This is a genomic window from Acrocarpospora sp. B8E8 (genome assembly GCF_039871605.1).
Taxonomy (GTDB): domain Bacteria; phylum Actinomycetota; class Actinomycetes; order Streptosporangiales; family Streptosporangiaceae; genus Acrocarpospora; species Acrocarpospora macrocephala.
This window is the reverse complement of sequence record NZ_JBDPLV010000009.1, coordinates 168,765-211,349: the sequence shown is the minus strand read 5'-3', so window position 1 is coordinate 211,349 and position 42,585 is coordinate 168,765. Positions and strand designations below refer to the sequence as shown.

Here is a 42,585-nt window from a genome sequence, read left to right as displayed (position 1 = left end):
CTACGCTGCCTGGACGCCAGCGGCCGATGGCACGAACTCTGGCCGAAGATCCACAACCAGACACGAACCGCCTGACCCGCCAGAACCAGCCGACCCTGATCGTCACCTACAAATCTGTCGTGCACCCATCGACCTACGGAATGCCGTGATCCGTCAGAGACAGCTGGTACGGTACCGGCGATCCGTGACGGGCCATCATTCTATGGCTGTGATCAACAGCAGCTGCGAAACTTCTTGAAGATCATGACCTTAGATTCGGAGCAGCCGCTGCTCCCTAGCAGGTCGAGTGCCGCAGCACGCCGTGCCGTGAACGCCCTTCGCGAATCCCCCCACGGTGATCGTCCGCTCCCTCAAGTCGGCGACCGTCGCGACGGACACGTGGAGCGTGTCTTCGTAGACGACTTCCAGCCGGTGGCGGTCATGTTCAAGACCGACAAGGAGTCCTGCGCCACCGGGCTGGACATCGCCGGTTCCTACGTCGAGATCTGCGGCCAGACCATCGAAGTCCGGCTGGCCAACGACTGGATCAAGTCCAAGAGCGACGTGAAGGCGTTCGCGGCCGTCATGCGGGCGTGGAGTGGCGTGGTCCAGGGACAGACGGGCATCGGCCGGGCGTGGTGGGCACTGCCCAACGACCGGACCGGAGAAGACATGGAGGAGCAGAATCGCCGCTTCTACCTGCAGGCCGACTGCCTGGCCGGGGTGTCCGCCAAGAGCCTGGGCCGGAAGATCAAGGACTTCAAACCGGTGATCGCCGGGATGGAGCCCCGCGAGTACGCCGGCTACAAGTGGAACGGCAAACCCGCCAACCGCCTGTACTGGATCAAGAAGGGCTACCAGGCCGGTAAGCCCGGCGCCTGCAACACGTGGACGGCGAGTTCACCGAAGGTCGCCTAGCAGCGCTTTCACGAGGGTACGGCGGACTGCCACGGCAGAAGCGGAGCCCCGGGCTCCACGCGGGGCCAAGGCCGAGACCACCACGGCTTGCATGTCGGCACTCTTTGATCAAGGCGACTCCTGCCTCATTTGTCCCCTGCCATGGCGGAATCGACGGCTTTGTTTAGAAAAGGTTGAGGATCAGGTCATACGGGGTTATCTGTCCAGGCGGCAGCCCCGTCCACCATCGGAGCAAGGTGCCCGTTCCGATGCCCGGATGGACCATGAGGATCGTAAGACTGGCCAACTTCGTCACGCCTCGCTCGGGGGGCCTCCGGACCGCCCTTGAAGAGCTGGGCGCCGGTTACACGGCCGCGGGGCACGACGTGGTCCTGGTCGTTCCAGGCGATCGTCCCGGACACCGGGAGACCCGAGCCGGGCTGGTCATCACCGTGCCTGGGCCGGTCGTGCCGGCCACCGGTGGATACCGCGTCATCACCGCCCGCCGAGCGCTCGTCCGCCTGCTCGACGATCTGAAGCCCGACCGGCTGGAGGTGTCGGACCGTACGACCCTCCGCTGGACGGGCGACTGGGCGCGCTCCCGCGGCGTCCGTTCCGCCATGGTGTCGCATGAGAGCCTTGACGGCCTGTTGCGGTTGTTCACTCCCCGTGCCGTACGCGACCCGGGCGGCCCGCCGACCCCGTTCACCCGGACCCTGGCGGACCGGCTCAACCTGGCCACCGCCCGCTCGTTCGACATGGTGATCTGCACCACCGATTGGGCGTCCGCCGAGTTCCGGCGGCTGGGTGTGCCCAACCTTGTTCGCGTGCCGCTCGGCGTCGACCTGACCCGTTTCGCCCCCAGCCGACGCGATCCGGCGCTGCGGCGAACACTGGCAGGCCCCGGCGAGCACCTGCTCGTGCACTGCAGCCGGCTCTCCGCGGAGAAACGGCCGGACCAGCCGATCCTGGCGCTGCGGGAGCTGCGCCGCCGGGGCGTGCCGGCGGTGCTCGTGGTCGCCGGGGACGGCCCCCGACGGCGCGCCCTGGAAAAGCTGGCCGGCGGGCTGCCGGTCCGGTTCCTCGGGCACGTCGCCGACCGTGACGAGGTCGCACGCCTGCTGGCCGGGGCGGATGTCGCCATCGCACCCGGGCCCGTCGAGACGTTCGGCCTCGCGGCGCTGGAGGCCCTGGCCGCCGGAACGCCCGTCGTCGTGTCCGCGCACAGCGCCCTTCCCGAGGTGATCGGTGACGGGGGGATCGCCGTCCACGGTGGTCCTGAGGCGTACGCCGACGCGATCCAGCGGCTGCTGGTCCGCGACGAGGAGGACCGTCGCACCGCGGCCCGCCGCCAGGCGACACGGTTCGGCTGGCCCTCCTCCGCGGCCGGGTTCCTGCAGGCCCACGGGTTGCCCGCGCCCCCGGTGCGCAGCGGAGATCGACAGTGACCACGACGGCGATGGCAGAGCTGACGATGACGACGACGCGACTGGTCGCGCTTGGCGATTCGGTGACCGAGGGGCTGGGCGACCCGCTGCCCGGCGGCGGCTGGCGGGGCTACGCCCGGCTGCTGGCGGACGCGCTCGGCCCTCGCGAGCAGGTGGCCTTCGAAAACCTCGCGCACAGCGGGGCGACCTGCCGGGATCTCGCCACCGGCCAGCTTCCCCGGGCCCTGTCCCTGCGGCCGACGCTGGCCGCTGTGCTGGCCGGAGTCAACGACACCCTGCGGGGCGACTTCTCGCTGCCCGCGATCGCCCACGACCTGGAGACGGTGGTGGGCGGACTGCGCCGTACGGGCGCCACCGTCCTCACCGCCCGCCTGCCCGACCCCGGCCTGATGCTCGGCGTCCCCGACCTCGTACGACGACCGCTGACCCGACGGATGCGCGCGATCAACATGATCCTCGATGGGCTGGCGGAGACGCACGGGACGGTCCACGTCGACCTGGCCGCCCACCCCGCCCTGTACGAACGCCGGATGTGGAGCGTCGACCGCCTGCATCCCAGCGTGCGCGGCCACCATCTGCTGGCCCGGCTGTTCGCCGCCGAGCTGGCCGCTCGCGGGGTCCCCGTCCGTGCGATGCCGGAGGAGGAACCATCCGGGGCGAGCGCCACGGCGTGGGCGAGCGCCCGCTGGATGGCGGTCGAGGGCACCGGCTGGGTCGTACGACGGGCGCGGGACTTCCTGCCCCGGCTCGGCGCGCTCGTCCTCAGTGAGGCCTGGCACGCCGCGCGAGGGCGGACGACCGTGCTGGACGACCGGTTCCAGGCGGAACTGGAGCCCGTCCTGCGCCGCATCTGCCTACCCCCGGCATGAGCACCCACCCTTCGCCGAACGGCGCGACCAAGGGAGACCCCGCATGAGAGTCGCCATCGTCTCCGAATCCTTTCTCCCTCAGGTCAACGGGGTGACGAACTCGGTCTGCCGGGTTCTGGAGCATCTCGCGGACCGGGGCCACCAGGCGACCGTGATCGCCCCGTGCCGTGAACCGGGCACCTACGCCGGGTTCCCCGTCCACGCCACCCCGGCATTCCAACCGCCGTTCTACCGGTCGTTCCGGGTGGGGCTGCCAAGCCGGCGGATCAGCACGGTGCTGACGGATTTCAAGCCCGACATCATCCATCTGGCCTCTCCCACGGTCGTGGGAGCGGCGGGCGTGACCGCCGCCGTCCAGCTCGGCGTCCCCGCCGTCGCCGTCTTCCAGACCGACCTGGCCGGCTTCGCCCGGCAGTACGGCGTGCGCGGGATGGACGCGATGATCTGGTCCTGGCTGCGACATATCCACACCAGGGCGGCCCGCACGCTCGCCCCCTCCACCGCGACGATGGCCGAGCTGGTCGAGCGCCGGATTCCCCGGCTGCGGCTGTGGGGCCGCGGCGTGGATCTCGACCGGTTCAACCCGGCCCACCGCTCGGAGCGGCTGCGGCGGGAGCTGGCACCGAACGGCGAGGTGATCGTCGGTTACGTCGGCCGCCTCTCTCCGGACAAGCGCGTGCACCTGCTCACCGAGCTGGCGGGCCTGCGGGGCGTCAGGCTGGTCGTCGTGGGGGACGGCCCGGCCGCGCCGGCGCTGCGCCGCCGGCTCCCCGACGCGGTGTTCTGCGGGTTACGCACCGGCGAGGACCTCTCGCGGATCCTCGCCTCGTTCGATGTGTTCGTGCACACGGGCGCCAACGAGACCTTCTGCCAGGCCGTGCAGGAAGCGCTGGCGGCTGGAGTCCCGGTCGTCGCGGCGGCCGCGGGCGGCCCGCTGGACCTCGTACGGCCGGGGCACAACGGTCTGCTCTACCCGCCGGAATCGCCCGCTCTGATGCGGGAGGCGGTGGAGCACCTGGTGGCGGATCCCGCCGCGCGATCCCGGATGAGCGCGCAAACCCGGAAGTCCGTGCTGGCCAGCACGTGGACCGCGCTCTGCGAGCGGCTCGTCGAGCACTACGAGATGGTCCTCGAAGGGGATGAGAGTCCTTCGGAGGCGCCGGCGCCGGGCCGGCTGCGGCCTCACCAGAGCCTGATGTCGTAGATCTGATGCCCAGGAGGCCCTGATCCTGTCGCGCCGCCCAGCGCGGCTCACCCACCCATGGAAAAGATGATCGGTTCTGCGGCCACTGGGCTGCGTGCCGCCACCGCGATCAACGCCGACCTGGCAGAGGCGCTCCGCTGATCGGCCGGCTTCGGTTGCGAGCGCTTGCGAAGGTGCGGCTCGTGCGGTTATCGCCGTGATCTCAGGGTCCATCTCAGGGTCCATCTCAGGGTTCTGGCCGAAGCGACGGGCGCGGGGACGCGCATATATAGGGAGCATGACCCAAACACACGCTCGTCTGCGGTGGTCGCGATGAGCGAGTTACAGGAGTTCATCGCAACGCTGTTGCTGGCGCTGGATCGGGAAAGCCCCGCCATAGTCGGGTTAACCCTGTTGTTTCTGCTCGCCATGGAAGGGACGCTGCTGGTCGGCCTGCTGGTGCCCGGCGACGCCGCGCTCCTCGTCGCCGGCATGGCGCTGCATGGCCCGTGGGAGATCGCCGGAGTGGCCGTGGCGGGGATCGTGGGGTGCTTTCTCAGCGCATCCGGGGGTTATCTGATCGGCTCCCGGTTTGGCCCGCAGCTGCGCGTGGGTCGTGTTGGCGGCTGGGTGGGGCGGGAACGCTGGGGGCGTGCCGAGCGGGCGATGGCGGACCTGGCGGTCGGCGGCACCGCTCTCGCGGTCGCCTACTTCATGCCGGTGGTGCATGCCCTGACCCCGATCTTGGCGGGCGCGTTTGGTGTCTCCTACCGGAAGTTCATGTTACGGGCCATGATCGGGGGGACTGCCTGGGTGACCAGCTACCTGATTTTGGGCTCGGTCGCCGGCGGGGTGATTCGCCGGAACCTGGATCTTGTCGTGCCGCTGGTCGCCCTGGTCGCTCTGGTCGCGGCGGCGATCCCGGTGGTGCGCCGACTACGTCGGCGGCGGCACGAGCGGCGTCAGTCGGTGGGCACACGCGGGCCCTAGGAGCGATCGAGTGCACTGACAGGGAACAGCCGATTCCCTGGCGCTTCCGGGTTCAGACCATGGCGAGGGCTTCGCGGAGTTCGGCGGCGGTGAGGCGGGGACCGAGAAATGTCGGTGCTGACCCGGCCACCCGAACCTGCGCTGACCTGCGGAAACTGGGTTATGGCCGACGACCCTCCAGATCGTGGAGGGCACGAACCAGATCCAGCGTCTGGTGACCAGCCGTGCGCTCACTAAGGATCAGTAGTGCGGTATTTCCGCTGTTCAGCGGGCTTCTATCCGATCTTTCCTCCAGCTTTGCGGTCACCTGCAAGATCGTCAATGTGATCGTGTTCGCAGGGGCGAATGCCGGTTATTTCCCGTTTATCCCCATCGATTACGCGGCCGGTGCTGACCCCCCGAGCGGTTATCGATCATGCGCCGATGGCGGCCAGGCGGGGAATGACGCGCTCTCCCAGCTGCGCGGCGAACGCGATCGGGTCCGGGGTGTTAGGCACGAGTTGCACGTGGTCGATGCCGATCGCGGCGTAGCGTTCCATCTCGGCCAGGAACGCGTCGGTGTCGGCGAGGGGGTCGGGGCCGCCGAGGATGGTCTTCTGGATGGTCGCGTAGTCGCGACCCTCGTTCTCGCAGTGTCGGGCGAGGACGTCGAGCTTGCTCTTCACGACGTCGGGTCCCATCGCGAAGATGTTGCATGCGTCGGCGTACTTGGCGACCAGCCGGAGGGTCTTCTTCTCGCCGGCGCCGCCGATGAGGATTGGGGGCGCCGGCTGCTGTAGCGGCTGGGGGACGTTGATGGTCTCGGCGAGCCGGTAGTGGGCGCCGTCGTAGGGGCCGTCGTCGTCGCTCCACATCTGCCGCACGACCTGGAGCGTCTCCTCCAGTCGTTCGAACCGGTCGGCCAGCGGCGGGAAGGGCACGCCGAGTCCTTCGTGTTCGCGGTCGTACCAGGCTGCTCCGATGCCGAGCATCGCGCGGCCTCCGGAGAGCACATCGAGGGTGGTGACGATCTTGGCCAGCAGGCCGGGATGACGGTAGGTGACGCCGGTGACCAGCAGGCCGAGCCGGAGGTTGCGGGTCTGTCCCGCGACGAAGCCGAGGCAGGTGTAGCCCTCCAGCATCGGCGCGGCGGCACCGCCGAGCTGCTCCATCTGGAAGTAGTGGTCCATGAAGGTGAACCACGCCGCGCCGGCCTCATCGGCGGTCTTGGCCGCGTCGGCGATGGTCGTCGCCAGTTGCGGTGTTCCGGCGGGGAAGGCGAAGTTCATGAAGTGGATGCCGAGTTGCATGTGTTCTTCTGTTCCTCTCATCTGCTTCTGCATGTCCCCATGCGCGGGGGACGGGACCAAGGAGCGTGAATCCATCGGACAAGACGGATCGCCGCGCGCTCTCGAGAGCGGCGGCCGGCGATCCGTTCTCTGGGGGTCAGGCGGGGAATCGCACGCCGACCAGCCCCTCGGAGACCTCCCAGAGCCTGCGGGCGTCGTCCATGCTGCGCAGCGGAGGCCACAGGTCTCGCCGGGCAGGAGCGCCGCCGAGGTTGCTCCGGCCCTTGGGGCCGTAGAACTCGCTGCCCTTCGCGTCAGGACCGGTCGCGGCCAGCAGCGCCGGCAGGGCTGCGGTCTCGACGGTGCCCACGAGGATGCCCATGCGGGAGAGCGCGCGGATCGCGCGGACCGGGCCGGTGTCCTTCGGCCGCCCCATGCCGGGCTGCGCGGCGAGCAGGTTCGTCGGAGAGACCCCGGGGTGCGACAGGTTGCTGGTGATGCCCCACCCCGCCGCGGCGCTGCGCTCGTCCAGCTCGCGGGCGAACAGGCCGACGGCGATCTTCGACTGGCTGTAGGCCTTTCTGACGTCGTAGCTGCGCTCCCAGTTCAGGTCGCCCCAGTTGATCGCGCCGCTTCGGGCAGCGATGCTCGTCTGATGCGTGACCCGGGCCTTGCCCTCACGCAGCAGCGGCAACAGCCCCAGGGTGAGGGCGTAGTGACCGAGGTGGTTGGTACCGAACTGCAGCTCGAAACCGTCCTTGGTGACCTGCTGGCTGGGCGGCGTCATCACGCCGGCGTTGTTGACGAGGATGTCGATCGGACGGCCTTCACCCACGAGCTGGTCCGCGAGGGCGGCCACCGAGTCCAGCGAGGACAGGTCAAGGGCCCGGGTGGCGATCCTCGCACCCGGGACGAGACTGCGGATGCGATCGGCGGCCTTCTCGCCCTTGGCGGGATTGCGGACCGGCGTGATCACCTCCGCCCCCGCCCCGGCCAGGCGGCGGGCGATGACGAACCCGATCCCGTCGCTCGCACCGGTGACGACAGCGAGCTTTCCGGACAGGTCGGGGATGGCGATGTCGATGTTCCGAGCCATGAATGGTCTCCTTCGTTCTGCGGCGAATCCGCCGCGGGTCGGCGTGTGAGTCCATGCTCGAACCTCGCCGTCTGCGGATTCAGGGCTGCCCTATCCACGGATCGCTGATCCGCCTCTCGGCGGCGTCGGCGCGTTCGGACGCGACGACGAATGCCACGGTGGGAGCGGCGGCGACGGCGATCCCGATCGGCCCCCCGAGTTCTTCAGGGCCTGGCGGGCGTCCCCCGCGATGCCCGCCGGCTCGTCGTCGACGGGGAGTTGTCGCGAGGGCGACGCGGCCGTTTCGTTCTTCATGTACCGCTCCTGCGATGGCTGGGCGTGAACCATCGAGATTTCCTCATCGCCGGGAGGGCATCCACGGCCTCCCGATCCGTGGATAACCGAGCCACCGCAACGCCGGAAGGGGCGGGCCGACGATCCCTCGCTGACCGCACCCACCGGTGGCAGGAACATGTTCCGGCTCACCGGGCCTGGACGACCTGAACCTGGGATCGACAGGTCCTGGTAGTCGTCGACTTCGGTGATCAGCCTGGAAGCAGCACCTGGGCCGGTCGACCGTGCCGGTGGTTCTGGTGCTGTCCTATCCGATGCCCACCCTCCGGGAGATTCGATGAACCCAGACGACGACGCGGGCAACAGCCGGTCGGCGGTGTCCCGGCGAGGCTTCTTGGGCGGGAGCGTCGCCGCGGCAGCCGCGCCGCTGCTGGCAACGGCGGTGCACGCCACCCCGGCCGAGGCCGCAGCGGACAACGATCTCGTGACGGTACGGGCCACGATCAACGGTCGTCCGGTCACGACCCAGGTCGACCCCCGGGCCACCCTGCTCGACACGCTCCGCGAAGGGCTGGAGCTCTGCGGGACGAAGAAGGGCTGTGACCGTGGGCAGTGCGGGGCGTGCACCGTGCATGTCGACGGGCGACGCGTGCTCTCCTGCCTGACGCTTGCGGCCACGGCCAACGGCCGTGAGGTCACCACGATCGAGGGTCTCGCCCAAGGCGACCGGCTCCATCCGATGCAGCAGGCCTTCATCGAACGCGACGGTTTTCAGTGTGGCTTCTGCACGCCCGGGCAGATCATGTCGGCGGTCGCCATGGTCGATGAGGGCCGCGCAAGCTCCGACGACGAGATCCGCGAACGCATGTCGGGCAACATCTGCGGGTGCAGTGCCTATCCGTTCATCGTCGACGCGATCCGAGACGCCCAGAAGGTGATGCGCTGATGCGGCCCTACGCCTATACGCAGGTTCGCTCGGTACGCCAGGCCCTCATGCACGCGGGGACGGGTACCGCCTTTCTGGCCGGCGGTACGACCCTGGTCGACCTGATGAAGCTCGAGGTGATGACCCCGGACCATGTCGTGGACATCAACCGGCTTCCGTTGCGCGGCGTCACCTTCGACCGCAACGGGCTGCACATCGGCGCGCTCGAGCGGATGAGCGACGTCGCCGCCAACCGCACCGTGCGCCAGCACTATCCGATGATTGCTGAAGCGCTGGAGCTGAGCGCATCCGCTCAGCTGCGCAACATGGCGAGCATCGGAGGCAACCTGCTGCAGCGCACCCGATGCGGCTACTTCCGTGACCTCTCGACCGCGTGCAACAAGCGGGAACCCGGCAGCGGCTGCTCGGCGCTGACCGGAGTGAACCGCATCCATGCGATTCTCGGCACCAGCGACGCCTGCGCGGCGACGCACGCCAGCGATCTGGCCGTCGCGCTGGTGGCCCTCGGCGCCGAGGTGCATCTGGCCGGGGCGCGGGACACCCGTACCGTGCTGCTTGACGAGTTCTACACACCTCCCGGCACCACGCCCCACATCGAGAACGTTCTGCAACCGCGTGAGCTCATCACCGGCATTTCCATCCCGCGCTCGACATGGGCGGCACACTCCACCTATCTGAAGATCCGCGACCGGCAGTCGTACGAGTTCGCCCTCGCCTCCGCGGCCGTCGCGCTCGAGATGGACGGCCGTACCATCCGGAACGCCAGGATCGCCGCCGGCGGGGTGGGGACCAAACCGTGGCGGCTGACGACAGTCGAACAAGCACTGAACGGCAGGCCGGCCACTGCCGACACGTTCGAGGCGGCGGTCGCCAACGCCGCGGACGGTGCCCGGCCCCTGACGCACAACGCGTTCAAACCGGCGCTCCTGCGGCGCACGCTGGTCCGGGCCCTCACCGTCCTGCAAGAACGCCGATGAACGACCAGGACGACACCGCCAGCGCGCCATTCACCACGATCCCGCCCCGTCGTCACGCACCTACTGGAGCCGCCGGGACTGCGGTGCCAGAACTGGAAGCCATCTCCAGCAGTCAGGAGTCACGATGACCGTCTCCCAGTCGGACGCGACATCGATCGCGTCGACGGCCGGTTGAAAGTCACCGGAGCCGCTCGGTACTCAGCCGACTACCAGGTCCCCGACAAGGCCTACGCCTACCTGGTCACCAGCACGATCGCGCTGGGCCGGATCCGCAGCATGGACACCGCCGCCGCGCTGGACGCTGCCGGCGTCATCGCCGTGTACAGCCCGTTCAATCCGCTGAGGCTGTATGTGCAGCCCGGCGTGGGCGAGAACTACGCACCCCTGCAAGACTTTGACGTCCGCTTCCATGGACAGGTCATCGCCATGGTCGTCGCCGAGACCTTCGAGCAGGCACGCGACGCCGCGGGCCTGGTCACCACGACCTACGACGTGCGGCCGCCGCGCACCTCGCTCACCGGCAACTCGCCCGGCGCACCGGCCGTTGGGCCGCCCGGCACGCACCCTCCTGCCTCCACGGTCCTCGCCCCCGGCGTCGAGTCGATCGACGCGGCGCTCGCAGCCAGCGACATCGTCCGTCGGTCTTCCGGGCGTCGACGCCACCGTCGTGGCCCAGCCAGGCGCTGAAGCCACCCAGTACCAGTTCCACAGCTTCGGTGCCCACTTCTGCGAGGTCAGAGTCAACCGGTTCACCGGTGAACCGCGCGTCACGCGTTTCACCACAGTCGTGGACATCGGGCGCGTCGTGAACGCCCAAGCCACCCGGAGCCAACTCGTCGGCGGCGTCATCTTCGGCATCGGTCACGCCCTGCTGGAAGACAACCCTCCCGAGCTCGACACCGGGCGATTGGCCGGCAGCAACCTGGCCGACTACCTGGTGCCCGTCAACGCCGACATCCCCGCCATCGACGTGCACTGGCTCGGCAAGCCCGACCCCGTCATCAGCGACTTCGGGGCTCGGGGTGTCGGAGAGGTCGGCACCGTCGGCTCGGCCGCCGCAGTCGGCAACGCCATCTTCAACGCCACCGGCACCCGGGTACGCGACGTTCCCATCACCCTCGACAAGCTGCTATAGACCCGCAGACCATCCAGACGTACAGAAGCCCAGGCACAGCGAACGGCGGCAACGCCCGGTCACAGTTCCGCTCGGGATGGGGGGATCGGCGGTCCGTGGCTACCGCCACCCGCAGGCGGTAGAAACGAAGCAGCACCGCGAGATGAGGGGAGTGCCATGATCGATCGCGCCGGGCTGGCGGAGTTCCTCCGGAGTCGTCGGGGGGCACTGCAACCCGAAGATGTCGGCCTTCCGCGCGGTCCCCGTCGCAGGACCGACGGGCTACGACGCGAGGAAGTCGCGTCGCTGTGCCACATGTCAACCGACTATTACTCCCGGCTCGAGCGGGAGCGCGGGCCGCAGCCGTCGAGCCAGATGCTCGGTTCGATCGCGCAGGGGCTGCACCTTTCGCTCGACGAGCGGGACCATCTGTTCCGACTCGCGGGACACAATCCGCCCGCCCGCGGCGGAGTCAGCGAGCACATCAGCCCCGGCCTGCTGCGCATTCTCGATCGCCTGAACGACACCCCTGCGGAGATCGTCACCGAGCTCGGCGAGACCTTGCGACAGACCCCGATGGGCGTCGCGCTCACCGGCGACACGACGCAGTACACCGGGCCCGCCCGCAGCGCGGGGTACCGGTGGTTCACCGATCCGGCCGTCCGACAGCTCTACGCGCCCGAGGAGCGTCCGTTCCTCACCCGCATGTACGCCTCGGGGCTGCGCGAGATCGTCACCCTCCGCGGCCCGGACTCCCGAGCCGCGGATCTTGCCGACCTGATCCTCGCCCGCAGCGAGGAGTTCCGGCGGGTGTGGGACGAGCACGAGATCGGGATACGCCCCCACGACGTCAAGCACTTCATCCACCCCGAGGTCGGCGCCTTGGAGCTGACGTGCCAGCGGCTGGTCGACCCTGGCCAGGCTCACTCGCTGCTCGTCTACACCGCCATCCCTGGCAGCGAGAGCTACGAGAAGCTGCACCTGCTGTCCGTCATCGGGACGCAGGCGCTTCGCTGAACAACTCGAACATGTAGGCACGTTCGCCGTTGTCGAGCCGGAGAACGCGCGCAAGGGTGTCCAGCACCGGTTCCCACGCATTCTTCTGAGTCTCCACATATCGGTGGGCTGCGAGGTGGGCGCGGCCCACATTGCACCGGTCAGTCGCGAGGAAGAAGGTGACATCACGATCGGCTGACGGGAGATGTGATGATTCTCAGGCGAATCGCTGCAGCCACGACCTTGGTGGCGGGCCTGCTGGTGCCGGCGTTACCCGCGGACGCCTCCGCTTCGGTGACGCTGGAGGCGAGCTACACGACCTCGCTGGAGAACGGCTGGGCGCGCGTGGAGCGCTACCGCGACAACTCCTCCGGGTTCCAGGCCGAGACTTATCCTCCCGACGGTCGGGGCGATCACACTGGTCAGACCAGGCGGTTGTTCGGCGACGTCGCCCGGCCGCATTCCTCCAGGTTCCTGCTCTACCACGCGCCCGGCTGGCAGAGCGGCACCAAGGCCACCCCGGTGCTGCTGGTCCACGGCGCCAACCAGACGGCCGACCTGGCCTGGGCCAACCCCAACGCCCGCGGGGCCTACGGCTGCGGCCAGGCCAGCTGTCCCACCACGGGGCTCATGCAGTATCTGGACGCGCGCGGCTACAAGGTCTTCGCGATCGGGTTTCCGCACGTCACGGGCGATGGCCACTACTGGGCCGAGCAGATAGCCGACGCGGTGGCCAAGATCAGGGCCAAGACCGGTGCGGCGCAGGTGGATGTGATCGGCTGGTCGAAGGGGGCCTTCAACGCGCGCATGTACGTCTCCTCGCTGCGGCAGCCGTGGGGCACGCCGTACGCGGGCGATGTCCGCAAGCTGCTGCTGGTGGGCGGGCCGAACAAGGGCTTCGACTGGGGCTACCGGCACGGCTGGACCCACGATTTCGCGATATTTCCCGAATGCGGGGGAACGTTGAACGCGCCCGCCCCGCACTCGAAGATGATCTGCTACGGCCTGTGGCGCAACCACCCCGAGCTGAGCTACGAGGGCAACGCCTACCCGGGCTCGGACGACATGCTCTACCGCTGGGACGACGTCTACCCGCTGCCCGTCACCGAGCAGGACTGGTACACCACCTACTACGGCGGCACCGGTTTCTACACCTACGGCCGCGGCATCCAGTGGGCCATCGACCGTGGCTCCCTGGTCGCCCCGCTGATCGCCGCGGGTACCCCGGCGAGCGTGGCCGTCTACCAGCTGTGCGGCAACTCTCCGGACATGGCGCTGCTGCACAATGAGCACACCGGCCCCTCCGACGGCGCGGTCTTCGTCGCCAGCTGCACCGCCCCCGACGGCATCACCACCCGAGCCGGTACGGCCACGCTCAGCCTCAACCACCTCAAACTCGGCTGGTCCGCCACCGCGATGACCCAGCTCGCCACCTGGCTCGGCTGACGGACCCGAAGGCCAACCGCGGCACCTGCCCGCGGTTGGCATCGAGCCGATCGAACAGGTCCCGATAGACGTCCGTTCGTGTCGAGAGGCCGCCTGCGGCCAGCGCACGATCGGTCGTTCGCTTGAACCGAACCCGCCGGGTGTGTCGATGAGCGCGTTCATCTCCTCCGGCAGGTTGTCGTCGCCGACGAGTCGTTGGAGGATGCCGGTCGATTCCATCGGGAACTTACCCGGCGACTCTCGGCTATCGTCCCAAGATCGTCGCGGCTGGAGACGGCAAGGGATTGGGTCTGTCAGGGCCGGTGGCCTGCTCCTGGTGGAGACACTGAGAGTGACGGGCCTCGATCAGGACATGTCACAGGCATTGGGGCGTGGCGGACTCCCCGAGCGGTGCATGATCCCGGAAAGATCGTGACGGACCTGGCGGTGGCGCTCGCGCTCGGCGGAGACTGCCTGGCTGGCATCTCGATCCCTGCGGAAGTTGTTCGGCCCCATCGCCTCCGATCCGACGGTCTCGCGGCTGGTCAAAACCCTCGCCGATGCCGCGCAGGATGATCGGCAGTTCGCGGCGGCATCCGGGGCCGGAGATCCGCGGCGCCTCTTCGATGCCATTGACAACTTTGGGGTGGCACGTTAATTTCAGGTTACTGAATAAACCACCAGGCATGAATAAAAATTCACGACTGTCCTCCGGTTTCCGTTAGCCGCCCAGATCGACGGGAACCGGAGAACGCTGCCGACTTTCCGCAGCCTTCCTCCGCTCACGAATTACAGCAAACTCATTCTCAGTAACAGCACCCTGTCAAAGAAAGACGCACAAATGAAGAAAGCCGCATCAGCGCTGCGCGCCCCCCTGAGGCGGGCGGCGATTCCCGCCCTGGCCGCCGCCGTTCTGTGCAGCCTGACACCCGCCGCTCCCGCCTCGGCGGACGGTGCCGGAAGGCCGGTCAACGACAAGCCGCGCGTCATCCTTATGCACGACCCCGAACTGGATGACCAGAACACGCTTATCCGCTACCTGCTCTACAGCAACGAGTTCAGCACCGAAGCGCTGATATATTCCAGCAGCGGCGTGCACTGGGCTGGCGACGGCAATGGCACGAAATGGTTCGTGCCGGGGCGGGAGTACACCAGGTTCGGACTGAACCTCTGCCCGTGCACTTCGTGGCGCTGGAGTCCCGGCGAACGCTTCATTCACGATGCGGTCGACATCTACCAGCAGGTGTACCCGAATCTGCGGAAGCACGCCGACGGATACCCCGACCCGCGAGAGCTGACGTCGAGAATCCTCAACGGCAACATCCAGTTCGACGGCGACATCTCCACGGATTCCCCCGGATCCGACCTGGTCAGGCGAGCGCTGCTGGACAACCGGCCCGGGCCCGTCTACCTGCTCACCGGCGCCGGCCAGAGCACGATCGCCCGGGCACTGAAGTCCATCAAGGACCAGTACGAGAACACGCCCCAGTGGCCCGCCATTTACCACAAGGTGTCGCAGAAGGCGATCATCCAGTCGTTCGGCGACCAGGACAACACCTACGCCAACTACATCAAGCCCAACTGGCCGGACATCGAGTTCCGCCAGATGTCCACCAGGATCTGGGGCTACGGCGCGCGCAATGTCGTCCGGCCCGAGGACGGCAAGTATCTGTCCTCGGCATGGACGAAAACCAACGTGTCGGATGTGGGACCGTTCGGCGCGTTCTACCGCGTCTGGGGCGACGGAAAGCAGATGGTGCCCGGCGACATCTTCGACTACTTCGGCTTCTCCGGCCTGACGACCGAGCAACTCCGGGCGATGGGATACATCGTGTGGACTCCGCCACAGGAGAAGGGATCGTGGATCTCCGAAGGAGACACATCGATCTTCATGAACCTGCTCGACAACGGACTGCGCGGCTACGTCGATGCGAGCTACGGCGGCTGGGGCGGCCGGAGCGGGCCCGACGTCGACCCCAGCGGAACCTCTTCAGCCGACTACGCCTCGACCCGTTGGTTCGGCGCGGCTCAGGAGGACTTCGCCGCCCGGATGAAGTGGACCGTCACCCCGAGATATTCCGCCGCGAACCACCGGCCCAGCGTCAAGGTGAGCGGGCAGCCAGACCGTAACGTCCGCCGGGGCCAGGTGGTCACACTCGTCGGCCACACCACGGATCCCGATCGAGACGACGTCACCAGTAAGTGGTGGCAGTACACCGACGCGGACACCTACCCCGGCACCGTCTCGCTCACCCAGAGCTCGCCCGGCCGGGACCTCGCCAAGGTACAGTTCCGCGTCCCCGACGACGCGGCACCCGGCCAGAGCATCCACCTGGTCCTGCAGAGCACGGACGACGGTTCTCCCGCCCTCACCTCCTACCAGCGTGTCGTACTGACCGTAAAGGACTGAGCACCCGATGCCCCTGGGCGGCGGAGGAAGCGTATCTCGCGACCTCCGCCGCCCGCCGGGCGTAGTACCGCCGTCGGCCTCATCCTCAGGGTGATGACGCCGATGATGAGAATCGCGGACGCGATGATGAACGAGCTGGTGGCCATGCTCACCCGCTACCTCACGGCCGGTTGACGGCGCCCGCTTCACGGAAGCTTCACGGTCGACGTCGTACGCGCCACATGATGCCCCGGTTCGCTGTCGGGGCATGGACAGCTTTCCCCTCACCCGAAAACTCGTGGTCGCGGCGCACGCCGGGCTGGCCGGGTCGCTGGTCGGCGCCGCCGCCCTGCACCTCGGCTGGGCGAAGCAGGTGGACACGGTCCGGCACGTGTTCAGCGACTACGCGCTGAACGAGGGCGCGGACCAGGTCTTCGCCGGGACCGTGGCCTGTCTCTCGATGGGGTCGACGGCGCTGGTCGCCGGACTCGCACGGTCCAGGCTGCCGGTCGGCGCGCCGGCGATCGCGCTGCTGGGCGCGTGGTGCGGCGGGCTGGCCCTCGCGGCGGTCTTCCGGACCGATCCGCCGGGCGTCCCCTCCATAGGCGGGCTGGTGCACCGGTACGCGGCGGGCGGAGCCGTGGCGGCACTCCCGGCCGCCGGACTTCTGATCGCCCGGCGGCTGGGGCAACGGCCCGGCTGGGAGACGACGGCGCGGTCACTGCGCCGTACCTCCTGGGCGAGTGTGGCGGGCTGCCTCGCTTTCATGTGCGCGCATCTGTGCGCCACGGCCCCGGCCCCGACCCCGGCGGTACAGGAGATCGGCGGCTGGCTGGGGCTGGCCGAGCGGGTCACCCTCGCCCTGGAGATGAGCCTGCTGTTCATGCTGGCCGGTGTGGTGCCGGCGAGCCGGGAGGGCAGGTGACCTGGCTCGCCATCGGCCTGGCGGTCCTGAACGCCTGCTGCTTCACGGCCGGGACCTGGCTGCAGCACAGCGCGTCGGCGGGTGGCGCGTCCTTGGCGGCCGCGGTGCGGCGGCCCCGCTGGCTGGCGGGGCTGGCGCTGCTGGCGGCGGGGGCGGTATTGCAGGTCAACGCGCTGCGGCTGGCTCCGGTGACCGTGATCGAACCGGCCGGGGTGCTCGGGATCGTGATCAGCGTGGTGTGGGCGCTGCGGGTGCGGCGCGCCCCGCTGCGGTGGGACACCGGCCGTGCGCTGGCGGCGATCCTCGTCGGGACGGGCGCCTTCGCGGTGCTCGCCGCGTTGAACACCGTCCCCCGCCCGGTCTCCACGGCGGCGCAGATTCAGGCCGGTGCGCTGGTCTTCGCCGTGGTGGCCGCCTGCCTGCTGATCGCCCATCCGCTCAGGGGCCGGGCCCGGTGCCTGGTCCTGGGCATAGGCGGGGGTACCGCCTACGGCTGCACCTCTGTGCTGATCCGGGCCGCGACGGAGCAGTTCGCCTCGTACGGCATCAGCGCGCCCCTGCTCGGCACGCTCGCCGGTCTGGCGGCGACGGTCCTGGCCGGATTCTGGCTCGTGCAGCGCGCCTACGCCGACGGTCCGCCCGAGAGCACGGTGGCGACGCTCACCGTCGTGGACCCGCTGGTCGCCGTCACCATCGGCATCGGCCTGCTCGGCGAGGCCCCCGGCCTGACCCTGCCGATCGCCGCTCTGGGGCTGGCCTTCGCCGCCGTCGCGGTCGGCGGGGTCGTCCGCCTCTCCGGCGCCGTCCTCCCCCTATCCCTTTCCGCACGACAGGAGCACTCATGTCCGGCAGTCCCATCCGGCGTATCGTCATCGGCGCCGACACCTATCCGCCCGACGTCAACGGCGCCGCGAACTTCGCCCACCGCCTGGCCACCGGACTCGCCGGCCGAGGCCACGACGTGCACGTGATCTGCCCCGCCACGGGCGCCGGTCCCGAGCGCGGCACACCCGACGGCCCGGCCGTGCACCGGCTCGCCTCCCACGGCACCCCGTTCCATCCCGCCTTCCGTGTCTGCCTGCCCTGGCAGATCCGCGGCTCGGCCGCCCGGCTGCTGGACCGGATCGCACCCGACGTCGTCCACGTGCAGTCCCACTTCGCCGTGGGCCGGACACTGATCAGTGCCGCGCGGCGCGCGGCCGTCGCGGTGGTGGCGACCAATCACTTCATGCCGGAGAACCTCGTCGGCCACACCTCCCTTCCCGACCGGCTCGCCGCCGCCGCGTGCCGGCTGGCCTGGCGCGATTTCGTACGGGTCTTCCACCGCGCCCAGATCGTCACCGCCCCCACCCCCCGCGCCGTACGGCTGATGCGCGAGCACGGCCTCGTCGGCGGCGCCGTCTTCCCGGTGTCCTGCGGCCTGGACCTGCGCCGCTTCGCACAGCCCACGGCGAAGAACCGGGGCGAGGGACTACGCGTCCTGTTCGTGGGCCGGCTGGACGCGGAGAAGAACGTGGGCGAACTCCTGCGCGCCCTGCCGCTGCTGCCCGCGCGGCTCCCGGTCACGGCCGAGATCGTGGGCGACGGCTCCCGCCGCCGTGACCTGGAGGATCTGGCCCGCGCACTCGGCGTCGCCGACCGCGTCACCTTCCACGGCCTGGTCGGCGACCAGGAGCTCCTGGACGCCTACGCCCGCTGCGACGTGTTCTGCATGCCCGGCACCGCCGAACTGCAGAGCCTGGCTACCATGGAGGCCATGGCCGCCGGAAAGCCCGTCGTCGCCGCTGACGCCACGGCGCTGCCCCATCTGGTGCACCAAGGACGCAACGGACTGCTCTTCCCGCCTGGCGACGTCCCGGCCCTGGCCGCGGCCCTCGGCTCGATCCTGGGCGACCCCGAAGGCCGGGCGCGCATGGGCGAAGCCAGCCGTGAGATCGTCGCCCGCCACGACATCGGGCTCACCCTGGACGCCTTCGAAACCCTCTATCAGGAAGCGGCCAAGCTCACGACGGCCCGTGGCAGGGAGAACCATGAGCACACAGCGCATTCTGGTCGTTGACGACGAACCCAAGATCCGGATGACGCTGCGTGGCTACCTGGAGGCGGACGGCTTCGAGGTCCTGGAGGCGGCGGACGGCCCTTCCGGTCTCGCCGCGGCCATCCGCGAGCGGCCTGACCTGATCGTGCTGGATGTGATGCTGCCCGGCCTGGACGGTTTCGAGGTGCTGCGCCGGATCCGGGTGACCCACCAGGTTCCGGTGATCCTGCTCACCGCCCGGACGGAGGAGGTGGACCGGGTCATCGGCTTCACCGCGGGCAGCGACGACTACGTCACCAAGCCGTTCAGCGCCCGTGAACTCGCCCTGCGGGCGCGGGCCATCCTGCGCCGCGCGGAAGCCCCGGCCCAGGCCGCGGCGGAACGGACGCTGCGCTTCGACGGCCTGGTCATCGACCCCGGCACGCGTACGGTCACCTGCGACGCCGGCCGTACGGTGGAGCTGTCCGCGCTCGACTTCGACCTGCTGGTGGCCCTGGCCCGCGCGCCGGGCCGGGTGTTCACCCGCCGCGGGCTGATCGAGCACGTATGGGGCCGCGACTTCTTCGGCGACGAACGCGTGGTGGACGTCCACATCCGCACGCTGCGGCGCGCGCTCGGCGACGACGCGAGCGCGCCCCGGTTCGTGGGCACGGTGCGCGCCATCGGCTACCGCTTCCTCGCCCGCCCCGCCGGATGACCCGCCCGCCCCGTCACCGGAGGAGCGCCTGGGCCGCGGTACGGCGGCTGCTGGCGCTGCCGCTGACCATCCGCCTGACGCTGTCCCACCTGACGGTCCTGGTCGTGTCGCTCCTGGTGATGAACTCCACCTCCGACATGTTCTGGCGCCAGGCGCCCGCCACCGGGCGTACCGACCTCGAAGCGCTGGTGGCCGCGCTGGTCGGCCCGGGCGAAGGAGACATCGTTTTTGAGATGGTCCTGCCCGCGCTGGCCGTCGGCATGATCGCGGCGCTCGGCCTGTCCCTCGTGTTCTCCCGGTTCCTGCTACGGCCGCTGCGCCAGGTCAGCGCGGCGACCCACCGCCTCGCCGACGGGCACTACGACGATGTCCTCAACGTCCCTCGCGAGCCGGGACTCGCCGCGCTGGTCGAGGACGTCAACCGGCTGGCCGCCGCACTCGCCGACATCGAGCGGCGCCGCGCCCGCCTGGTCTCGGAGATCGCCCACGAGATGCGCACCCCGATCACCATCCTCAACGGCCAGATCGAGGGAATGGCCGACGGCATCTTCACCCCCGACGACGCCATGTTCGCCTCCCTCACCGACGATCTCGCCCGGCTGCGGCGCCTCACGGACGACCTGTCCAACCTCTCCCGGGTCGAGGAGGGCGCGTTCACCCTGCGACACTCGCGCACCGACGTGACGGCACTGACGCGGACCACCGTCGAAAAGCTGCGTCCCCAGTTCGACGACGGCCAGGTCACGCTCGCCATGACCCCCTCCCCGCCGGTCAGGGCCCTGCTTGATTCAGGCCGCATCGCCCAGGTGCTGGTCAACCTCCTCGGCAACGCCCTGCGCGCCTGCGATCCCGGCGGCCGGGTGTCGGTCACCGTGCGCACCGGCGCCAGCCCGGCCCCGCATGTGGAGATCACCGTCCAGGACGACGGGGTCGGCATCGCCGCCCACGACCTCACCCGGATCTTCACCCGGTTCGAACGCGTCGAGCACCCCGGCCGCCCGGCCCCTGCGGGCGGCAGCGGCATCGGCCTGACCATCGCGCGCGGCATCACCCGCGCTCACGGCGGCGGCATCACGGCCACTTCCGACGGCCTGGGCCAAGGGGCGACTTTCACCGTCCGCCTGCCGCTGGCACCGCCAGGCGCCTCGGGCTGACGGGCATCGTCTACGGACACACCATACGGAACTCCACGCCGCGTGCGTACTGCGCCCACTCGCCCCGGGTCAACGGATCCCCGGGGAACGCGCACATGGTGGTGGGAAGATCGGACGGTGGACCCGCCACCAGCCGTACCCAGCCCTCCGCGCTGTTGAGGTCACCGCTCCTGCTGCCGCTCGCCAAGGTACGGCCGTCCGGGCTGAAGGCCACCGAGACCGCATAGCCGTCGGAGTCGGCAGGGCGGGGCCGATCTGCCTTCCGGTGGCACGGTCCCACAACCGCACCCAACCGCCCGATGCGCCGCGCGCATCAACTCCGACGGATCGTCCGGCGGCTGGATGCCCACACGTCTCTATCGCCGGACACAGACGGAACGTTCCAGGTCATACCGCGCCGGTAAGCGGTGGACGCGGCAGGGCTTCCGTCGAGCTCACGCCCCGATGATCACCGATGTCGATGAATCTAGCGAATCTCAAAGTCAGCTTCCCGACTGCATGGCCAACGGCCTTGCCCGGCTGCCCGGACAGTGCGGCCCTGAAAACATTTCGCCCGTGCTGGCCTCGTTTGGTACGGTCGCGGGATTGTTTTCGCTGCTGGGAGCCATGAGGTTCGCGTGTGGCCTTCCCCGCGGTTCCCAGGCTGAGAGTAGGTTTCGTTCATGGCATGTCGTATCAGCGAGCTCGTGCTCGGTTGCCGCGATCCTGAGGTGCTGGCACGGTTCTGGTGCGAGGTCCTGGACTTCGTCGTGCTCGATCGCGAGGACGACGGCTCGGTGGAGATCGGGCCGCGCGAAGGGTTCGGCGGTCCGCAGCCGACGATCATCCTCAGTCCCAGGGATGAGCCGGAGGAGGGGAAATCCCGGCTGCACATCGATGTCAACGCCACCGACCGCGATCAGGACGCCGAGCTCGAACGCCTTCTGCAGCTCGGTGCTCGCCCGGCCGACATCGGTCAGACAGGGCAGGAGCCGTGGCATGTCCTGGTCGACCCAGAAGGCAATGAGTTCTGCCTGCTCAGGGCCCGCCTCGACCCGCTTTGATGCTTATCGGTCACGCCTCGACATCGACCAAGAAGAACCTGAACACCGGAGACCGTGCTAGCTCCAGTACTGCGGGTCGACCAGGTCGCGGAACTCTTCGTCGGACATGCCGAGTTCGGCCAGTTGCGCACGGGCGGCGTCCCAGACCGGGCGGGCCTTGCCGGTGCCGTTCTCGCGCCGCAGTGCGTTGCCCAGCGCGATCAGGGTCCGGGCGGCGCCGGGGCGGTGGCCGGTCTGCTCGTGGAGGGCGATGGCGTCCGATGCCCGGCTGAGGGCCAGCGCGGTCTCGCCCCGCGTGAGGTGGATCTCGGAGGCGGCGGTCATCGCCTGAGCCGCGAGGACGCGGTGGCCGGTGCCGCGCGCCAGCGCGAGGGCCGCGGTGGCGTAGTCCAGGGACTGGTCGTCCATGCCGCCCAGCCGGTGCCGTGCCCGGGCGAGGCCGATCAACGCGGTGATCTCGGGGACGCGCTCTCCTGCGTCGCGGGCGATCCGCAACGTTTCGAGGTCGGTGTAGAACGCCTGCCGGTGGTCACCCAGGTGGAACTGCACGGTCCCGAGGACGGTCCTGGCCCGGACCTGGAGGCGTAGGTGGCCGATCTCCTGGGCGACGGAGATGGCCTCCTGCGCGAGCTCGTGCGCGCGAGGCAGCCGGCCGGTGTCGCAGTGGACCGCGGCGAGCCGATGGAGCGACTCCGACTCACCGAGCCGGTCGCCGACCTCCCGCTCCAGGGCGCACGCCTGGTCGAGGTGGCTCTCGGCCAGGCGGAAGTCGCCCGCGACGCGGTACACCGCGCCCAGGTCCGAGAGCGCGTGCGACTCGCCGGATCGGGAGCCGATCCGCCGATAGAGCTCCAGCGCGCGGGCGAGGTGGTGCGCCGCCTCGGCGGTCCGGCCCAGCTCGTAGCAGACCTGGCCGAGGTTGCTCGACTGGACCGCCTGGCCGCCGACGTTGCCGGCCTCCTCGTTGGCCCGTAACGACCGCGCGTAGCCGTCGGCGGCCTGGTCCAGCCGCCCGGAGTAGAAGTGCACGGAAGCGAGCGCGCCCAGGGTGGCGGCCTGGCAGTCCACCCATCCGGCTTCTTCGGCGAACTCCAGCGCCTTCGTGTAGTGGTCGATCGCCTCCTTCTCCCGGCTGTGCCGTACGTGCAGCCAGGCCAGGCCGAGTTCGAGTACGGCGGCGGGCCGGCACTCGCCGGACGCAAGGGCTGCGGCCAGGGCGGCCTCGGCGCAGGCCGACCAGTCGACGGCGAGCATCCGCATGGAGAAGTAGCCGCGCAGCGCGGCGGTGAGGGTCCAGGCGACATGCGGGGGGCCGTCCACCGCGGCCCGGATGACGGCGGCGACGAGGTTCTCCCGTTCCGCCTCCAGCCAGTCGGCGGCGGCCTTGCCGTCCTCGAAGCCGTCCTCGAACTCGTGGCGGGAGCCCGAGGCCGGTCGCGGCAGCCGGAGCACCTCGGGGTAGAGCATGTCGGCGGCGGCGTCGGCCAGGCCGAGGAGGTGGTCGTAGAGCCGGGTCAGGGCCGCCCGCGTGCCGGCCGCGCCGTCCTCGCGCGCCGCGCGCTCCACGGCGTACGCGCGCAGCAGGTCGTGCATGGCGGAGCGGCCGGTGGGAGAGCGGTCGACGAGATGCGCGCCCGCCAGCAGCGTGGTCGCCTCGGCCGCCTCGCCGGTCGAGATCCCGGCCAGCGCCGCGAGGGCGGGAATCGAGATGTCGCCGCCGGGGGCCGTGCCCATCAGGCGGAAGACCCGCTGGACGGGCGGCGGCTGGGCGTCGAGGGAGAGGTCGAAGCTGACGCGGACCGCCGCCGAGGGGTCTCCCGCGATCTCCAGGTGGTTCAGGCGGTCCGCGGCCAGGCGGCTCACGGCCGTACGGATGGTGAGCTCGGGGTGGGTGGTCAGGTCGGCGGCGGCGATGCGGAGCGCCAGCGGGAGGTGGGCGCAGAGCCCGGCCAGCTCACCGGCGGCGCCCGGGTCGGCCTCGACCCTGTCCCGCCCGAGGACGCGGCCAAGCAGGACGAGCGACTCGGCCGCCGGGAGCGGAGCCAGCACGACCGGATGCGCGCCGTTGAGCGCGACCAGCCCGCGGAGCTCGTCCCGGCTGGTGATCAGGGCCAGGCCGCTCGCGGGCAGGAGCGGGCGCACCTGGCCGGGCGTCCCGGCGTCGTCCAGCAGGACCAGAATGCGCCGCCCGGAAGTCAATGAACGGTACATCGCCGCCAGTTCGTCGAGGTCGCGCGGGATCTGCTCGGCCGGAACCTCGAGCGAGCGGAGGAAGCCCGCGAGCGCGTACTCGGGTGCCACGGACGATTCGGCGGAGTGCCCGCGCAGGTTGGCGTAGAGCTGCCCGTCGGGGAAGTGCGCGGCGGCCCGGTGCGCCCAGTGCACGGCGAGGGCCGTCTTGCCCACCCCGGCGGCGCCCACGATCGTGGCGGTGACGGGTGCCGGAAGGCGCCGCCCCGCGGGCCGCAGGGCGTCCAGCCGGGCGAGCTGCTCGGCCCGGCCCACGAAGACGCCTGCCGGCGGCGGCAGCTGCGCCACCCGCGGCCACGGGCGCTCACCTGCGGGCTCGCGTGTCGGCGCGGGAGCGGGCACGCGGGCGGAGCCGACGAAGAGGTCGCGGTCGTCGTCCGCGAGCCCGAAGGCGTCCGCGAGCAGGCGGAGCGTGGTCGGCCGCGGGCTGCCCACGCGGCCGGACTCGATGTCGCGTATCGCCCGTACGCTCAGGCCGGACCTGTCCGCGAGTTCTTCCTGGGTCAGGCCGAGCCGACGCCGGTGCGTGATCACTAGCGCAGCGGTCATCCTGGTCATCCTGCTGGATTCGGGGCGCGAAGCCGCATTATGACATCGGCCCGCCCCGTCAGGCACGAATCAACTGCCGGTCAACTGCCTGTCCGCGGCATCCTCGACAGATCCACCATAATCTGATGACCACGGACTTCGGCGTTCTTGGCACAGTGCAGGTGCGCCATGGGGAAGCGCCCATCGTGATCGGCGCCACGATGGTGCGCCGGCTGCTGGCCGTCCTGCTGTGCCGGCCGGGCCGTGCCGTCGCGGTGCCCACGCTGATCGAGGCGTTGTGGGGCGACGCACCGCCGCCGGGCTCGCACAAGACCGTCCAGGTGTACGTGCGGCGCCTCCGGCAGCTGATCGGCGAACAGGGGCGCATCGCGTACGGCCCGGGCGGCTACGCCGTGGTCGTCGCGCCCGGCGAGCTGGACGCGCTGCGCTTCGCCGAGCTGACCGCAGACGCGCGTGCCGCCGTCGAACGGGGATCCCTGGAGGCGGCCCGCACGCTCTTCCGCCAAGGGCTCGCCCTCTGGCGCGGCCCCGCGTTCGCCGACATCGAGGAGCCGCTGCTGGTCGCCGCCGAGGCTCGGCGGCTGGAGGAGGAGCACCTGCGCGTCCACGAGGACTGCGCCGCCGTCACGCTCGCCCTCGGCCGGCATGACGAGGTGTCGGCCGAACTCGCCCCGCTGGCCGCGCTCCACCCGTACCGTGAGCGGCTCAGCGCCCTTCTCATGCTCGCCTTGTGCCACACCGGGCGGCGGGCCGAGGCGCTGGAGATCTATCACCGCACGAGTACGGCGCTGCGCGAGGAGCTCGGGGTGGCGCCCGGCCGGCTACTCAGGAGCGTGCACGAAGCCGTCCTCGACGACGGAGCGGTGACGCTGCCGAGCGAGGCGCTTCCGGCCGTCCGGCACACCTTCGGGGCGGACCCGGTTTCACCCCATTTCCTGCCGCCCGATCTTGCCGACTTCGCCGGGCGGCAGGAGCAGGCCGAGGCGCTGCGCCGCACGCTGGCCGCCGGCGCATCCATGGCGGTGGTGGTCGGCGGGGCGGGGACCGGCAAGACCGCGCTGGCCGTCCACGTGGCCCATCGGCTGCGCGAGCAGTTCCCCGATGGCCAGCTCTATGCCGAACTGGGTGGGTCCGGCGACCGGCCGGTCGCCCCCGGCCGTCTGCTCGGCCGTTTCCTCGTGCCGCTGGGGGCGGACTGCCGCACGCTCCCGGTCACGCCGGAGGAGCGGCAGGAGGCGTATCGGGCGCTGACCGCGGCCCGGCGGGTGCTCGTGATCCTGGACGACGCCGCGAGCGAGGCGCAGGTCCGGCCGTTGATCCCGAGCGGCCCGCACTGCGCGGTGCTGGTCACGAGCCGCCGCAGGCTGTCCGCGCTGAGCGCCCGGACGACGATGCGGCTGTCCGTGCTCGACCCTGCGGCGGCGCAGGAGCTGTTCGCGAGAGTGGCGGGCGAGCCTGGCGCGGACGAATGGGCGGCCGCCGAGATCGTCCGGCTCTGCGACCGGCTTCCCCTGGCGCTGCGGATCGCGGGCGCCAGGGTGGCCGGGGACGAGCATCTGAGCCTGACCCGGCTCGCGTCCCGGCTGCGGGCGGAGCCGTCCCGCCTCGACGAGCTCACCGCGGGGGACCTGTCCGTACGGGACCGCCTCAGGTCGAGCTACGCCGCGCTCGCCGAGCCGACCCGGCGGGCGTACCGGCTGCTCGGCCTGCTCGACGTCCCCGACTTCGCGTCCTGGGTCCCGGCCGCGCTGCTCGACGTCTCTCTGGAGGAGGCGGAGGCGCTGATCGAGGAGTTGCTCGACGTCCATCTGCTGGACTGCACCGGTGCCGACGCGTGCGGCCGGCCGCGCTATCGCCTGTCCGATCTCCTGCGGCTGCACGCCCGCGAACGCGCCGCCGCGGAAGAACCGCCCGAGCTGCGGGCGGGGGCGGTGCGGCGGGCGATCGGCGGCTGGCTCGCGCTCGCCGAGGCCGCGGACCGTTCCCTCCCCGAACGCCTCACCTGGGACATCGGCGGCGTGGCCGCCCGGTGGTACATGAAGCCGGCGCGGGCCAGGGGGCTCGTCCTGGACGCCCTCGACTGGTTCGACGTCGAACGCGCCGCCATCAGGGCGTGCGTCGCGCAAGCCGCCGCGTCCGGGCAGCACGAGCTGGCCTGGGAGCTCGCGGCCCGCTCGGTCAACTACTACGCCGCGCGAGGGCTGCACGAGGACTGGGCGGACACCCATGAGCGCGCCCTGCGCGCCTGCCGGCACGCGGACAACCTGTGGGGCGAAGAGATCATGGCGCGCAACCTGGCCACGTTGCGTACGGCCCGGCTGACCGCCGAGCTATGAGTGAATCCGGCGGACCACCACGCCGAGCACCCGGTCGAACGGCACGTACCCCCACGCACGGGAGTCACGGCTGGCCGGGTTGTCGCCGAGGACGACGAGCCGCCGGGCGGGGACCAGGCTCCCCGGCGGCGCGTCGACCCGCGCCGCGACCGAGTCCGGCACGCTGTCACCGGGGAGCGCGGCGACCCGTTTGATGAACCAGTCGGTGGCGCCGAGCCGGGACGGCCGCGCCAGCCCCCACGTGTGGGCGGACTGGAACACCACCACCTGGCCGCGCCGCAGCCTGCCGCCCGCGACCCGCCGGACGAGGACGCGGTCGCCCGGATGGTACGCAGGCGTCATGCTCGTCCCCGCGACCTGGACGACGACCAGGAGCCGCCGCGCCACGAGCACCGCGGCGACCAGCATGCCGGCGATCAGGTATCCCATCGGCCCAGCGTCGGCGAGCCCGGTGTCGCGCCGGTTACGCGGGCTCGCGCGTCACCCGTCACCGCCGCGCAGCCGGCACCGTCCATCGTGTGGGGCGGCCCGACAGGGCCGGTCACCATCCGAAAGGAGCGATGCATGACCCGGACAATCACGCGAATGGGGGACAGGCTCCTCAGCGCGTTCCTGCCGAAGACCGAGGCCCAGGCGGACCTGTGCTACGAGTCTTCCCCCAGCGGCGGCTGTAACCACTACAAGCAGTGCTACCCCAACCCCACGGGCAACATCTGCCTGGCCTACGCCCGGGCGACGTGCGGCAGCAGCTGGACCTACCTCGGCCGGTGCTGACGGTCTGAACCCACGGCTCCGGACCCATGGCGGCTCCGGAGCCGCCACCACGATCGGAAGGGGAAACACTCATGACCATCGGTCTGTCCGCCGTGCTCGTCCTGTGCGGGCTCGTCGCCGTCAACCTGGTGCTGACCGCCGGGATCATCAGGAAGCTGCGCGAATATGAGCGGGAGAGGGCCGGGCACACCGGCGGCTCGTGGCAGCCGGGTCTGGCCGACGGGACGAAGGTCCCCTCGTTCACCGCCGCCACGACCACGGGCGAGACGGTCGACGAGGAGATCCTGCGCGACGGCGTCACCTTGGTGGGGTTCTTCTCCACCGACTGCGGGTCGTGCCTGCCCAAGGCCCCCGCCTTCGCCGACACCGCCGCCTCCACCCCGGCGCTCGCCGTCGTCTCGACGGGGCGTACGGCCGCGGACGACCTGCTGCAGGCGCTGGACGCGGTCGGCCGGGTGGTCGTCGAAGCGGAGGGCGGTCCCGTGGCCACGGCCTTCGCGGTCGCCGCCTATCCGTTGTTCTTCCTGGTCGGGCCGGACGGCGCGGTCCTGGCCTCCGGCCACGAACTCGACCCGCTGCGGCGCCTCGCGCGGGCATGAGGGCACCGGGGACGGGCGCCGCGCTGCTCGCCGTCGGATCGCTTGTCTGGCAGGCTGGGCCGGTCCTCGCCATCGCCCAGCTCGCCGGGGCGATCATCGGCGGCGCGGCGCCCGTCGCGCTCGCCTGGCTGACCAAGCTGCTGATCGACCGGCTCACCACGGGGTCCGGGCCGAGCCCGCTCGTGCTGGCACTGCTGCTCGCGGTCGCCGGGGGCGTGCTGGCCCTGCTGCCGCACCTCACCGGCTTCGTCCAGGCTGAGCAGCAGCGCCGGATCGTTCGCCGGACCAGCGACGAGCTGTTCTCGGCCGTGTCCCGGATCACGGGGCTCGCGCGGCTGGAGGACCCCGAGTTCCGCGACCGCCTCCAGCTGGCTCAGCAGTCCGGCCAGGCGACCCCGCAGATCGTGGTGAACGCGCTGCTCAGCCTGCTTAGCGGGGCCGTGACCCTGGTGGGGTTCGCCGGGGCCGTCAGCACCTTCAGCCTGTGGCTCACGCTGGTCGTGGCCGCCGCCGCCGTGCCCGACGTGATCGTCCAGCTCCGGCTCAGCAGGGAGCGTACGCGGATGATGTGGGAGATCGCGCCCCTCGAACGCCGCAGGATCTTCTACCAGCTGCTCCTGCTGGACCTCCAGGCGGCCAAGGAAATCCGGCTGTTCGGGGTCAGCGGCTTCCTGCGCGGCCGGATGCTCGCCGAACTCGACGCCGGACAGCGCGCCGAGCGCCGCGTCGACACCGTCACGGTCCGCCGGAACGGCGCGCTCACCCTGCTCGCCGCTGTCGTCGCGGGCGGCGCGCTGATCTCGATGGTGGCGCAGATCGGGGCCGGCCGGGCCGGCGTCGGCGACCTGGCGGTCCTCACCGCCGCCGTGGCGGGCGTACTGTCCTGCCTGTCGTCGATGACGGTCCAACTCGGCCAGCTCCAGCAGGCGCTCACCCTCGTGAACCACTACGAGCATGTCGTACGCGCGCAAACTGACCTGCCGGAACCGGCTGCCGCGGCGGGGGCTGTCGCCACGCTGCGGCGCGCCATCGAGGTGCGCGACGTCTGGTTCCGTTACGGCTCCGGTCTTCCGTGGGTGCTCAGCGGCCTGAGCCTGACCATTCCGTACGGGAAGACCGTCGCCCTGGTGGGGCTCAACGGCGCGGGCAAGAGCACGCTCGTCAAGTTGTTGTGCCGGTTGTACGACCCCGACCGCGGCGGCATCCACTGGGACGGCGCCGACGTGCGCGACCTGCCCGTCGACGGTCTCCGCCGCCGGATCGGCGCGGTCTTCCAGGACTTCGTCGCGTACGACCTGACCGCCGCCGAGAACATCGCCATCGGCGACCTGACCGCGCTGGACTCGTCCGATTCTTTTGGGCGGATCCAGGTCGCGGCGAGCCAGGCGGGCGTCCACGAGGCACTCGCCGGACTGCCGCTCGGATACGAGACCGTCCTGTCCCGTTTCTTCGCCGCGGGACCGGGAGACGAGGCCGGTCAGGGCGTGCTCTTGTCCGGCGGGCAGTGGCAGCGGGTGGCCATCGCCCGGGCCCTGCTCCGCGCCGGATCGGCGGACCTGCTCATCCTGGACGAGCCGAGCTCCGGCCTGGATCCTGACGCCGAATACGCGATCGCCGAGCAACTGCGCGCCGGCCGCGCCGGTCGTACCAGCCTGCTGATCTCCCACCGGCTCAACACCGTACGCCAAGCTGATCACATCATCGTGCTCGCCGAGGGCAAGGTCGCCGAGGAGGGCACGCACGACCAGCTGATGGCGTTGGGCGGTGAGTACGCACGGCTGTTCACCCGCCAGGCCGCAGGCTTCCAGGAGCCCGCAGCGCTTCACTGAGGCGGGAGGCAGCCCAGACCACAGGCCACCGGCGGCGGTTGCGTTCACGACGCGGGGAGGCCACTATGACAGCCATGACCCACAGGAAGGGCGGCCACCGCCCCTGCGGATGAGCGCCGCTATCTGGAAGCTGGGCGACGACCCTATCGGGGATCGCCCCACCTTCCTCGCTCACGCACTCACCATGTCCCTCCGTTACGGCCCCGGGCCCTGGCCTGCGGAAGCCTGGGAGCTCCCCGACGAGCCGCCCCGCCCGGCGAATGGGAAACCGTACTTCCCCAGCGTCGTCAGAGACGGCGTGGAAAGCCACCATTTCGGCAGGCAGGACGACCCGGATGCCCTGGCGGACGTCGTCGCCCTGCTCAGTCGGCTGGTCACCGGACCGCCGGACCATGCAGACCTGGTCCGGCTGCACGAACGCCTCGCCGCCACCTCGGCGCTCGGCATCGCCGACGAGCTGATCGAACAGATCCGGCGCAGCGAACTGCCCCGCGACCGGCTTCACGTCGTCGCCCGGCATCTGGCCGAGTACGGCACCCGGCGCGAGGCCGTGAAAATCGGCCTGGTGCTCATCGGTGCCTGCGGCGAGGAATCCGACCGGGAACTCCTGCTCCTGCTCGGCGCGCTGGAAGAGCTCACCCTGTACGCGGTGCTCGCCCTGGTCCGCACCCAGACCGAAGGGCAGCGGGCCGTGTTCGAGCTGGCCCGACGGGTTCAGGACTGGGGCCGCATCCACGCCGTGGAACGCCTCAAGAACTGCGGCGATCCCGACATCAAAGCCTGGCTGCTGCGAGACGGCTTCCGTAACGGGATCATGAACGAGTACCTGGCGCACCTGGCCGCCACGACCGGCGAACTCTATCCGGCCCTGCTGGAACCGGACGTCGACGCCGGGCTGCTGGACAGCGCCGGGGAGATCCTGGAAGCGCTGGCCGAGGGCGGCCCCGCCGAGGACATGAACGACTACCCCGACGCCGTGCCCGCGATGAGCCGGTGGGCCACCCTTCTTGCCGGCCGGGAGGCCACGCTCGGCAGGCTGAACAGCCTGCTCACCATCCATGGTTTCCTTCAGGACAATCAGGACGAGCCCAGGTGGCCCGCAAGCCTGCGCCGCCAGTACGAGGAACTCGTCTCCGAATCGCGCTGGCCGGAACTGACGCTCGCGCACCTGGCCGACCCGGACGACCCCCGGTTCGGCAGCGCCCTCTGGGCGGCAGGCCGCCTGCGCTTGCCCGTCCTCCCTCAGATCACGACCCGCCTCGAACGCCGGCCACTCGACGATTTCGTCTGGTTGCATGCCATGAACATGGCCGGTCCAGCCGAAGCCGCCGAACTCACCGCCCTGGCCGCCCGCCTGCTCCCACTCGCGGACCTCGCCAACGGCCCCGGCGACCACTTCGGCTTCGGGGACAAGTTCACCGCCGACCGTGTCCTCGACTTCGTCGTCTCCGGGCTGAAGCCGTTCCCCGGCACCGGACTTCCCTTGATCGAGGTCGCGTTGCGCAACCGCGTCACCCGGGTCAGGAACATGGCCTTACGAACCCTCTCCGCCTGGCCGCTCGTCCCCGATCAGGCCCTCGACTGGGTACGCCAGGCCGCCGCCGTCGAACCCAACGAGCGCACGCGAACGAACATGGAGACCTTCCTAGCCGGAGGCGACCTCTCATGATGATCACCCAGCTTTCCGATGCCCTACACCTGATGAAAGGTCAGTCGTGATGGATATCGTCACCCACCATGAGTACCGCGTACGCGTGGTCTTGTGATCGGTCGCTCCTGGTTATTGGCATCCTCTTCTGCTGCAAGAGGTGCCGCGCGAAAGGCTCGGCTTCGCTGCTACTCCCCGTCGCGCAACCATTGCCACATCAAGTCGCGAGCCTTCATGGTCGCCGCCTCTGCCTCTTCCGCCGCGCCAGGTTCATCGAGCCATCCCAGAACATCCGGCAGCGAGGCACTCCACGAGACGTCCGCAGGAAGCTGGTCCGGAAGTGGGCTGCTCAATGGCTGGCCATGCGGTGAGGGCGCCCAAGCAGCGCCGCGGCGGGCTGCCATGAGAACGTCGAGCCAAAGACGCTCCCCGCCGGGAGCGAGGGAGATGCTGATCATCCACTGGCCACGGTCGCGAGTGATCTCCACCTCTCGGCGACCGGTGAAGACCAGATGCGCATCTCCGAACGACTCAGTCGGCCCGCCCTGGCTCGAAGTGACCCGGTAGCCGGCCTCGTCAAGCCACCGCAACGTGTCGCGGACATCGTCGTTGGCGACGGCGTCGACATACTCCCGCACTGGGTCCATGACGAAATTGTGCCGTGGCGGTCGGTTGAACGGATCCGCCCGAGGCACTGCCGGTCGCCCTCACCTGACGACCAGCGACTCCGCCCACCCAGGGCGAGAGCGGTCGCCAGTGTCAGTGCGGGGCGCAGCCGCTTGCCTCCGGCGCCGGTGATCCTCCCGGCCGCCGTGTTGATGAGCGGCAACCGGGAGGAGGTGCTCAGCCGTTGGATGCGGTTCTCCACCCGCAGCAGCCCGGCCGAGACGGCAGGGCTGCTGCGGATCTCTGCTGGACACGCGACATGGGCAAGCACGGCATTCCTCCTCGGGCCACCTGAATTGACCGTCCTCCACGCTGCCCGATCATCGCTGAGGCGCCGCTGAGCGCCGCTGAGATTCGTCTCAGCCCATCAGGTCTCAGCGGTCCGTCTGGGAGTCAGGAGGGCCGCGATGACCGCCGCGAGCAGGGGCAGTCCGATGGCCAGCGCGGCGATGACCGGCCAGGGGACGGGAAAAGGCGGTCGCTTGATCGGATCCCAGTCGGCCGACGTGGTCAGCGGCCACCTCAGCAGCAGGCCGATGGCACAGCCGGCGGCGGCGCCCAGGATCGTGCCGCAGGCGGTACTGACTCCCGCACGGCAGGCGGCCAGCCACCGCAGGGCCGCGGATGAGCCGCCCCTCACCCTCAGCAGGACGCGCGTGGACCGGGACTCGGCGGACGTCCAGCCGGTCGCGAGCAGCGCGCTGCCGAGGGCGAGCACGGCCATGACCGCGACGAACGCCTGCCAACCGGTCGCGGGCTGGAATCCCCGTTCGACGTACACGGTCGCGGTCCTGCCCAGACGTTCTTCGAGCCGCTCCTGCTCAAGCGGCGAGATCCGATGGACGCCGGGGTCGACGATCAGCTGTCTCGGCACCAGATGGAAGCCGAGGTCCTGGATGACCTTCGACGGGATGAAGATCGCCTCGACTTGAGGGTCGGCGGGGCGGGCGATGACGGCCGGGATGGTCTTGCGCGGGTAGGCGTCGTAGTCGCCGTGGTCGCCGGAGAGGTTGTGCACGATCGGCACCGAGCTGATCGCGACGTCCTCCGCCGTGACGACCACCGCCGTGTCCTCGCGGAAGGGCGCGGACGGGTCCCCGGTGAGGTAGCGCAGCAGTGCCAGGTCACCGACATGGACAGGGTCGAGCAGCAGCCCGCCGGTGACGTCGGGGATGAAATATCCGGCATTGTTCTCACCGCTGCACGCCGCGATGGACACGGTGGGCATCTCGCGCTGGACGGCCGCCTGAACGATGGCCGCCTGGTCGTTCTTGAACTCGTCCACCACGAGGGCTCCCGGACGGGCTCGCGGCTGGTATTCCAATTCGTCCATGGCCGTCCTGGCGGCCGAGACGATCAGTGCGGCGACCGTGACGGCTGTGATCATCATGGTCATCGCGACCGCGGCCGCCGTGAGGACAGGACGCTCGCCCGTGTCGCGGGCCGCCAGCCGGAACGGCACCGGCAGCCGTACGGCGAGGCGCTCGAACATGCGCAACAGCCACGGGATGAAGGGACCGAGCCCGAGGAGGAAGAATCCCGCGCCCAGGAACCCCAAGAGGACGGTCCCCAACGATCCGAAGTCGTCGTGGTGCTGGTCCTCATAGGTGGCCGACGCGATGTTTGCCATGACGGCATAGCCGATCGCCGCCAAGATGGCACCCCAGAGCAGATAGCCGGGGCGTACGAGCGGAGAAGTCGATCGCGCCGCGAGGAACACGGACCCGCACATGAGCGCGGCGGGAATGCCCGGAACGACGATGAATACCACGATCGTCACGATCACGAGGGCATGATACGGCGTGGAGAGATCATCCTCCGCGGCTTGGCGCGCCGCCTCCCGCCCGAGCGCTCCCGATTCCCCCGGAGGGCCGGTTGTTCCACCAGAGCGAGAGCGCGACGGCGGCCGCGATGAGGAGGCCGCCGGCGCCGGCGAACCAGGCGGCGACGTCGACGTGCTCGTGGACGACGGTGAACGTGCCCGGCAGCTTGCCCAGGGCCTCTTGGAGCTGGTCGGCGTTCTGCGCGCGGTAGTACGACCCCCCGGTGGCGTCGGCGACCTGCCGGAGCGCGTCTTCGTCGATGGTTCGCCAGCCGCGCCCCCTGTCGAAGCCGCCGCGGCCGGGAGCGCCGAAGCCGCCGTCGAACTGCGAGCTGTCGCACACCATGGGCCCGGGTGTGGAGGTGCCGAACCCGATGGTGAAGACGCGTACGCGGCGGAGAGCGGCTTCCTGGGCGGCTGTCTGCGGGTCCACGCCTTGGGTGTTCGCGCCGTCGGTGAGCACGACGATCGCACTGCTCGCATAACCCGGTCCGCGGTCCGCGGGCTCGGCACCGATGGGGGCGACCGAGGGGTCGACCTCCGCGATGGCGTCGAGCGAGGCGAGGATGGCCTGGCCGATCGCGGTGCCACGGAAGGTGATCAGGTTCTCGAGCGCGTCGAGCAGCGTCTGCGTGTCATCGGTCGGGGGGACGACGAGGCCCGCGGTGCCCGCGAAGGTGACCAGGCCGATGCGCGGTCCGCCTTGCTGAGACCGGATGAAGTCCGCGGCGGCTTCCTTGGCGGCGGTGATGCGGTTCGGATCGACGTCGGTGGAGCACATGGAGCCCGAGATGTCGAGGGAGAGCAGGATCGTCGCCGAGGTCATCGGGACCGGTACGGTCGCCTGCGGACGCGCGGCGCCGAGACCGAGCACGGCGAGCCCTGCCGCGAGCAGCGCCGCCGGGATCCAGCGCCGCCAGCGGACGCGTCCGGGCAGCGCCACCCGGACCAGCGCGACGGAGGTGACCCGGATCGCGGCGCGCCGGCGTCGCCGCCGCGTCAGCCACCAGATCGCGAACACCAGCGGGATGGCCAGAAGGGCGAGCAACGCCCAGGGCCATGTGAAGGACATTCAGACCACCCGCCCTGTCCGGAAGACGGTGAGCGCCGACCCCGCGGTGAGCAGGGCGAGGGCGACCGCGATGAACGCGCCGGCGAGGGGAAGCGGCTCGTCGCTGACGGTGAGCCGCAGATCGATCGTCGAGGCGACCCCGTCGAGCCGGCCGGTGTCGGTGCCGGGATGGTACGTGCCGCGGGTGGCCTGCGCGATCGATTCGAGCGCGTCCTCGTCGAGCGCGGTCTGCAGGCTGAATCCGTCGACCTTCACCGCGGTCCCGGCGGTGGTGCCGATGCCGACGGTGTGGATGCGCACACCCGCCTGCTCGGCCACCGCGACGGCGTCGTCGACGTTCCCGCCCAGGTCCTGGCCGTCGGAGAACATCACGATGGTCGCCGAGGGCCAATACCCGATGTCGGGGGCGGCGCCGTCGCGTCCGACGGCGACCCGCTCGCCGGTGATCGCGGAGAGCGAGGCGATGATGGCGCTCCCCAGCGAGGTGCCGCCGGTGACCTTCAGCCGATCGATCGCCGCCAGGGCGGCGGCGTGGTCGGCGTCCGGACGCGCGGTGGTGAGCGCACCCCGTTCGAACGCGACGACGCCGATGTCGACGCTGTCCGGCTGCGCCTGGATGAACGACCGGGCCGCCTGCTGCGCGGCCGCGAGCCGGGTGGGGGCGATGTCGTCGGCGCCCATGCTCGCGGAGACGTCAATGGCCAGGATGACCGTACCCGAGGCCCGGGGCACGGGCACGGACGCGGTCGGACCGGCGACGGCGATCGCGAGGACCGCGAGGCCGCCGATGGTGAACCCGGTGCCCAGTTGCGTACGGCGGCGGTTCGGCGCGGTGATCCCGGCGGCGGCCCATGCGGCCGACCGGCGGCGCGCGAAGACGACGGCCGCGGCGGCGAGCGCCGCGGTGACGAGCAGGCCGAGGGCGAGAAGATAGAGGTTCACGTGCGCCGGTCCCGGGTTCGGGCGACGACCTCGACGAGCGCCTCGGCAAGATCGCGATCGGTGTCGACGCGGTGGACCGGCACCCCTGCCTCGCGCATGCCGTCCGCCAGCCGGGCGTCGCGTGCGTCGACGGCCGCACGGAAGCGGACCCGGAACAGCGGATCGCCGGAATCGACGATGAGCTGCTCACCGGTCTCCGCGTCCTCCACCACGATGAGCCCGGCCTCCGGCAGCTCGTCGTCCGCGGTGTCCACGATGCGCAGGGCGACGACCTCGTGCCGGCGCGCCAGGCGCAGCAGCGAGCGTTCCCAGTCGCCGTCGCCGATGAAGTCGGAGACGACGACGATCAGGCTGCGGCGCCGGGCGAGGCGCGCGACCGCGTCGAGCATCGCGGCCAGATCGGTCGTCTGGCCGCTGCTCGCGGCGGCGGTGCGGTCCAGTTCGGCGCCGATGCGCAGCACGTGCCTGCGGTCCGTGCCGGGTGGCACGACCCGCAGCACGCCCGTGTCGAAGAGCAGGGCGCCCACGCGGTTCCCGCCGCGGCTGAACAGCCGGGCGAGGACGAGCGCGAGCTCCGCGAGGACCTCGTGCTTCCCGCGTCCCGGCCGGCCCGCCGCCATCGACGCCGACCGGTCGAGCACGAGCCAGACCGTCATCTCGCGATCCTCGTTGAACTGCCTGAGGTGCGGCTCGTTCAGCCGGGCGGTGACGTTCCAGTCGATGTGCCGCGCGTCGTCGCCCTCCACGTAGGCGCGCAGCCCGGCGAAGTCGGTCCCCGCCCCTCGGTGCACCGTACGGTGGCCGCCCTGAAGCCGCCCGTCGAGACGGCGGACGACCCGCCATTCCAGGCGGAGCAGGAGTTTCTCGGGGGCGCGCATCGGATCAGCGGTCCTGGAGGACGGCATCGGGCACGCGTACGGCCCCGAGCACGCTCGTCACGATCGTGTCGGCGTCGACGTCGTCGGCGAGGGCCTCGTAGGAGAGCACGATCCGATGGCGCAGCACGTCGAGGGCGAGTTCGGTGACGTCGTGGGGGAGCACGTAGCCGCGGCCGCGGAGGAACGCGAGGGCGCGTGCGCCGATCACGAGCGCGATCGAGGCGCGCGGACTGGCGCCGTAGTTGACGTACCGTTCCAGCTGGCCGAGCCCGGCGTTGCCCAGGGCGCGGGTCACGGTGACCAGGCGCACGGCGTAGTCGACGATGGAGGGGTCGACGTACACCTCCTGCACGCGTGCCTGCATCCCGATCAGATCGTCGGTGGTGAGCATCGCCTGCGTCGGCTCCGGCGGCCTGAGCGCACGGTCGACGATCGCGTGCTCCTCGGCGCCGCCGGGGTAGTCGACGACGACCTTCATCATGAACCGGTCCACCTGCGCCTCGGGCAGCGGATAGGTGCCCTCCGACTCGATCGGGTTCTCGGTCGCCATGACCAGGAACGGCTCAGGCACCCGGAACGTCTGGCGGCCGATGGTGACCTGGTGCTCCTGCATCACCTCGAGCAGCGCGCTCTGCACCTTGGCCGGAGCGCGGTTGATCTCATCGGCCAGCAGCAGGTTGGCGAAGACCGGCCCCAGCTCGGTCCGGAACTCGCCGGAGTGCTGGTGGTAGATCCGCGTGCCGATGAGGTCGGCGGGGACGAGGTCGGGAGTGAACTGGATCCGCTGGAACTGCCCGGCCATCGCGGCGGCGAGCGACTTGACGGCGAGTGTCTTGGCCAGGCCGGGCACGCCCTCGACGAGCAGGTGACCGCCGGAGAGCAGGGCGACGGCCATGCGTTCCAGCAGCACATCCTGGCCGACGATCGTGCGCTTGACCTCGAACAGCATGCGTTCGAGCGGGTTGGTGGACTTCGCGGGAGAGGTCATCGGGGGTTCCTTCGTCGCTCAGATCTGGGGTCCGTTTCCGTCGCCGTCTCCGTCTCCTCCGGACAGAGCCGTACCGATGGGCACCGCGAAGGCGATACCGGCGAAGGCCTCGTCCTTGCCCGGGTCGGCGATCGAGACGACGATGCCGATGACGAGCCCTCGCGCGTCGAGAAGCGGGCCGCCGGAGCTGCCCGGGTTGACGGATGCGTCGAACTGGATGAGTCCCTCCAGATCGCCACCGTCGGATTTCGATGCCCGGTTCAAGCCCGAGACGACGCCGGAGGAGACGCTGAAGGTCAGCCCCAGCGGGTTGCCGATGGCGACGACCGGGGCGCCCACCTCCGCACCGCCGCCGAGGACCGCGGGAACGAGGATTTCCGGCAGCGACGCCGGCATGAGCAGCGCGATGTCCTGACCCGGATCGGCCGACGCGACACGTGCCCGCGCCTTGGTGCCGTCCGAGAAGGTGACGGTGATGGTCTCGGCGCCGTCGATGACGTGGTTCGCGGTCACGATGGTCCCGTTGTCCGCTGCGATCACGCCCGTGCCGATCGCGTCGTCCGTGCGTATGACGACCACGGAGGGCCCGACCCGCTGGAAGATCTCCGGCACCGTGGGACTGGTGGTCGCCGTCGGGGTGGGACTCCGGGAGGGTGACGGCGCGCTCTGCGTGCTCGTCGTCCTGCCGAGCAGGAATGCGAGCACCACCATTAAGGCGACGGCACTTACCCCACCACCGATCAGCAGGCGACCTGGGACTCCGGCCATGACCCGCCGCGACCCATCAGCGTTCACCCTCTCGGGCCCGCGTTCCACCGCTTCACCGTACAAGGCCAAGCTGAAAAGGAGATTAAATAGATCGTGTCTGGCAATTCTCCCGATGCAGGCCGCTAGCCCGGCGCTCGGAGCGGCTCGGATGCCGGAGGCCGTACCGTGATCTCGTGGGCGGCGGTGGGCTGGGCTGCGGGGAGGCGTCCGTGGCGGAGGGCCGCGAGGACAGGTCCTGGATCGACGCTGAATGACACCCGTTGCGGAAGTCCGGCCAGGACGGCTTGGAGCGCGGCCAGTTCGAAATCCGCCACCTCGCGGAGGTACGGCACCTCCAGCGGCATGCCGGTGACGTGAGCGGCGAACAGTCGCGCCTCATCGGAGGCCATCTGCTCCGACGGCGTGGCGTGCCAGAAGCGGGCGAAGAGATCGTCGACGGCCTCTCCGCCGAGCGTCAGCAGGAGCAGCCGTGTCGTGAGAGGCAGCGTGTCGGCCACCTTTCCGGCGCGCGCCGATCCGATGAGTTTGCGCAGCACGGTGATTCCGGGGTCCGCGGCAGGCTCCTCGCTCAGCAGGGCCGCGGCGAGGCCGTCCTCCCAGGCTCGGGGTGCGGGCGGCGGGGGAGCGGCGGCGGTGCCGCGCAGTTCCCACAGGTCGCGCAGTTCGAGAATCTGGTCCATCGGCAGGTTCGTGTCCGTGACGGTCTCCGGCATCACCTCGTAGACGACGGCCTTGAGATTCGGCAGTCGCGGGATCACCTGGCGGGCGATGCCCAGCACCTCCGGCGGGACCGGGCCGGAGTGGGCATCCACCCAGTAACCGGCGTACTCCTGCCCGCCGGCCAGATGCACCTCCACCACACGCTCCAGCGGCAGTTCGGCCACCACGTCGAGGGCGGCCTGGCGTCCGTTGCGTTCGTTGGCCCACAGGTTGTGCAGATCGAGCAGGATTCCACAGTCCGCCGCGCGGGCGATCGCGGCGAAGAACGTCCCGTCGGACAGTTCGCCTGGCCGAGGTCGCAGGTAGCTGACTCCTGTCTCGAACGCGAACGGCACAGGCAGGCGTTCGCGCAGCGCGCGGATGTTCTCGACGGCGAGGGCGATGCCTTCCTCGCTCTGCACGGGTGGCAGCAGGAAACCGAGGTCTGTCCCGTGGAGCCGGTTGAAGCTGAGATGCTCGCTCGCCCAGGGCGCCCGGAGCAGCGCGACGGATTCGGCGAAAGGCTGGAGGTGACGCTCGTCCGCCTCCGTGCCGCCCACCGGATGGCCTACGCCGTGCACCAGCTTCGGCTTCCGGATCCGCGAGAGCCGTTCGAACGCGCGATGGTCCAGCCGGAACGGCTCGCCGTCCGCGTCCGGGGCGAACCAGAAGACCTGCGGTTCCACCTCGACCACGTCCACCTGGTCGAGCAGGCTCTCGAACCCGGGCCAGTAGACGAGCCCGACACCCAGCTCCGGCAGTTCCCGCAGGTCCTGGACGCCGCTCATCCCAGTTCGCGGATCTCGAGCTCGCGTGAGACCACGAACCTGCGCTGGATGTCGTAGCGGATGTCCCATCCCGAGCAGCAGGCCTGGCAGCCGAGGCGGCCGAGGATATCCCGCTGCACCGCCTGGAGCCGGTCGAGATCAAAGGCGACGTCCGCGGGGATGGTGACGTTCACCACTCGGTCGCCCGGCTGGAACACGTTCTCTGTTGCCATGGTTTCTCCCTTTCGAGGTGGAGTGAGGTGGAGCCGGGCTTAGCCCGGGACACATCCCTGCGTGACCTGCTGCGCTTCCACAGCGCTGATCTGCCTGCGCGAGGTTGCTGGTCGGCCGTCAATCGGCCCATGAACGATTCCCTTCGGAGTCCCCTCATTGAAGACAGAACCGACGGGACCCCACCCCGGGGGCGCTCTCCGGGAAATCCCTAGTCCTGCGGCGGAGACAGCACGATATTTGGTCACGCCCGGTTCGGGACGGATCGGCCTCCCGTGCTGCGACAGAATCCATCGTGAAACAGCACGGGAGGCAGTGCGTGCTCAGGGGATCGGGAGGGCCAGGCGTTCGTTGACGGGTTCGACCAAGACCTGCCGGTTGGTGAAGACGACCCAGGTCTGGCCGCCGCCCGAACCGACGAGCCCCGGTCTGACGATCAGGGACGCGGAGAAGCCGGGGCCGGCGCCGGGATGCCCGGCGACGTCCTTGGGCAACACGAGCCCCCAGCCGAGGCCCGCCTGGCCACCTGGGCTGTCGTCCCGCTCGGCCTGCGGCCGCAGCGCTTCGCGGGCGAGCGCCACGGGCAGCAGCGAGGACCAGGCGTGGCCGAAGCGGACGAGATCGGCCGCCGTGGTCCACAGACCGCTCGCGGCCGGCACGATGGAGATCTGTGCCGGCGCGCGCTCGAACACGCCCTCGTCGGTGAGGCGGTGCCCGGTAACCACCCTGGTGGCCGGACGGCTGCGCGGGAACCACGAATCGCTCATCCCGAGGGGTTGGAGCACCATGCGGGTGGCCGCCTCCTCGTAAGGCGATGTGGTGACGTCGGCGATCAGCTGCCCGAGCAGCGCGTACCCGCCGTGGCCGTAGGCGAACGTGCCGCGTGGACCGCCGCACGCCGCGACCGGCCCGGTGACCGAGACCAGGTCGGGGACGCGGTCGGCGAACATCGACGCGGGGTTGTCGACGCCGCCGGTGTGGGACAGCAGCTCCCGCACGGTGACGGCGTCGTCGGCGAGCCGGATGGTGCGCAGGTAGGCGTTCGCGGGCTCGTCGAGCCGTACACGCCCGTCCGCGACCAGCCGCAGGACGGCGATCGCGGTGATCAGCTTGGTGATCGAGTACGCGGGAAACCGGTGTCCGGGCTGCAGCACCTCATCCTGGTCGAGGCTCGCCCAGCCCCGTGCGGTCACCCACACCGAGCCGTCCCCGCTCGCGCCGGCCACGATGAGGCCGACCAGGCCCAGCTCGGCGAACGACTCCGCGGCCACCGCGGCCGCCTCCTCCGGCACCGCACCGGAGGTACGGCTCGCCGGTGCCGCCACGCGCGGGTCCTTGACCTTCGTCTCCAGCGGATACAACCGCAACGTGCTCAGCCGGTACGGCGGGTCGGCCTCGGTCGCCGCCTCGACCCGCAGGTCGGCCACCCGCGCGCGCAGGCGCAGCGGCTCGGCCCGCACGTCGACGAGGTCCTCGCGCAGCTGCTGCGCCACCGAGCTGGCCATGCCGGTCAGCGTGTCCGGCGGCACGAGGCTCAGGTAGTGGTCATCGAAGTGCCGGCGCAGTTCCTCCTCGTCGGGGGGTGTCCAGTCCGGGGTGTCGGCCGCCGCGAAGCGGGACATGACCCACCGCACCTGCGTGAGGGCGTGGCTCGCCGGGCCCGCGGCCTCGATGTGTTCCTTGAGCGCGGTCCAGCTCGACAGCCCGTGCTCGCGGGCGATGGCCAGCTGGGCCTGGTGAAGTGTGGCGAACTCCCCGGCGGAGAGGCGGCGTTTCGCCTCGAGCTTCAGATACCGGAGACTCGGCCGGTCGGGGAGCGCACGCGACTGATCGGACAAGGCAGTCCTTCCCTCAGCGCCCGCGGGTCCGCGGCATCGGGCGGGGAAAAGACATGCCGTTACTTGCTTGGCGAACCGGTGAGCTTGCAGCTCTGCCCGCGGACCCAGAGGCGGCCGGAAACCGCCTCCGACGACCATACCTCTGGCCGCGGTCATCGCCAATCTGATTTTCCGGCGTAGGGGGATGGCCACCCGGGCGCGTCAGGCTGGTTCAGGTGGTCG

At 70.4% G+C, this 42,585-nt stretch carries 38 protein-coding genes and 1 pseudogene; 24 read left to right on the top strand and 15 right to left on the bottom strand.

The features are described 5' to 3' along the window. Positions 1-378 precede the first annotated feature (378 nt). The 5 genes from ABGB08_RS11390 to ABGB08_RS11370 all read left to right on the top strand — a co-directional run bounded on the left by ABGB08_RS11390 (position 379) and on the right by ABGB08_RS11370 (position 5,366). Positions 379-897 carry a hypothetical protein gene (locus ABGB08_RS11390; RefSeq protein WP_347589187.1) on the top strand — a complete coding sequence of 173 codons (519 nt, stop codon included), beginning with the start codon at positions 379-381 and terminating at the stop codon, positions 895-897. A gap of 263 nt (positions 898-1,160) precedes the next feature. Continuing rightward, on the top strand, positions 1,161-2,324 hold the full coding sequence (locus ABGB08_RS11385) for a glycosyltransferase (protein WP_347589185.1): 1,164 nt from the start codon (positions 1,161-1,163) through the stop codon (positions 2,322-2,324). A gap of 11 nt (positions 2,325-2,335) precedes the next feature. Continuing rightward, positions 2,336-3,193, top strand: a complete 858-nt coding sequence (locus ABGB08_RS11380) for an SGNH/GDSL hydrolase family protein (protein WP_347589183.1) — start codon at positions 2,336-2,338, stop codon at positions 3,191-3,193. Between the two features lie 43 nt (positions 3,194-3,236). Next, positions 3,237-4,397, top strand: coding sequence for a glycosyltransferase family 1 protein (locus ABGB08_RS11375; RefSeq protein WP_347589181.1), 1,161 nt, complete (start codon positions 3,237-3,239; stop codon positions 4,395-4,397). 312 nt (positions 4,398-4,709) lie between these two features. Beyond that, positions 4,710-5,366, top strand: a complete 657-nt coding sequence (locus ABGB08_RS11370; RefSeq protein WP_347589179.1) for a VTT domain-containing protein — start codon at positions 4,710-4,712, stop codon at positions 5,364-5,366. A gap of 413 nt (positions 5,367-5,779) precedes the next feature. Here the strand turns inward: ABGB08_RS11370 and ABGB08_RS11365 are convergent, their stop codons facing one another. Then, positions 5,780-6,676, bottom strand: coding sequence for an LLM class F420-dependent oxidoreductase (locus ABGB08_RS11365; RefSeq protein WP_347589177.1), 897 nt, complete (start codon positions 6,674-6,676; stop codon positions 5,780-5,782). A gap of 115 nt (positions 6,677-6,791) precedes the next feature. Continuing rightward, on the bottom strand, positions 6,792-7,730 hold the full coding sequence (locus ABGB08_RS11360) for an SDR family oxidoreductase (protein WP_347589175.1): 939 nt from the start codon (positions 7,728-7,730) through the stop codon (positions 6,792-6,794). Positions 7,731-8,340: 610 nt separating this feature from the next. Here ABGB08_RS11360 and ABGB08_RS11355 point away from each other — a divergent pair. From ABGB08_RS11355 to ABGB08_RS11295, 13 genes and pseudogenes are all read left to right on the top strand, one after another. After that, positions 8,341-8,949 carry a (2Fe-2S)-binding protein gene (locus ABGB08_RS11355; RefSeq protein ID WP_347589173.1) on the top strand — a complete coding sequence of 203 codons (609 nt, stop codon included), beginning with the start codon at positions 8,341-8,343 and terminating at the stop codon, positions 8,947-8,949. After that, complete coding sequence (locus tag ABGB08_RS11350) at positions 8,949-9,926, top strand: xanthine dehydrogenase family protein subunit M (RefSeq protein ID WP_347589171.1); 978 nt, start codon at positions 8,949-8,951, stop codon at positions 9,924-9,926. The genes ABGB08_RS11355 and ABGB08_RS11350 overlap by 1 nt, the downstream gene beginning before the upstream one ends. Positions 9,927-10,097: 171 nt before the next feature. Continuing rightward, positions 10,098-10,613, top strand: a complete 516-nt coding sequence (locus ABGB08_RS11345) for a hypothetical protein (RefSeq protein WP_347589169.1) — start codon at positions 10,098-10,100, stop codon at positions 10,611-10,613. Next, positions 10,594-11,061, top strand: coding sequence for a molybdopterin cofactor-binding domain-containing protein (locus ABGB08_RS11340; protein ID WP_347589167.1), 468 nt, complete (start codon positions 10,594-10,596; stop codon positions 11,059-11,061). The genes ABGB08_RS11345 and ABGB08_RS11340 overlap by 20 nt, the downstream gene beginning before the upstream one ends. Positions 11,062-11,217: 156 nt before the next feature. Beyond that, on the top strand, positions 11,218-12,057 hold the full coding sequence (locus tag ABGB08_RS11335; RefSeq protein ID WP_347589165.1) for a helix-turn-helix transcriptional regulator: 840 nt from the start codon (positions 11,218-11,220) through the stop codon (positions 12,055-12,057). A gap of 189 nt (positions 12,058-12,246) precedes the next feature. Then, positions 12,247-13,482 carry a hypothetical protein gene (locus tag ABGB08_RS11330; protein WP_347589163.1) on the top strand — a complete coding sequence of 412 codons (1,236 nt, stop codon included), beginning with the start codon at positions 12,247-12,249 and terminating at the stop codon, positions 13,480-13,482. Positions 13,483-13,854: 372 nt separating this feature from the next. Continuing rightward, positions 13,855-14,020, top strand: a pseudogene (locus tag ABGB08_RS11325) (IS1380 family transposase); the annotation flags it as partial. A 282-nt stretch (positions 14,021-14,302) separates the two neighbouring features. Continuing rightward, entirely contained in the window at positions 14,303-15,871 is a 1,569-nt protein-coding gene (locus ABGB08_RS11320; RefSeq protein ID WP_347589161.1) for a nucleoside hydrolase-like domain-containing protein, read from the top strand. 247 nt (positions 15,872-16,118) lie between these two features. Continuing rightward, entirely contained in the window at positions 16,119-16,775 is a 657-nt protein-coding gene (locus ABGB08_RS11315) for a DUF998 domain-containing protein (RefSeq protein WP_347589159.1), read from the top strand. Then, positions 16,772-17,746 (top strand): hypothetical protein, encoded by a 975-nt coding sequence (locus ABGB08_RS11310; protein ID WP_347589157.1) that lies wholly within the window; start codon positions 16,772-16,774, stop codon positions 17,744-17,746. The genes ABGB08_RS11315 and ABGB08_RS11310 overlap by 4 nt, the downstream gene beginning before the upstream one ends. Further along, positions 17,632-18,834, top strand: coding sequence for a glycosyltransferase (locus tag ABGB08_RS11305; protein ID WP_347589197.1), 1,203 nt, complete (start codon positions 17,632-17,634; stop codon positions 18,832-18,834). The genes ABGB08_RS11310 and ABGB08_RS11305 overlap by 115 nt, the downstream gene beginning before the upstream one ends. Then, positions 18,806-19,510, top strand: coding sequence for a response regulator transcription factor (locus ABGB08_RS11300; protein WP_347589155.1), 705 nt, complete (start codon positions 18,806-18,808; stop codon positions 19,508-19,510). Before ABGB08_RS11305 ends, ABGB08_RS11300 begins: the two co-directional genes overlap by 29 nt. Then, complete coding sequence (locus tag ABGB08_RS11295; RefSeq protein ID WP_347589153.1) at positions 19,507-20,664, top strand: HAMP domain-containing sensor histidine kinase; 1,158 nt, start codon at positions 19,507-19,509, stop codon at positions 20,662-20,664. Before ABGB08_RS11300 ends, ABGB08_RS11295 begins: the two co-directional genes overlap by 4 nt. Positions 20,665-20,674: 10 nt before the next feature. Here ABGB08_RS11295 and ABGB08_RS11290 read toward each other — a convergent pair whose 3' ends face one another. Continuing rightward, positions 20,675-20,878 (bottom strand): hypothetical protein, encoded by a 204-nt coding sequence (locus tag ABGB08_RS11290; RefSeq protein WP_347589151.1) that lies wholly within the window; start codon positions 20,876-20,878, stop codon positions 20,675-20,677. 448 nt (positions 20,879-21,326) lie between these two features. On the opposite strand from ABGB08_RS11290, the gene ABGB08_RS11285 reads away from it, so the two are divergent. After that, entirely contained in the window at positions 21,327-21,707 is a 381-nt protein-coding gene (locus ABGB08_RS11285; RefSeq protein ID WP_347589149.1) for a VOC family protein, read from the top strand. A gap of 57 nt (positions 21,708-21,764) precedes the next feature. On the opposite strand, the gene ABGB08_RS11280 is transcribed toward ABGB08_RS11285, so the two are convergent. Next, positions 21,765-24,506, bottom strand: a complete 2,742-nt coding sequence (locus tag ABGB08_RS11280) for a tetratricopeptide repeat protein (protein WP_347589147.1) — start codon at positions 24,504-24,506, stop codon at positions 21,765-21,767. A 125-nt stretch (positions 24,507-24,631) separates the two neighbouring features. Between ABGB08_RS11280 and ABGB08_RS11275 the strand changes: the two genes are divergently transcribed. Then, the gene (locus ABGB08_RS11275; protein ID WP_347589145.1) at positions 24,632-26,842 is read left to right on the top strand and encodes a BTAD domain-containing putative transcriptional regulator; all 2,211 of its coding nucleotides are present in this window, start codon (positions 24,632-24,634) and stop codon (positions 26,840-26,842) included. Here ABGB08_RS11275 and lepB read toward each other — a convergent pair. After that, the gene (gene lepB / locus ABGB08_RS11270; protein WP_347589143.1) at positions 26,837-27,271 is read right to left on the bottom strand and encodes a signal peptidase I; all 435 of its coding nucleotides are present in this window, start codon (positions 27,269-27,271) and stop codon (positions 26,837-26,839) included. The genes ABGB08_RS11275 and lepB overlap by 6 nt on opposite strands. Positions 27,272-27,406: 135 nt before the next feature. On the opposite strand from lepB, the gene ABGB08_RS11265 reads away from it, so the two are divergent. The 4 genes from ABGB08_RS11265 (at position 27,407) to ABGB08_RS11250 (ending at position 31,713) form a co-directional block, all read left to right on the top strand. After that, positions 27,407-27,616, top strand: coding sequence for a hypothetical protein (locus ABGB08_RS11265; RefSeq protein ID WP_347589141.1), 210 nt, complete (start codon positions 27,407-27,409; stop codon positions 27,614-27,616). A 71-nt stretch (positions 27,617-27,687) separates the two neighbouring features. Next, positions 27,688-28,215, top strand: coding sequence for a TlpA disulfide reductase family protein (locus ABGB08_RS11260; protein ID WP_347589139.1), 528 nt, complete (start codon positions 27,688-27,690; stop codon positions 28,213-28,215). Continuing rightward, positions 28,212-30,044 (top strand): ABC transporter ATP-binding protein, encoded by a 1,833-nt coding sequence (locus ABGB08_RS11255; protein WP_347589137.1) that lies wholly within the window; start codon positions 28,212-28,214, stop codon positions 30,042-30,044. Before ABGB08_RS11260 ends, ABGB08_RS11255 begins: the two co-directional genes overlap by 4 nt. Positions 30,045-30,153: 109 nt before the next feature. Then, the gene (locus tag ABGB08_RS11250; RefSeq protein WP_347589135.1) at positions 30,154-31,713 is read left to right on the top strand and encodes a hypothetical protein; all 1,560 of its coding nucleotides are present in this window, start codon (positions 30,154-30,156) and stop codon (positions 31,711-31,713) included. Positions 31,714-31,880: 167 nt separating this feature from the next. Here ABGB08_RS11250 and ABGB08_RS11245 read toward each other — a convergent pair whose 3' ends face one another. The 10 genes from ABGB08_RS11245 to ABGB08_RS11200 form a co-directional block, all read right to left on the bottom strand. Next, positions 31,881-32,339 (bottom strand): hypothetical protein, encoded by a 459-nt coding sequence (locus ABGB08_RS11245; RefSeq protein WP_347589133.1) that lies wholly within the window; start codon positions 32,337-32,339, stop codon positions 31,881-31,883. A gap of 386 nt (positions 32,340-32,725) precedes the next feature. Continuing rightward, a complete protein-coding gene (locus tag ABGB08_RS11240) occupies positions 32,726-34,144 on the bottom strand; it encodes an FtsX-like permease family protein (RefSeq protein ID WP_347589131.1) in 1,419 nt (472 codons plus the stop codon). A 25-nt stretch (positions 34,145-34,169) separates the two neighbouring features. Next, complete coding sequence (locus ABGB08_RS11235) at positions 34,170-35,252, bottom strand: VWA domain-containing protein (RefSeq protein ID WP_347589129.1); 1,083 nt, start codon at positions 35,250-35,252, stop codon at positions 34,170-34,172. Continuing rightward, positions 35,253-36,194, bottom strand: a complete 942-nt coding sequence (locus tag ABGB08_RS11230; RefSeq protein ID WP_347589127.1) for a VWA domain-containing protein — start codon at positions 36,192-36,194, stop codon at positions 35,253-35,255. It abuts the gene before it with no gap. Then, positions 36,191-37,099, bottom strand: coding sequence for a DUF58 domain-containing protein (locus ABGB08_RS11225; protein WP_347589125.1), 909 nt, complete (start codon positions 37,097-37,099; stop codon positions 36,191-36,193). The genes ABGB08_RS11230 and ABGB08_RS11225 overlap by 4 nt, the downstream gene beginning before the upstream one ends. Beyond that, a complete protein-coding gene (locus tag ABGB08_RS11220) occupies positions 37,077-38,060 on the bottom strand; it encodes a MoxR family ATPase (protein WP_347589123.1) in 984 nt (327 codons plus the stop codon). The genes ABGB08_RS11225 and ABGB08_RS11220 overlap by 23 nt, the downstream gene beginning before the upstream one ends. An 18-nt stretch (positions 38,061-38,078) precedes the next feature. Next, on the bottom strand, positions 38,079-38,876 hold the full coding sequence (locus tag ABGB08_RS11215) for a trypsin-like peptidase domain-containing protein (protein WP_347589121.1): 798 nt from the start codon (positions 38,874-38,876) through the stop codon (positions 38,079-38,081). Between the two features lie 74 nt (positions 38,877-38,950). Beyond that, positions 38,951-40,315, bottom strand: coding sequence for a DUF692 family multinuclear iron-containing protein (locus tag ABGB08_RS11210; protein WP_347589119.1), 1,365 nt, complete (start codon positions 40,313-40,315; stop codon positions 38,951-38,953). After that, positions 40,312-40,527: a hypothetical protein gene (locus tag ABGB08_RS11205; RefSeq protein WP_347589117.1), complete on the bottom strand. Its 216-nt coding sequence runs from the start codon at positions 40,525-40,527 to the stop codon at positions 40,312-40,314. Before ABGB08_RS11205 ends, ABGB08_RS11210 begins: the two co-directional genes overlap by 4 nt. A gap of 321 nt (positions 40,528-40,848) precedes the next feature. Then, positions 40,849-42,363 (bottom strand): serine hydrolase, encoded by a 1,515-nt coding sequence (locus tag ABGB08_RS11200; protein ID WP_347589115.1) that lies wholly within the window; start codon positions 42,361-42,363, stop codon positions 40,849-40,851. Positions 42,364-42,585 lie beyond the last annotated feature (222 nt).

Excerpts from the sequence above, each read along its gene's own strand:
- ABGB08_RS11385 (WP_347589185.1), top strand. The coding sequence starts at position 1,161 with ATGAGGATCGTAAGACTGGCCAACTTCGTCACGCCTCGCTCGGGGGGC.
- ABGB08_RS11380 (WP_347589183.1), top strand. The coding sequence starts at position 2,336 with ATGGCAGAGCTGACGATGACGACGACGCGACTGGTCGCGCTTGGCGAT.
- ABGB08_RS11375 (WP_347589181.1), top strand. The coding sequence starts at position 3,237 with ATGAGAGTCGCCATCGTCTCCGAATCCTTTCTCCCTCAGGTCAACGGG.
- ABGB08_RS11370 (WP_347589179.1), top strand. The coding sequence starts at position 4,710 with ATGAGCGAGTTACAGGAGTTCATCGCAACGCTGTTGCTGGCGCTGGAT.
- ABGB08_RS11365 (WP_347589177.1), bottom strand. The coding sequence starts at position 6,676 with ATGAGAGGAACAGAAGAACACATGCAACTCGGCATCCACTTCATGAAC.
- ABGB08_RS11360 (WP_347589175.1), bottom strand. The coding sequence starts at position 7,730 with ATGGCTCGGAACATCGACATCGCCATCCCCGACCTGTCCGGAAAGCTC.
- ABGB08_RS11355 (WP_347589173.1), top strand. The coding sequence starts at position 8,341 with ATGAACCCAGACGACGACGCGGGCAACAGCCGGTCGGCGGTGTCCCGG.
- ABGB08_RS11350 (WP_347589171.1), top strand. The coding sequence starts at position 8,949 with ATGCGGCCCTACGCCTATACGCAGGTTCGCTCGGTACGCCAGGCCCTC.
- ABGB08_RS11335 (WP_347589165.1), top strand. The coding sequence starts at position 11,218 with ATGATCGATCGCGCCGGGCTGGCGGAGTTCCTCCGGAGTCGTCGGGGG.
- ABGB08_RS11330 (WP_347589163.1), top strand. The coding sequence starts at position 12,247 with ATGATTCTCAGGCGAATCGCTGCAGCCACGACCTTGGTGGCGGGCCTG.
- ABGB08_RS11320 (WP_347589161.1), top strand. The coding sequence starts at position 14,303 with ATGAAGAAAGCCGCATCAGCGCTGCGCGCCCCCCTGAGGCGGGCGGCG.
- ABGB08_RS11315 (WP_347589159.1), top strand. The coding sequence starts at position 16,119 with ATGGACAGCTTTCCCCTCACCCGAAAACTCGTGGTCGCGGCGCACGCC.
- ABGB08_RS11300 (WP_347589155.1), top strand. The coding sequence starts at position 18,806 with ATGAGCACACAGCGCATTCTGGTCGTTGACGACGAACCCAAGATCCGG.
- ABGB08_RS11295 (WP_347589153.1), top strand. The coding sequence starts at position 19,507 with ATGACCCGCCCGCCCCGTCACCGGAGGAGCGCCTGGGCCGCGGTACGG.
- ABGB08_RS11285 (WP_347589149.1), top strand. The coding sequence starts at position 21,327 with ATGGCATGTCGTATCAGCGAGCTCGTGCTCGGTTGCCGCGATCCTGAG.
- ABGB08_RS11280 (WP_347589147.1), bottom strand. The coding sequence starts at position 24,506 with ATGACCGCTGCGCTAGTGATCACGCACCGGCGTCGGCTCGGCCTGACC.
- ABGB08_RS11275 (WP_347589145.1), top strand. The coding sequence starts at position 24,632 with ATGACCACGGACTTCGGCGTTCTTGGCACAGTGCAGGTGCGCCATGGG.
- lepB (WP_347589143.1), bottom strand. The coding sequence starts at position 27,271 with ATGGGATACCTGATCGCCGGCATGCTGGTCGCCGCGGTGCTCGTGGCG.
- ABGB08_RS11265 (WP_347589141.1), top strand. The coding sequence starts at position 27,407 with ATGACCCGGACAATCACGCGAATGGGGGACAGGCTCCTCAGCGCGTTC.
- ABGB08_RS11260 (WP_347589139.1), top strand. The coding sequence starts at position 27,688 with ATGACCATCGGTCTGTCCGCCGTGCTCGTCCTGTGCGGGCTCGTCGCC.
- ABGB08_RS11255 (WP_347589137.1), top strand. The coding sequence starts at position 28,212 with ATGAGGGCACCGGGGACGGGCGCCGCGCTGCTCGCCGTCGGATCGCTT.
- ABGB08_RS11250 (WP_347589135.1), top strand. The coding sequence starts at position 30,154 with ATGAGCGCCGCTATCTGGAAGCTGGGCGACGACCCTATCGGGGATCGC.
- ABGB08_RS11245 (WP_347589133.1), bottom strand. The coding sequence starts at position 32,339 with ATGGACCCAGTGCGGGAGTATGTCGACGCCGTCGCCAACGACGATGTC.
- ABGB08_RS11235 (WP_347589129.1), bottom strand. The coding sequence starts at position 35,252 with ATGTCCTTCACATGGCCCTGGGCGTTGCTCGCCCTTCTGGCCATCCCG.
- ABGB08_RS11225 (WP_347589125.1), bottom strand. The coding sequence starts at position 37,099 with ATGCCGTCCTCCAGGACCGCTGATCCGATGCGCGCCCCCGAGAAACTC.
- ABGB08_RS11220 (WP_347589123.1), bottom strand. The coding sequence starts at position 38,060 with ATGACCTCTCCCGCGAAGTCCACCAACCCGCTCGAACGCATGCTGTTC.
- ABGB08_RS11210 (WP_347589119.1), bottom strand. The coding sequence starts at position 40,315 with ATGAGCGGCGTCCAGGACCTGCGGGAACTGCCGGAGCTGGGTGTCGGG.
- ABGB08_RS11205 (WP_347589117.1), bottom strand. The coding sequence starts at position 40,527 with ATGGCAACAGAGAACGTGTTCCAGCCGGGCGACCGAGTGGTGAACGTC.